Consider the following 44413-nt stretch of genomic DNA (forward strand, 5'->3'; position numbering starts at 1 on the left):
TGAGCGACACCAGCGGCGCACCGGCCGCGATCGCCATGTCCATGATCTTGTGGATCTTCGTGGCGTGGGCCTCGCCCAGCGCGCCGCCGAAGATACGGAAGTCATGGGCGTAGACGAAGACCGTACGGCCCTCCACCGTGCCCCAGCCGGTGATCACACCGTCGGTGTACGGCTTCTTGGCCTCCAGACCGAACCCGGTCGCCCGGTGCCGGCGCAGCTGCTCGACCTCCTGGAAGGACCCCGCGTCGAGCAGCAGCTCGATCCGCTCCCGGGCGGTCAGCTTGCCCTTGGCATGCTGCGCCTCGGTCGCCTTGGCCGCACCGTCCAGGATCTCCTCGCGGATCAGCGTCAGTTCGCTCACCCGGTCGTGCATCGACATGGCCGAATTCCCTTCTTCCCTCAGCTGATTCGCGCGGCGACGGCGTCGCACAGCGCGTAGACGGCACGACGCGCCGGCAACGACGGCAACGGACCGACGGCGGCCCGGGCCTCGTCGAGCCACCAGCGCAGAAACTCCTCACCCCAGCCCTGGACCGGCCCGGCACCGCTTGCCCGCCGGAGCGGGGCGGACCACGGGGAGACGATCCCCGGGCCGCTCACGAGGGGGCTCCGGTTGTCCGCGGCGGGGTCCCGGGGAGCGGGACGCCTGCCGGCGGGCCCGGGTCCCGCGGGGGCGAGTCCTCGACGGTTCGGCTCGGCTCCCCCGGCGGCGGAACCACGGGGCTTCGGTACGGGTCCCGTGGCGCCGGAGCCTCCAGGCTCCGACACGGCGGCTCCCCCGGCGGCGGAACCTCGCGACTCCGACACGGCCCCCTTGGCGGCGGAGCCCGGCGCGGGCTCGCACGAGGCGGCGCCTCGGCTGTCCGGCGTGGGTCCCCAAGGGGAAGAGCTTCGGCTGTCCGGCCCGGCTCCCCAGGGGGAAGGGCCACGGCTGCCCGTCACGGGGGCGCGACGGGCGGGGCTTCGGCCGTCCGACGCCGGTCCGAAAGCAAGGCCTGGGCCGTCCGCCGGTCCGAAAGCGAGGCCTCGGCCGTCCGCCGGTCCGAAAGCGGGGCCTCGGCCGTCCGCCGGTCCGGAAGCGGGGCCTCGGCTGTCCGGCGCCGGTCCGGAAGCGGGGTTTCGACGGTCCGGGACGGGTGCCGGGAGGGCGCCGCTTGCCCCGCCCGGCGCGGGTGGCCAGGAAGTCGGGCCTCGACGGCCGGCCAGGCGGGCCCGGACGTCGTGGCTGCCACGGCCCGGCACGGATTCCCGGGCGTCGTGACTGCCACGGTCCGGCACGGGTTCCCGGGCGTCGAGACGTCGGCCGTCCGCCACCGGGGCCCCGGAGCCGCGCCCCTCACACTCCGTCGCGGGCTCCCAGCCGTCGGAACGCCGGCCGTCCGCCACCCGCCCCCAAGCGGCACGGCCCCAGCCGACCACCGCGAATGCCCGGCCCCGCGCCGACGTCCCGGGGGGACGACCGCCCGCCCCGGACCGCCGGGCGCCGGTACGCCCCGGCGCCGAGGCGCGCCGAGAAGCCGCGCCGTCGTCGCCCGGGTACAGGTCGTCGGCGAGGCGGAGGGCCACGCCGAGGTGTTCGCCGCAGCGGATCAGGGCCCGCACGTACGGTTCGGGCGCCCCGGCCTGCAAGGCGCCGAGGCCGAGCGCCATGCCCAGCAGCGCCGCGGTGCCGCCCGCCGTGACGTCGACGTAGTGGGTGACGGGGTCCTCGCCGGGCGCGGGTCCGGTCAGCGCGCGCAGTTGGACCGCCGCCAGTCGGCCCGCGGTGCGGGCGTTGAGCCGCAGCGCGGCGGGACCGAGGCCGGCCGCGAGCTGCGCGGAACGGGCCAGCAACCAGTCGGAACCCGCCGTCGCCCCGGCCGCACCCGCCGCCGACCGCGCAGCCGCACCTCCGGCCGTACGTCCAGCCGTACGTCCCGTCACCCCCGCCAGGCCGGTCACCGCCTCGGACGTCAGCAGGGACAGCTGCACCAGCTCCGCGACGACCGCCGCCCGGGTCACCCCTTCCCGCCACGGCTCGCCGAACTCCGCGCCGAGCAGACCGAGGAACAGACACAGCCGCCCGCCGTCCCGCCGCGCGAACCGGTCGGCCCGGGCGACGGCGTGCGGATCGGGCGCGCCGCGCACCCAGTCGGCCAGACACTCCTCCGCCGCGTCCATGGCCTCGCGCATTCTGGACTCGAACTCCGGCGCCCGCAGATCCAGTTGCCCGGGGAGACCGGTTTCCTCCTGCACGGAGTCCGCACGCGACTGAGCGAGACCCACGAGAACAACCCCTTCCAGCACACCGAGAAGCAGAATTCGCCACCCAATGGCGGCACCTGAGGACGACTCTCACACCCCGCCCGAACCGGTCCAATGCCGCTGTCAGGAAAGTGCCAGTACAGCGCGGAGAGCACCGCGCACCAGTCGGCTTCACCTTCCTGCCAACCTTTTCGGCGGCACCCGGACCGGCCCGCTCCGGCCTTTACGCTGCCATATCGAAGAACTCGAAGAAAGGAATAGGAAATTGACCAGACGATTCGCCTGCGCCGCACTCGCCGCCGCCGGACTGATTTCCCTCTTCACCGGTACGGCCACCGCCGCGCCCGCGGGCGGACCGCAGAGCCCGCAGAGCTGTGAGGGCGTACGGCTGACCGGATCCCTGCCGGTGCCGCCGGCCGGCCTGTCCGCGCGGCAGACCGTCACGATCGACGAGGACTGCACCCCCCGCCTGGGCAAGGTGCGCTACGTCCCGATCAATGCCCCGGCCGCCGCGGCGCCGGAGGGAGTGGCTGCCGCGGACGCCACCAGCCGCAAGGTCCGCAGCTGGAACGAGATGTTCGACTGCTGCAACATCCGCATGACCGGGCTGTACACCACGGCCGACTGGAACGTCGCCGACGGCAGGATCACCACGGCGTCCACGGCCGCCACCCAGGGGTGGAACCGGGAGCCGTGGGACGCCGGCTGGTCGCTGAAGTCCTCCGGCAACACGCAGGACTGCGCCACCGCCTGCTCGTCCGTCACCGCGAAGGCCGACGCGTCCTTCACCTACAAGGGCATCTTCGACACCAGCGGCGACCGGTACGCCAACACGCACCACACCTCGGTCCGGCTGGCCGCGGACGGCACCGCCACATGCACATTCGACGTCGAACTCAAGAACACGTTCATCGGCTGGAACTGGCAGCGCGGCTGCGAGTGACGACCGTCGGCCGGGGACGTACGCCCCCGGCCGACCGGAGGCGGGGACCGCAGGCGCGACGCGGGCCCCGCCCGCCCGGCCGTACCCCCCTCACATGCCCCGCGCCCCCTCCACGATGGCCACCGCGTTGATGCCGCCCAGCCCGAAGGCGTTCAGCTGAGCCAGGTTCAGATGCGGTGCCACCGCCGGTTCGTCGGTCACCAGGCGGAACGGGTGGTTCTCGCCGCCCGGCTCGGCGGGCGGGGCGGTCGGCGGTACGCGTCCCTCGTTCAGCGCCCGCAGGCCCACCACCAGGCTCAGCAGCCCGAACGCCCCGGAGGTCCGTCCGGTCGTGGAGGTCACCGCCGTCATCAGCGGCGCCGCGGCCGACTCGCCGAGGACCGCGGCGAGCGCGGCCGCCTCCGCCCGGTCGCCCGCGGGCGTCCCGCTGCCGTGCAGCATCACCAGGTCGACGTCGGCCGCCTTGACCCCGGCGAGCCGGTGCGCGGCGCGCATCGCCTCCGCGATGCCCTGCGGTGAGGGCTCGGTGACCCGGTGGGCGTCGCAGTTGACGGCCACCGCGCGCAGCGCGCCGTGCGCCCGTTGCGCCGGCCCGCCCGCGCGGCGCAGCACGATCGCGGCGGCGCCCTCCCCCATGGCGACGCTGCGCCGGTCCCGGTCGGCCGGCCGGGCCCGCTCCATCAGCCCGTACAGGGACTCCGTCAGCACGTCGACCCCGGCGACGATCACCGTGTCCAGCGCGTCCTCGCCCTCCTGGCCCAGCAGGTCGGAGGCGAGCGCCAGGGCGTACAGCGAGGCCGCGCAGGCGTTGGAGAAGGTGTGGGTGACCTCGACGCCGAAGCGCTCGCGCAGCGCGGTGCCGAAGTCGAGGCCGGAGTCGGCGAAGGGCGAGCCGTCCCGCCACCACAGCTCCAGTGAACGCAGTTCCCGCATCCCGGTGCCGACCAGGACGGGGATGCCGCTGAGATCCTCCCCCAGGCCGGCGTCGGCGGCGGCCTGGCCGACCGCGTCGAGCAGCAGCCGGGTGGCCCGCCCGGCGACGTCGGCGCCGGGCACCGGGCGGTCGTCCACCTCATAGCCGTAGGGGGCGCGGAAGCGGGAGGCGTCGAAGCCGCGCAGCCGGGACGGGCCGCTGCGTCCCGCGCAGAGGCTCTCGAAGAGTTCGTCGATCCCTGATCCGGTGGCCGCCACGGCCCCCAAGCCGGTGATGGGACGGCTCACCGGCTCGTCGCGCACGACAGTGGACACGCCTTGTACCCCTTCGCGGAACGACCGGCCCGAAGACCGGGTGGTTGGCCTGGACTCGTTGTGGTGATGACACGCAAGCGCTGTCCGGTGACGGACACCCCGGCGGCCGGCGCCGCCAGACGACCGGGCGACCGGGCGACCGGGCGACCGGGCGACCGGCCGGGCACGGCGCCCCGACGGCCGGGGCCGTCCGACGACGGACGACCGGTCCCGCACGCCGACCCGACAGCCAGGGCCGTCCGACGACGGACGACCGGTCCCGCACGGCGACCCGGCGGTCGGGGCTATCCGGCGACCGGGCGTCGTACCGCCCGTGACCGGCGCAGCCCGTCGCTGAGTTCGCCGGCCGCGTCGATGGCCGCGCCCAGCAGCAGCCGGCTCGGGGTGGACGGCATCCGGGGGCCGCGGCCGGTCAGGGCGAGCGCGGCCACCACCTGGTTGCCCAGAGCGCATACCGGTACGGCGGTGGAGACGGTTCCGGGCAGCATCGGGTCGGGTCCGTGCGCCCAGCCGCGCTGGCGGACCACGGTGAGCTGGGCGGCGGTGAAGCGGGCGCCGCGCAGCCCTTCGTAGAGGCTCTCGGGTTCCTCCCAGGCGAGCAGCACCTGGGCGACGGGGCCGGCCGTGGCGGGGCGCGCGGTGCCGACGGGGAGTTGTTCGCCGCCGGTGGCCTCCGCGGAGGTGCCGATGCAGATCTGCTCGGCGCCGTGGCGGCGGAAGAGGCGGGCGTGCAGGCCGGTCAGCGCGTGCAGGTCGTCGAGGACCGGGGCGGCGGCCTTGGCGAGCTGGTCGCGTCGTACCTCGACGGCGATGTTGCCGAGCCGGGGGCCGACCACGAACCGCCCCTGGAAGTCCCGGGCGAGCAGCCCCAGCCGCTCCATGCCCTGGGCGATGCGGTGCACGGTGGGGCGGGCGAAGCCGCTGACCTCGACGAGCTGGGCCAGCGACGCCGGGCCCTGCTCCACGATGGCGAGCAGGGTGGAGGCCTTGTCCAGCACGCCGATGCCGCTGATCCGCGTGGGCGGCCGGGTCGCGACGCTCATCGCTCCACCGCCGGCGGTGCGGGCACGGCGGCGGGGCCGTCCACGGAGATCACGTCGACCTCCGGGTCGATACGGCGGATCAGCCCGGCCAGGGTGCGGCCGGGCCCCAGTTCGATCAGCCGGCGGCAGCCCAGCCGTCCGGTGAGGGTCCGTACACCGCTCTCCCACAGCACCGGGGAGGTGAGCTGGCGTACACCGAGGTCGGGCCAGTGGTGGCCCTCGGCGTGGGGTTCGGCGTCGACGTTGGCGACCACCGGCAGGTGTGCCGGGGTGAACGGCGTCTGCCGCAGCGCGTCGCCCAGGGCCTCGGCGGCGGGCGCCATGTAGGGGCTGTGGAAGGCGCCGCCGACGTCGAGGCGCAGCATCCGGGCGCCGATCGTGCCGGCCCGGGCGCCGACCTCGGCGACGGCGTCGCGGGAGCCGGAGACCACGGTCTGGCCGGGGGCGTTGACGTTGGCGACCCAGACGTCGGCGCCCTCGGAGCGGATCTCGGCGACCAGTGCCTCGACCTGCTCGGAGGGCGCGGCGACCAGGACGCCCATGGTGCCCTCGCGGGCCAGGGCCGCCTCCCGCATGGCCCGGCCGCGGACCGCCACGAGGGCGGCGGCCCGCTCGACGGTGAGGGCGCCGGCCGCGGTGAGGGCCGCGTACTCGCCGAGGCTGTGACCGGCGCAGGCGACCACGTCGGGGCCAAGCGCATCGGACCGTACGGCTTCGGCGTGGGCCATCAACGCCACGGTGAACACGGTGAGTTGGGCGAGGTCTGTGCGCCTGAGCTGTTCCCCGGGGGTGCGCAGCAGCAGCTCCGCGAGGTCCTCCCCGGTGACGGCGGAGATCTCCGCGGTGAGTTCCCAGGAGGGGGTGTCCCGCCAGGGCGCGCCCATCCCCTCTTTCTGCGTCCCCTGCCCGGGGAACACCAGGCCGACCGGTACTCGATTCATGGACTCGCCTTCCGCACGACACTCATCGGTGGGGAGCGACAGGGCCGGGTCTCCCGTGCCCGGGTGGCCCGGCCCCGTGCGCCGACGGCCCATCGGAGGGGGGGTACCGGCCGTCGAGAACGGGACGTTCTCCGCCCTACGGAGTCCCGTTCCTGGTGCTCCATGGAACTGGCCGGGTCGAGCGAGCGGCAACGGCACTTTCAGGAAGATGCCAGTGTGCCGTTGCGCGGCGGTCCGGGCCGGGTCGCCGGTGGCAGCAAACCCAGTTCGGCGGCGCGTACGCCGGCCTGGAAGCGGGAGGTCGCGCCGAGCAGCGCCATGATGTCGGCGACATGGCGCCGGTAGGTGCGCACGGAGATGTTGAGTTCGCGGGCGGCGACCTCGTCGGTGACGCTGGCGTGCAGCGCGCCGAGGATGCGCCGGGCGAGCGCGGCCCGGTCGCGGTCGCCGAAGACGATGCGTTCCCCGGCGGGGACGGCGTGCGCCCACACGTTGTCGAAGAGGGTGGTCAGGGTGTGCAGCACTTCCGGCACGCGGATCACCGAGGCGCGCCGGCCGACCGCCGAGTGGGCGACGACGACGGCGACGGCTCCGTCGGCGATCATCGCCTGGAGCGGGGGGATGCGGGCGATACGGATGCCCACCGGACGCTGCCGGCCCAACTGCTCGCGCACGTAGTCCTCGTCGATGAGCTCGGGGCTGGACAGCAGCCGCACCACGACGCCCTCCCCCGCGCCGTAGATGAGTTCCCGCTCGGTGCGCAGGGCCTGTTCGTCGGAGCCGCGTCGGCGCGCGTGCACGATGTCGATGCTCCGGGTCGCCCCGGCGATCAGCTGCTGCGCCTGGTCGAGCACAGCGTCGTAGTCCTGGTCGAGAACGGTGATCAGCGCCTCCTCCCGGCTGCGGGAGCGGTGCAGCGCCATGGTCGTCTCGATCAGTGACTGGACTTCGAGCAGGGAACGCTCCAGCTCGTCGTCTCCCCTGTTGGGCACGTCGTCTTCCACCCTCTTCATGGTGTGTTGGCAAGGCCGGTACGGGCCGGCCCTGCCCGTACCGAAGATGTCCGCCGGGATGCGGCTACTCCGCCAGCAGTCCGAACTCCACGGCCCGCACTCCCGCCTGGAAGCGGGAGTTGGCGTCGAGTTCGCGCATGATCTCCGCGACATAGCGGCGGTAGGTCCGCAAGGACACGTTCAGTTCGCGGGCCGCCGTCTCGTCGGTGTAGCCCGCGCGCAGCCGCTCCAGGATGTTGCGGGAGAGCTCGGTGCGCAGCCGCGGGCTCAGCTGGAGGTGGTCGGCCAGCCGGCGGCCGCGCGACCAGGCGCTGGCGAAGAACAGTTCCAGGGCGCGGACGGTGGCGGCGTCGTGGACGACGGCGGCCTGGCCGGCGCCGCCCTCGGCGGGCCGCACCAGGGCGGACGAGCCGTCGACGACGATGATGGCGCGCAGTTCGCTGCCGGACACCCGGACCGCGCAGTGGCTGTCGCCCCGGTCGGCCAGCGGGGCGAGAGCGGATTCCGCGATGTCGGCGGCGCACAGCACACGCACGGTCACCTGTGCGGGGACGCCGGCCAGCGACCGCACGGCGGCGTCGGTGAATTCGCCGGAGTCCGTCAGCATCGCGCACACGGTGTGGCGGGCGGGTCCCACGAGTGACTGGAGGACCTCCGCGATCTGCACCCCTTCGGTGCGGGCCACCGGCGTGGGCGCCTCGGAGCGCTGCCGGTGCATCGAGACCGTGCTCTCGATCAGGGCGCTCGCCTCCAGCAGCGCCCGTTCCAGGTGGGCCGCGTGATCGGCCACCTCCGATCCCGCCGGTACGGCTGCGGATCCCTGTTCAACCACCGACTCCGACATGACGTCCCCCACGTCTTTGAAGCCCGTCCGCCCACGGCGCACCGCGAGCGGTCACCGGTCGTCCCGGACTCTCCCTGCTGAGTCCGGCAGGCGGAAATGCGTTGGAAATTTAACTTCTCAACAAGAAGAAGATCATAAGTGTCCTGACAGTAGTTGACCGGTTAAGCCGGAGTCAACCGAGCCGCAGAAGGCCCAGATAGACGAATACTCGCCATTCCCAACCCCGACATCTCGCAAGAATCGGGCGGCCGTTCCGGTGTCGCTGTCAGCAAAGTGCATCAGAACGCGGAAACGGAGCTTCAACTTACTCTTTTCATCACCGGACGCACCGACCGAGTCACACACCGTGGCACCTCTGTCCATTAGCGGCCAACCGTCCCACTGGTCGAGCAGCGCCTCGCTTACGGTCACATCGTGACCACAGGACGCACACGTGGAACGCACTGCACATCCGCACCATGCGCCGGGACTCCCGGTCCGCCCCGGTACCGACCGGGGGCAAAAGGGATGAACCGCACATGGGGCCGCAAAAACAAGATCACTTTTCCATAAGCGTCCGTGCAGCTCGGATAAACCAGTGAGACGGCTCGACCTCTTTACCGGGCCCAGCTTTTCCGCGACCCATTTCATGGATTCCACGACGCGACGTAGAAATCGAGTCGAACAGCACATGAAGGTGTCGCCGCCGAAACAGCTCCGGGATTTCGACCAGCACACGTCACGTCCAGTCAGCACGCGCCCCACGCACCCCCAGGCAAAGGGAGAAACCCGTGCACACCACGCCCCACCGGACCATCGCCGGCCTTCTGCTGAGCGCGGCCTCGCACCACCCCCACTCCGGCATCCGCCACTGCCTCGGCGGAGCCACGGCCGAGTTCCACGACCAGAGCTACGCCGAACTCGTCGACGACGCCCTGCGGGTGCTGGCCGGACTGCGCGAGCGCGGTCTGCGGCCCGGGGACAAGCTCGTCCTGCTCCTGGAACGGCCCAGAGAATTCCTCACCGCGTTCTGGGCGGCCGTCCTCGGCGGCATGGTCCCGTGCCCCATGGCCCCGCTCGGCGGCGACCCCGAACGCGCCGCCGCCCAGCTGCGTCATGTGCACGCCCTGCTCGACGGGCCGCTCGTCGTCACCGGCGACGCCGGCCACGGCCTGCCGCCGATGGACGGCCTCGCCCTCGCCCCGTTCGACACGCTGCGCCGCGCCGCGCCCGCCGAGCCGTACCGCGACGCCGCGCCCTCGGACACCGCGGTCCTCGTGCTCACCTCCGGTTCCACCGGAAACTCCAAGGCCGTGATGCTCACCCACGCCAACCTGCTGGCGTCCATGGCCGCCAAGAACGGCCACCAGCGCCTCACCCCCGACGACACCACCCTGAACTGGGTCTCCTTCGACCATGTCGCCGCCCTGCTGGAGGGCCACCTGTTCCCGCTGTCCACCGGCAGCCGCCAGCTGCACGTGGAACCGCGCGTCGTGCTCGGCGAACCCCTGGAGTTCCTGCGGCTGATCTCCCGGCACGGCGTGACGATGACGTTCACCCCCAACTTCCTGCTGGGCGCGCTGCTGAGCGCGGCCGACCGGCTGGACACCGAGGGCGAACGGCTCGACCTGACCCGGCTGCGGCACATCATCAGCGGAGGCGAGGCCGTGGTGTGCGCCACCGGCGAGACCTTCCTCGACCGGTTCGCCGCCCACGGCCTCGCCCGCGACGCGCTGTGGCCGGCCTTCGGGATGACCGAGACCTGCGCCGGCAGCGTCTACTCCCGCAAGGGCTTCCCCGACCTCGACCGCGGCCAGGAGTTCGCCGGCCTGGGCACCCCCGTCGAGGGCCTGCGCATCCGGATCGCGGACGCCGACGACCGCGCGCTGCCCGAGGGCGAGACCGGCGAACTCCAGCTCACCGGCCCCATGATCACGCCCGGCTACCACAACAACCCGCGGGCCACCGCCGAGGCGTTCACCGCCGACGGCTGGTTCCGCAGCGGTGACCTGGGCCGGATCGTCGACGGCCGGCTGAGCCTGGTCGGCCGCAGCAAGGACAGCATCATCGTCAACGGCGTCAACTACTTCAGCCACGAGCTGGAGACCGCGCTGGAGCAACTGCCCGGCGTGACCGGCTCCTACGTCGCGGTCTTCCCCACCCGCGCACCCGGCGACGACACCGAACAGGTGGTGATCGCCTTCCGCCCGGAGGCGGCCGACGGCGACGAGACCGCGCTGTACCAGGCGCTCGTGGCGATCCGCAACACCGTGGTCCTGCACTGGGGGTTCCGGCCCGCGCTCGTCCTGCCGCTGCCCCGGGAGGCCTTCCCCAAGACCAGCCTCGGCAAGACGCAGCGCGCCCTGATGCGCCGCCGCCTGGAGTCCGGCGCGTACGACGACGCGCGGCGTGCCGTGGCCGACCTGACCCTGCGCATGCTCGGTGGCCACACCCCGCCCGCCGACGGCACCGAGCGGACCCTCGCGGACATCTACGCGGAGATCCTCGGCGCCGACCCCGCCACGATCGGCGCCGACGCCAACTTCTTCGAACTCGGCGGCACCTCACTGGACATCCTGCGGCTGCGCAGCAAGGTCGCCCAGCGGCTCGGCGCCGGCCGGCTGGAGGTCATCACCGTGCTGCGGGCGCCCACCGTCCGCGCCCTGGCCCGGCAGCTGACCGCGACGGCCCCCGGCACCCCCGACAGCCCGGACGCCTACGACCCGGTCGTGCCGATGCAGACCAGCGGCACCAAGACCCCGCTGTTCTGCGTGCACCCGGGCGTCGGCGAGGTACTCGTCTTCGTCAACCTCGCCCAGTACTTCGTGGGCGACCGTCCCTTCCACGCGCTGCGCGCCCGGGGCTTCAACGAGGGCGAGAAGCCCTTCGCCACCTTCGAGCAGATGGTGGACTGCTATGTCACCGCCGTCCGCGCCCGGCAGCCGCACGGCCCCTACGCCCTGGCCGGCTACTCCTTCGGCGGCGCCGTCGCCTTCGAGATGGCGAAGGTGCTGCGCGCCCAAGGCGAGCGGGTCGACTTCGTCGGCAGCTTCAACCTGCCGCCGCACATCAAGTACCGCATGGAGGAGCTGGACTTCGCCGAGACGGCCGTCAACCTGGCCTTCTTCCTGGCGCTGATCGACCGGGAGCAGTCCCGCCGGCTGCCGTCGCGGTTGCGCGGGCTGTCCATGGAGGAGCAGATCGCCCAACTCGTGGAGCTCTTCCCCGACGAGCGCATGGCGGAGCTCGACCTGGACGCCGCCAAGTTCGGCACCTGGGCGGAGCTCGCCAACGCCCTCACCGACCTCGGCCGCGACTACCGGCCCGAGGGCACCGTGGAGTCGATGAGCGTCTTCTACGCCACCCCGCTGCGCGGCACCAAGCAGGACTGGCTCGACAACGAGCTGCGCCGCTGGGACGAGCACACCACGGGACCCAACCGCTACATCGAGGTCCCCGGAGAGCACTACACCCTGATGGGCCCGCGGCACGTGGCGTCCTTCCAGGCGGCCCTGCGCCAGGAACTGGACCGGGCCCTCGCCGACGCGGACGCCGCGCACCGGCGGCAGGCCGGCGACCGCTGACACCGCACACCACACATCACGATGGGGGAGCAGACAGAGATGTTGAAGGGCAAGAAGATCCTGGTCACGGGGGGCACCGGGCAGGTGGCCCGGCCGGTCGCGGAGGCGCTCGCCGAGCACAACGAGGTCTGGTGCCTGGGCCGGTTCGGCACCCCGGGCGTCGAACGGGAGCTGAACGCGCGGTCCGTCGTCACCCGGCACTGGGACATGGCGGACTCCTCGGGCGGGGCGCTGGAGGACGTGCCGCGGGACTTCACCCACGTCATCCACTCCGCGGTGCTGCGCGGCGACGACGGCGACTGCAACGCCGCCGCCGAGATCAACGCGGTGGCCACGGGACGTCTGATGACGCACTGCCGTACCGCCGAGTCGTTCCTGTTCGTCTCCACGGGCGCGCTCTACGCCCGGCAGACCCTCGACCACGTCTACACCGAGACCGACCCGGTCGACGCGGTCGCCGACTGGCTGCCTGCCTACCCGGTGGGCAAGCTCGCCACCGAGGGCGCGGTCCGCGCCTTCGCCCGCGTGCTGGACCTGCCGACCACCATCGCCCGCCTCAACATCGCCTACGGGCCCGGCGGTTACGGCGGCGTGCCGATGCTGTACTTCCGGCGGATGCTGGCCGGCGAGCCGATCCCGGTGCCGCTGGAGGGACAGAACTGGTGCTCGCCGCTGCACACCGACGACCTGGTGGCCCAGGTGCCGCGGCTGTGGGAGGCCGCCGGCGTCCCGGCCACGCTGGTCAACTGGGGCGGGGACGAGTCCGTCGGCATCACCGACTGCGTCCGCCTCATGTCGGAGCTGACCGGGGTGCCCGCCCATCTGGTGCCGAGCCCGGTCACCCGGGAGACGTACCGGTTCGACCCGACGCTGCGACGGGCGCTGACCGGTCCCTGCGCGGTCTCCTGGCAGGACGGCATCCGCCGGACCCTCGAGGCCCACTTCCCCGAGCACGTCCGCCGGCCCGCCCACGTCTGAGGAGCAGCACGCACATGTCCCACAACCTGCTGACGAAGCCCCAGCCCACCGCCCGGACCGAATCGGCCGAGCGCCCCGCGTCCCCGAACGTCGAGCTGATCCGCGCCGCCTACCGCGCCTTCCACGCCCGCGACGTGCAGGGCCTGCTCGGCGCCCTCGCCCCCGACGTGCGCTGGATCCACCCCGACGGCATGGCCGACTACCGCCTCGGCGGCACCAAGCACGGCCACGCCGGGGTACGGGAGTTCCTCGCCCGCGTGCCCAGCGTGCTGGGCGGCATGCGGCTGGAGCCCCAGGAGTTCCTGGAGGCGGGCGACCGCGTCGTGGTCTTCGGCGAGCGGTACGTCACCTCCGTGGGCGGCCGCACCGAACGGCTGAAGTTCGTGCACTCCTGGACGCTGCGCGACGGCAAGGTCGCCGTCATGGAGGACATCTTCGACACGGTCCTGCTGCACCGTCTGATCGAGAGCTGACCGGGAGCAGACCGAGTCGTTCCCCGCCGGAGGCCCGCGCCGTCGGGCCTCCGGCTGCCGGTTCCCCGGCGCGGACGCCGCTCAGCCGCGCCAGGCCAAGGCCGCCTCGGAGAGCCCGGCCACCGCGTCACGGACCTCCGCGATGACGGCGGCGACGGCGGGGCGCTCCAGGGCTCCGCCGCGGGCCACCAGCGACAGATGGCGGACCAGTTCCAGGCCGTCCAGGTCGATCCGGCGCACCGGGTAGCCGGGCCGGTCGGGGACCAGGTCCGGCATGAGGGAGACGCCCCAGCCGAAGGAGACCAGCCCGAGGACGGCCTGTGTGTCCCCGGTGCGGGCGACCACGTCGGGGGTGAAACCGGCCCCGGCGCAGGCGTGCAGCACGAGTTCGCCGAGGCCGGAGTCGGCGGTGAGGACCCAGGGGCGATCGGCGTATCCGTCGAGCGTGCGCGGCAGCGGACGGCCGCGCGCGGCGCCGGAGAACTCCGGCTCGGGCCCGACGACCAGCCGCACCCGGTCCCCGGCCAGCGGTTCCTCGTGCAGTCCGACGACGGGCGGCTCCGGCACCTGGTCGTAGCGCACCGCCAGCGCCAGGTCGACCTGGCCCAGCCGCACGGCCTCGCGTGCCCGCCACACGGGCAGGCCCTGCACGGTGATCCGCAGGTCGGGGTGGGACCGGCGGACCCGGGTCAGCGCGGGCACGATCAGGGCCGGTCCCTCGTGGAAGGGCACCCCGACCTGGAGTTCGCCGCTGACCCGCCCGGTCATGGCCCGCAGTTCGGACTCGGCGGTCTCCAGCCCGGCGAGGATGCGCTCGGCGTGGTCGACCAGCAGCCGTCCGGCCACCGTCAGACAGGCCCGCCGCTTGCCCCGGTCGAGGAGTTCCGCGCCGGTCTCCGCCTCCAGCGCGGACAGTTGCTGGGAGACCGCCGACCGCGTGTAGTTGAGGGCCTCGGCCGCCGCCGCGATCGACCCACGGGCGTGCACCTCCCGCAGCAGGACGAGTTTGCGTACGTCGAGCATGGTCCGTCCCGTCATTTCCGCTTACGCCGACCGTCTGCAAATGCCACGCCAAGAGACGGGACTTGGGAGCGCGCCGACCGCTTGAATGGTGTAGCCGTACATCCGCTCCGGCACAAAGGAGTAGTCCGCGCATGGCCACCCTGCTTCACCTCGACTGCAGCGCGCGTCCCGAGTCGGTCTCGGCGCAGATCACGGCGGAGTTCGCCGCGGCGTGGCATGTCGCGCACCCGGAAGGCCGGCGCGTCCACCGGAACCTGGCGGCGGACCCGGTGCCCCATGTGGACGGGGCCCACATCGAGACGGTCACCCGGCTGGAGACCTCCGGCACGCTGGACCTCGGCGAGGCGCGCCGGGCGGCGCGCACCCTGGCGGAGCGGCGGTCCTGGGGGCTGAGCTGGAAGCTCATCGACGAGCTCCTGGCCGCCGACGTGCTGCTGATCGGTCTGCCGATGTACCACTTCTCCGTCCCCTCCGTGTTCAAGGCGTGGCTCGACCGGGTGGCCATTCCGCCGCTGTTCGTGTCCCCCAAGACCGGCCGGGGCCCGCTGTCCGGCACCCGGGTCGTGGTGGCCACGGCACGGGGCGCCACATACGGGCAGGACCTGCCGTACGAGGATTTCCAGGAGCCCTATGTGCGGGCCGCGTTCCGGGCGATCGGGCTCGCCGACGATCTGGTGTTCCTGCACGCCGAGATGACCAAGGCCGGGCATGTGCCGTGGCTCGCCCCGTTCCGGGCGGCGGCCCTCGGCTCGCTGAGGCAGGCCGTCGAGGGCGCCCGGGAGGCGGCGCGCCGCTGACCGCGGGCCACGAGGGGGCGGCGGGGGGCCGGGGGCCGCCGCGGTCAGTGCGACCGTGAAGCCACGAAGTCGCACAAGGCGTCCAGTGCCCGGCGCGCGGCGCCCGGCGGCAGTTCGGACAGTGCCGAGCGGGCCCACGCGAGCCGCTCGTCCATCATGGCCCGCGCCCGGGGCAGGGCCGCGGACCGCTGCAACAGCGTCAGCGCCCGCTCCCGTGCCTCGTCCGGTATCCCGTCGGGCCGGTCGAGCAGCGCCCGCAGCTCCGCGTCGGCCGGGTCCGTGCCGTCGACCACCAGCAGCACCGGCAGCCCGGCCACCCCGACCGCGAGGTCCTTGCCCTGTTCCTTGCCCAACTGCCAGGACGGCGCGGTGATGTCGAGCAGGTCGTCGGCGATCTGGAAGGCCACCCCGAGGTGCTCCCCGTAGCGGGCGAGCGCCTCGTCGGTGCCGCGCGGCGCGCCCGCCTGGAGGGCGCCGAGCCGCAGGGCGAAGGCGATCAGCGACGCCGACTTGTCGGAGATCACGCCGAAGTAGTGGGCCAGCCGGTCCTCGGGGACGGCGGGCCCGGTCAGCTCCAGCACCTGTCCGCGCACCAGCCGCTCGGACGCCTCGGCCTGGAGCGGGATGGCCTGCCGGGTGAGGTCCGCCGACAACTGGGCGGCCTTGGCGAGCAGCCAGTTGCCCGACCGGACGGCGACGGTGTTCCCCCAGCCGGCGTTCACACTGATCACGCCGTGCCGCATGCTGGCCTCGTCCATGACGTCGTCGTGGTGGAGCGAGGCCGTGTGGATGAGTTCGGAGACCACGGCGGCCTCGACGACCCCGGCACGCCCCGGATCTCCGAACTCGGCACCCAGCAGCGTGAGCAGCGGCCGCATCCGCTTGCCGCCGGCGACGACCAGATGGCCGGCGACATCGGCGAGCAGCGGCGCGGACGCCTCCCCCACACAGGCCAGGAGCCGTTCCTCGACCAGGCCGAGGTTGCGGAGCATGCGGCGTTCCAGGGCCTTCTCCCGCACAGTGAGCCGGGCGACGATGGACCGACCGCGCACTCGGGCGGTGAGCGCGGGCATCTGCTTCTCCTCTGGGTCACGGCCGTCGGGCCGGGGCACTCAGCCGGAGCGTAGGAACGCCCGCCGCCCCGGCAGCGCCCCCTGACCGCAAGCGGCCACCCCCTCTTCGGAGAACCACCAGGTCACGGCAGCGACGCCGACGCGTGTGGCAGCAACGTGCCACACCTGTTGGCGGACCGGAGCCGTCGTGCGGTCCGCACCGCTTCCGGATCCATGGCGCGCCCCGGCCCTTGGGCGCGTCTGCCCGGGACGGCCCGGGGGCCGTCCCGGGCAGAGCCGGGTGCGACGGAAGGGTTACGGGACGGTGAGGTAGGCGCGTTCGATCGTCTGGACGAGCGTGTTGCCGTCACGGTCCGTCAGTCGCGCGCGCAGGGAGACCGACCCCGCCCGCGCCGGGTGCCGCAACGACAGGTGCGTGCCGCCGACGGCCTTGGCGGGCTGCCAGGTGGCGCCGTCGTCGTACGACACCTGGAAGGCGAGCTTCGCGGGTCGCTGCCCGGCCGCCGCGCCCTCGACGGTGAAGGGGACCTCGAAGCGCCTGCCCGCCTTCGCCGTGCTGGCCGGGGTCAGGTCCGGGCTGAACCGGATCGTCGACAGCGGCAGCGCGGTGAAGGTGTCCTCGGGTGTCCTGGCGGAGCGGAAGGTCCACTCGGCGCGGACGCGCGTGCTGACGGCGTACACGGCCGGGTCGCGGGAGTTGTCCACGGTCAGCTTGTAGGTGGTGTCCGCGGCGGGAACCTTGTACTCGGTGACGCCGTCGGTCGGCGGGATGCCGTACTCGTCGGACATCTCCTTGCCGTCCGCCTCCAGCCTGGTCGTCACGGAGGTCGTGTCGCTGGTGCCCCAGTGCCCGCCGCCGTCACCGAACAGCGGGAGGTACGCCCGCAGGGTGTCGCCGGAGCGGGCGACGCCGGGGAAGCCCCTGGCCGGTCCGGGGGAGTCGGGGCCGCCCAGGGCCGGGCCGAAGACGCCGACAGCGAACCGCTCCTGGTAGCCGCGGCCGGCCTTCCAGGTCTGCGGCATCCGCATGAGGAAGTTCTCGAAGACCGACTCCTGGCCCTCGCCCGAGACCTGCCAGGTGCGCACCGACCACTTCACACCGTTGTCGAGGATGTACTCGGTGCTCCGGAACGGGAGATCGCCCCGCATGTCGGTGAAGCCGGGCACCAGGTCGCCGTCGGGCAGGTGCGGGGTCACCTCCACCTGGACGCGCCGGCCGTCGACCGCCTCGCCCACCTGGAGGTCCACCTTGGCCAGCTGCCTCTGCTCGACTCGCGCGGTGAAGCCGTCCAGGCTGCCCTCCCGGTACCAGGCGGCGTGGTAGTCGACCGGCCTGCCGTTCCCGTCCTTGCCGGTCCAGCCGCCGGAGTACAGGGCGGTCAGCCGCTCCACGGCCTCCCCGCCGCCGAGCCGTCCGAACCGCGAGCCCTCGAAGGTGGGCATCAGGTACTGGAAGGAGCCGTCCCTCAGCCCCTCGCCCCGCCCGAAGCCGATCGCGACGGTGGCGTCGGTGTTCTCGGCCGCCGGGTCCGGCACGGTGATGTCCACCGGCTTCGCCTGCCGGGCGTCGACGGTGACCGTCCTGTCGCCGTCCAGCCGGAACCTCGGCTCCAGCAGGACCGCGTGGGTCGGGGACGAGGTCTGCGGGTGAATCACGCCGCTGAGGATGTAGTCGCCCTTGGGCAGCCGTACCGTCAGCTCGCCGTCCCGCTCGTCGGCGTACTCGGCGTAGAAGTCGCTGTAGAGGCCCGCGACCGAGGTCGCGGCGTCGCCGGTCGGCCGGCCGTCCTCGTCGATGTGCTTCAACGTCAGGGTGTACGACTCCACCTCGCGCGCCACTCCGACGGCGGACCGCACCTGGACCTCGCCGTCGGCGGAGGTCGCCCGCACCGAGCCGCCGAAGCTGCCGTCGGCGCTGCCCGCGCGGGTGTCCGCCGTGACCTCGGCGCTCGCCGTGCCGCCCGCCGGAACCGTGACCCGCTGCGGTGAGACGCTGAACATGCCCTCGGCGGCGGGCTTCCCGTCCACCGCGTAGGCGTCGACGGACAGATCCAGGGTGACCGGCTCGGTGCCGAGGTTGCGGTAGGTGAGCCGCTTGGTGGACGGCTCGTCGTCGTCGTGCGGCCACCGCTGCTCACCGAAGTCGAGCGGGCCCTGCTCGGTGACGACGCTCTGCTCCAGCGCCCGGACCAGGTCCGCGCGTCCGGTGCCCTGCTGGAAGGAGCTGTACGCGCCCGGCTCGGCCGAGCCGGTCAGCACCGCCTTGAGGCGCTCGCCGCTGAAGTCGGGGTGCTGCTGGGCGAGGAGGGCGGCGGCGCCCGCGACATGCGGGGTCGCCATGGACGTACCGTCGAGGGTGGCGTAACCGGGGACGCCGGAGGGGTACTCGCTCTCGACGAAACTGCCGGCCGCCGCCGCGGCGGTGATCTCCACACCGGGCGCGGTCAGGTCGGGCTTGACCCCGCTGTCCCCGACCCGCGGACCGCGGCTGGAGAAGCCGCCGAGCACGTCGGACTTGTCGACCGCGCCGACGGTGAGCGCGGCGTCCGCGCTGCCGGGCGAGCCGACCGTGCCCTCGCCGAACTCGCCCTCGTTGCCCGCCGCGACGACGAACAGCGCGTCGGACTCGGCGGAGAGCCGGGTGACCGCCTCCTCCAGTGGGTCGGTGCCCGGCAGGTCGGTACCGCCGAGGCTCAGGTTGACGACGTCGGCGCCCTGGGCCACCGCCCACTCCATGCCGGCGATGGCCCAGGAGTCCGCGCCGAAGCCGGTGTCGTCCAGGACCTTGCCGTTGAGGATCTTCGCGCCCGGCGCCACGCCCTTGTACTTGCCGTCCGACTTGGCGCCGGTGCCGGCCACGGTGGACGCCACGTGCGTGCCGTGGCCGAACGTGTCGCCGGGACCGGTGGAGCCCGAGAAGTCCTTCTCCTCGATCACCTGTCGCGCCAGGTCGGGGTGGGAGGTGTCGACTCCGGTGTCCAGGACGGCGACCTTCACCCCGGTGCCGTCGTACCCGGCGGCCCAGGCCGTCGGCGCGCCGATCTGCGGGACGCTCCTGTCGAGGGAGGCCTTGCGCCGGCCGTCCAGCCAGACCTTCTCGACGGCCCCGGACGCCTCGGTGGTGACGGTGTCCCAGAGGTCGGCCGCCCGCTTCTTGACGGACCGCATCGACTTGCCGTTGACCACCGGCAGCGCACGGCCCATCCGGGCCCCGGCCTCGGTGAACGGGCTCATCGAGGGCGCTTTGTCGCCCTTGAACGTGACGATCAGCGGGACGTCGGAGCGGCCCGCGTCGTCGTAGCCGTCCTCGATCAGCTGCGTCACGTCGAACAGCCGTGCGTCCAGCTTGTTCTGGGCCAGCAGCAGTTCGGCGTCGCCCGGGACGACCCGGGTGTGTCCGGCGACCTCCCGGACCGAGAAGGGTATGTCCTTGCGGCCCGGGGCCCGCTCCACCCCGGTGACCCGGCCGTCGGCGTCGACCAGGACCCGGTCGCCGGTGACCAGCGTGACCGTCTTCACCGCGGCAGCCGTACGGCCGCCCGCGGTGCCGACGGCTCCGGCGTCGGCCGGGAGACCGGCCAGCACCATGGCCGCGGTAGCCACTCCCGCGGCCATGGCCGCGTGTCTGTGGCGTGCGCGTAACCTCATCTGCACTCCTGTTCGTCGGGGGGAGGTGTCACGGGACGGCGGGGCCCGTGATCGGACGGCCGTCGCTGTCGTACGGCCAGACATTGGGGACGCAGCCGGACATGCCTTTGATCTGCTGCATCATCGCGGGGGCCGGCTTGCCCGGCCCGGGGCAGGTGACATGGCCGTGGCCGAGGAAGTGGCCCACCTCGTGGTTGATGATCAGGGCGCGGTAGGCGGTGACGTCCTTGGCGTAGACGGGAGTCGCCAGCACCCAGCGCCTGAGGTTCACCATCACGTCGCGGTTCACGCTGCAGTTGACCCTGCCGCCGGTGTCGAGGCCGCCCTCGGCGCAGATCCGGTCGACGGTCGCCGGGGTGGCGAGGCGGACCACGAAGTCGGCGGGGCCGGTGGACACCCGCCGGAACGCCGAGTGTCCGTCGGCCGTCCAGCCGCGCGGGTCGGCCAGGACGCGCTCCACCTCTGCGGCGGTGTCGGCGGCGGACAGCGTGATGCCGTCCTCCACCTCGACGCGGTAGCGAAGTGCCGTTCCCTTCCCGGCCTTGGCGCTTTCGCCGGGCGCGGTGACGAAGGTTCCCGGGCCGCGGTGCGGGAGAGGCGTACCGGACGGGGACGGCTCGGATCGCGGTGGCTCGGTGGTGCCGCGCGCCGGACTTCCGGCGGGGGCGGCCAGCCCGGTCGCCGGCGGGGGCCCGTCGGCGCCGCTTCGTCCGGCCGCCACCGATGCCCCGGCGCGTGCCTCCGGCGGCGCCGTCGGCGCGCGTCCGGCATCGTCCTGTGTCCACATGGCCACCGCGCCGCCCACGGCCCCGAGGACGGCCGACGCGGCCAGTGCTCCCGCCAGTCGCCTTCCGCGCGCGGAGGGCTTGCGGCGACGGCGGGAGGGCTCTCGCTTGTGCGCTGTCACGGTCGTTCACGATGTGATCGCCATGTGATCGGAACCGGCCCGGGAGATAACGAACCGATAACCCTCCCTATGGTCATGCCCATGGAGATACTGAGCCCATGGCACGTGTACTGCTGATCGAAGACGACCGCGCCGTCCGCGAGGGCGTGGCCCTGGCCCTCGGACGCCAGAACCACGACGTCGCCGCCACCGCGACCGGGGAGGAGGGGATGGACCGGCTGCGGTCCTTCCGGCCGGACATCGTGGTCCTCGATCTGATGCTGCCCGGCATGACCGGGCTGGACGTGTGCCGGAGCATCCGGGCCGTCGACCAGACACTGCCGATCATCATGGCGACCGCCCGGGGGGACGAAGTGGACATCGTTGTCGGCCTGGAGGCGGGAGCCGACGACTACGTGGTCAAGCCGGTACAGGCCCGGGCGCTCGACGCGCGCATCCGCGCCGTCCTGCGCCGCGCGGGCGCGGCCCCGGCCCGGGAGGGGCTGCCGAAGATCGACACCTACGGCGAACTGGCCGTCGACCGGGCCGGGTTGACCGTCACGATGAACGGCGCGCCCATCGCCCTCGCTCCCTCGGAGATGCGGCTCCTGCTCACCCTCTCCGCCTCGCCGGGCCAGGTATTCAGCCGCCAGCAACTCCTTCAGGCCGTCTGGGAGCACGACTACCACGGCGACTCCCGCCTGGTGGACGCCTGCGTCAAGCGACTGCGCACCAAGATGTCCGAGCCGCCCCGCGCGCCCCGCTACATCCACACCGTGCGCGGTTTCGGCTACCGCTTCGCGGCCCCGTGAGGGGCGGTCTGCGGGCCCGGCTGGTGGTGGCCTTCGCACTCGTCGCCACCGTCGCCGCCGCCACGACCGGCGCGCTCACCTTCCGCGAGGCGCGCACCGGGGTGCTCCAGCAGAGCCAGGACGCCGTCATACGACAGCTGCGGACCCAGCTCAACGAGCGTGCCCCCGACATCGGTTACCCCCCGGACCAGCGGGTGCTCCAGGACCTCGCGACCGAGGTGGCGGCCGGTGAGGCGGCGGGCAGCCGGCGCGTGCTGGTCACGTACGGCGAGCTCAGCGCCGCCTCCGTGCCCGGTGACGCCTTCCCGGAACTGACGCCCGCGCTGCGCGAGGCCGTCGCCTCCAGCCGGGCCACCGTCTTCCAACGGGTACGCGACGGCGAGCGCTCCTCGCTCGTCGTCGGCATGTCGGTCACCTTCGGCGCCCCCGACCGGTCCCGGCTGGCCTCCGGGATCAGGGTGTTCCTGGTCGTCCCGCAGACCGCGGAACAGGCCTACGTCGACGCCCTGGTCACCGCCGTCGAACGGGCCATGGTCCCGGCACTGCTGCTCGCCGTCGTGCTCGCCCTGTTCGCCGCGCGGGGCGTGCTGCTGCCGGTGCGGGCCCTGCGGCACGCCACCCGCCGTATCGCCGAAGGGCGTCTGGACACCCGGCTCGCGGTCGACGGCTCCGACGAACTCGCCGATCTGTCCCACACCTTCAACGAGACGGCCGCCGCGCTGGAGGCGTCGGTGGCCGAACTGCGCGACATGGAGGCCCGGGCCCGCCGCTTCGCCGCGGACGTCTCGCACGAACTGCGCACCCCGCTGGCCGCCATGTCGGCGGTCACCGACGTCCTCGACGAGGACGCCGCCCGGCTGGACCCGGACACCGCCACCGCGGTCCGGCTGATCAGCGAGGAGACCGTCAAACTGGCCCGTCTCGTCGACGACCTGATGGAGATCTCCCGGTTCGACGCGGGCGCGGCGGTGCTGCACCTGGACGAGATCGACCTGGCCGAGTCGATCCGGCGCACGCTCGCCTCGCGCGGCTGGACGGAGGCGGTGCGGACGGACCTGCCGCCGCCCGACCAGGTGCGCGGACTGCTCGACCCGCGCCGCCTCGACGTCATCGTCGCCAACCTGGTGGGCAACGCCCTGAAGCACGGGGAACGCCCGGTGTCCGTGCGCCTGAGCCGGACCCCCGCCGAGCTGGCGGTCATCGAGGTGCGGGACGGCGGGCCCGGCATCCCGGACGACGTCCTGCCGCACGTCTTCGAACGGTTCTACAAGTCGGACACCGCCCGGACCCGCTCGGAGGGCAGCGGCCTCGGGCTGTCGATCACCGCCGAGAACGTCCGGATCCACGGCGGCGGCGTCCACGCGGCCAACCATCCGGCGGGCGGCGCCGTCTTCACCGTGGAACTCCCGCTGCGGCGGGACGAGTCGCCCGAGGAGGGCCCGTCATGAAGGCCACCCGTGGTCTCCCGCTACTGGCTTCGCTCCTCGCGCTCTCCTCCTGCGGGATCCCCGCGACCGGAGTGGTGGAGGCCGGTGACCCCGCGAGCGGGGTCCGCCCGGTCACACAGGTCTACTTCGTGCGCGGTGACACCCTCGTCGCGGTCCCGCGCACGACCGCCTACCCCACGGACGCCGGGGCGGCGTTGGGGTTGCTGATGCTCGGGCCGACGTCCGCCGAAGCCGCCGGACGCCTCACCACCGAGATGCCCGGACTGCCGACCTCCGCGCCCCTCCCGCCGCCCACCGCCGACGAGCTGAGGGCCCCCGCGTCGGACCCCTTGGCCGTGACGGTGAACGGCGACACCGTCACAGTCGAACTGCCTTCGCAGATGAGTGCGTTGACGCGCACGGCGACCCGGCAGCTGATCTGCACGGCCGCCGCCGCACACCGCCTCGGCACCCCCTCGGCCGGCCCGGTGACGGTCCGGATCACGAAGGACAGCGGATGGCATACCAAGGGATCCGACGAGAACTGCCCCGCACCGTGAGCGAGCAGCGCCGGTGGGCAACGGCCCGCAGGCGAGGCCGCGCCGGCATCCGCGCTTCGGACCGAGCGACTTCGGGTGACATCAGCCGGTTCTGAAGGCATGCGGGCCGATGCCCTTGTCTGCCGAGAACCGCCGGCGGGGGGCCACCCGTGGGGGTCTACGGCGCTGTGCGGAGTGCGCGGTCGCGGGCCAGCGGTGCGAGGCCGGCCATGAGGCCGACGGCCGCGAGCGGGATCAGGTCGAGGTTGACCGTGATCAGGGCGAAGGACACGAACACGAGCGCAGGGCTCCACATGGGCAGCCGCCTGGGCCGTGCGGCCGCCAGCATGATCAGCAGGGTGAGCATGCCGAGCTGGAAGGCGAGCGGGCCTGCCAACTTGAGAAGGTCGGGCAGCGGGGCCGAGTCGGCCAAGCCGGAGAACAGATCGCCGAGGATCACCCAGACGAAGCAACCCGCGCCGAATGCTCCGGCGACCATGGCAGCACTGGCTGCGGTTCGTATCCAGACGGTGGCCGCGGGAACGAGGCGGCGCAGCTCCACGACGAAAACGCCGAGCAGGAGGAAGGCGGCGAGGAAGAACGTGTGGCCGAGGTTCCAGGCCACCCCTGGGCCGTGGTCGCCGTCCATGCCGTCGATCAGGCGAAGCACGCCGTAGCACAGCAGCAGGAAGGGGATGAGGACGGAGAGCAGTCGGGTCGTGCGTGCCCTAGAGGTCATGCCCATACGGTCCCCGCCTGGCCGGCTGTTGGGTATCGGGATGATCCCCCAGCTCACCCGGAGGGCTGCCTTAAGGGGTTGGGCCGCCCAACGACCGGCGCTCTCGGGGGTAGCGCTTCCGAAGGGACCTTCTCGGTCAGGGTGACCTCCCCGCCCCCGCGGTGCTTCCGGTGGATGCCCGCCTCACGGTTCCACCGGCCTTCAGTCGGCTGCTTGTCCCGGCATGGATAACTCCCTGCGCGGCAGCGGACGTTCGGAGATCATGGGTGGCCGTGACTGAAAATTTGAGCGAGACAACCCCGGTCGGTGAGGTCAGGGCGCTTCTCCGGGTCCTGGACGGACAACGGCGCCACGTTCTCGGCATCCTCGACGGGCTCGACGCGAAGGATCTGCGACGGCCCGTGCTGCCTTCCGGATGGCACTGCCTGGGGTTGGTCCAGCACCTCGCGCTCGATGTGGAGCGGTTCTGGTTCCGCGCGGTCGTCGCCGGGGACGAGGAGGTCATCCTCGGCCAGACGAACGGCGACGAAGCGTGGAAGGTGGCCCCGGACGTGCCGGCCATCGACGTGCTCGACCGATACCGGCAGGAGGCAGAACTCGCCGACGCCATCATCACCGCCACCCCTGCCGACGCCGCATTGGCCTGGTGGCCCCACGACCGGTTCGGTGAACCGCACCTGCACACCCTGCGCGACGTCCTGCTGCATGTCATCACCGAGACCGCGTGCCACGCCGGCCACCTCGACGCGGCCCGCGAGCTGATCGACGGCCGCCGCTGGCTGGTCCTGACCTAGCAATCCCAGCCCGGCTTCGCGTTCCTCGTATCGACCGAAGCCGCCACCGATGAGGACAGAAACAGGTCGAGCACTCCACCCCGGCCACAGAACCGCAGGTCAGGGGCGCGCGCGACGCAAAACGGACGCAAGATCATGTGCATTACGTGCATGATGGGCGTTACGTGCGATCCCTGACGCACGACCGGGCAACATTCAGGGCTCCGCACCACCGAGAATCTCGCTGTATAGCATTCGGAATGCCATACTCGTGTTATGGCTGACGAAGACACCGACTTCCGTCCCGGCGACGGCCCCACCAGCGGCATCTCCGTCTCCCTCACGGCCGGCACCCTGCAAGCGATCCGTGAGCGGGTCGGCAAGCGTGGCGTGTCCGCGTTCCTGGAGAAGGCCGCGCAGCGGCAGATCGAGCGCGACAACCTGGACGAGCTGATCGCCGACTTCGACAAGACCCACGGCCCCGCCGATCCCGAGGCTGTGGCCGCCAAGCGGGCCAAGCTCACCGGCACCCCCTCCTCCGGGACAGGAGCGGCCGCGTGAGCGGTGCCCTGATCCTGGACAGCGAGAGCCTGGCCAAAGCCGTGCAACGCGACCGCGAGATCCACGAGTGGCTCACCGCCGCCCGCGACACAGACCTGCCCGTCATCACCTCAACAGCGGCACTCGTCGAGGTTGTCCACCCCCGGATGAACGACGCCGCCCTCACATGGACGCTATCCCGGTTGCGGGTCGAGCCCGTCACCCAGTCCCTCGCCCAGACCGCCGCCACCCTGCTGCGCGCGGCCGGGCTGCACGGTCACAAGTACGCCATCGACGCGATGCTCTGTGCCACCGCCCTCGCCCAGCCAGGTCGCGTGACGATCCTGACGTCGGACGTCGAGGACATCACCATGCTCACCACTGACCATCCCCGCGTGACCGCCGAGAAAGTCTGATCCGCGCCGGTTCGCCGAGCGCGGCGTGACGCGTGACCTACGGATCGACCACCAAGGCGAGATCCGTCGGGGGCGACGAGGTCTCGTGCGTCGCGAGGGCGCACATTTCGGACGTCAGCCGGCTGCGACCGTCGCCGCGGCGTACGCCCCCGCCGTCAGGGTCAGCACGGCGGCCGGTAGAGCCCGCACGGGCGGGTCGCCGTGGCGCAGGTGGACCACCGCGGCCGCGGTCATCAGCAGCGCCAGCCCGATGCCGGCGGCCACCCCGAGCGGGGCGGAAGCCAGTCCGAGCAGCAGTCCGACGGCTCCGGCCACCTCCAATTCGCCGACGACGCGGTAGAGGCCCGGTGACATGCCGAGGTGCGCTGCCGCCTGCCGCATGAACGGCACCGCGGCGATCTTCCCCAGTCCCAGCGGGAGGAAGACGAGGGACAGTACGGCGGCGAGGGTGACCTGTGCGGTGGTCACGCCGGCCGCCTCCGGCGTTCGGTGCTCAGGCGGGCGAAGTGGTCGATGAGGTCGGGGGCGTCCACGGCTGCCGGGTTGACGACCTGCTCGACGGGGGCGCCCTGGAGGAGGCGTTTGACGGGGACTTCGAGTTTCTTGCCGGTGCGGGTGTGCGGGATGCCCGGCACCTCGATGATCTCGTCGGGGACGTGGCGGGGTGAGGCGCCGGTACGGATCGCTTCCTTGATTTTCTCTCGGAGGGCGTCATCCAGGGTCACCCCGCCGGCGAGGACCACGAACAGGGGCATCCAGTAGCCGCCGTCGGGTTCTTCCGCTCCGATGACGAGGGCTTCGGTGATCTCGGGGAGGCGTTCGACGACGTCGTGGATGTCGGCGCTGCCCAGGCGTACGCCGTTGCGGTTCAGGGTGCTGTCGGAGCGGCCGTGGACGATCACCGATCCGTGACCGGTGACGGTGATCCAGTCGCCGTGCCGCCACACGCCGGGGTAGGAGGAGAAGTAGGCGTCGCGGTAGCGGGTGCCGTCGGGGTCGTTCCAGAAGTGCAGCGGCATCGACGGCATCGGGCGGGTGACGACCAGCTCGCCCACCTGATCCACGACGGGGAGGCCCTCGCCGTCGTACGCGGCGAGCGCCACGCCGAGATGGGGTGCGGACAGTTCCCCGGCCCAGACGGAAGTGTTGGGCGCGCTGCCCGCGAAGCCGGACACCACGTCCGTGCCGCCGCTGATGGACGCGAGCAGGACGTGGTCGCCGACGTGGTCGCGGACCCAGGGGTAGGCGGAGGCCGGCAGTGCCGAGCCGGTGCAGCCGACCACGCGGATCGACGACAGGTCGTGCGCCGAGGGGTCGATGCCGTACTTGGCCATGCCCAGCAGGTACTGGGGGCTGGTGCCGAAAACGGTCACCCGGTGGCGTGCGGCGAGCTCCCACAGGACGTCGAGCTGGGCGAGAGGTGCGGGGCTGCCGTCGTACGTACAGGTCGTGGCACCGGTCAGCAGAGTGGAAGCGACCAGGTTCCACATCATCCAGTGGGTCGTGGTGTACCAGAGCAGACGGTCGCCGGGCCCGAGGTCGGAGTGCAGGCCGAGGGTCTTCAGGTGCTCCAGCAGGACGCCGCCATGACCGTGGACGATGCCCTTGGGCAGACCGGTGGTGCCGGAGGAGAACACGACCCACAGAGGGTGGTCGAACGGCACCGGCGTACACGTGAGTTCCTCGGCGCGGGTGGACGCGTCCTCCCACGGCACCACCAGCGATGGGAACGCTCGCGAAGGCCACGGCAGGCCCACGTGGTCCACCAGCAGCGTCGCCTTCAACGACGGGAGGTGCGCGGCCAGTTCACCGGCGGCCTCGCGGCGGTCGTGGGTGGTGCCGTTGAAGAGGTAGCCGTCGGCGGCGATCAGGACGGTGGGTTCGAGCTGGGCGAAGCGGTCGGCGGCCGCCTGGGGCGCGTAATCCTGCCCGCAGACCGACCACACGGCGCCGATACTCGAGGCGGCGAGGAACGCGATGATCGCGTGCGGGGTGTTGGGCAGGTAGCCGACGACCCGGTCGCCCTGGCCCACCCCCAGCTCGCGCAGGGTCGCGGCCACCGAGGCGACCTGGGCGCGCAGGCGGCCCCCGGTCACCTCGTAGCAGGAGCCGGTCTCGTCGAGGGCGATGATCGCTACGGTGTCGTCGGCGAGGTTGCGCAGGGCGTGATGGGTGTAGTTGAGGGTGGCGCCGGGGAACCACCGGGCGCCGGGCATCCGCTCCTCGGCCAGGACCTGCTCGTACGGGGTGTCGGACTCGATGTCGAAGTACTCCCACACCGCGCGCCAGAAGCCTTCCAGGTCGGTGACCGACCAGCGGTGCAGGGCGGCGTAATCGGTGCCGTCCATCCCGGCGTGGCGGGCGAAGTCCATGATGCGGCTGTTCACGACGGCCTTGGGGTCAGGGGTCGTGAAGGGGTCCGGCCTGGTCATCGTGTGGCGCTCCTCAGCAGGCTCTTCTCGGCGGTCTGTTGGAGGGGGAGGGTGCTGCGCGTGGTGTGCAGGAGGGCCGCCCAGGTGGCGGTGTCGGTGAAGTCGCCGCCCCCTGCCGGGACGACGTCCGCGACGACGTGGTCGGGGCGCAGCAGCACGGCATCCACCCGGCCATTGCGCAGCCAGTCTGCGAGGGTGCCGTCGTCACCGAGGCCGGTGACAGGGATCGTCCGGGCGCCGAGCGCGTGGGCGAGGGCGTTCAGTGCGGGCCAGGGTTCGGTGGCGGTCAGGATGGTGAAGGAGTCGCCGAGCATCTCGTCGAGGCGGGTCCGCCGTCCGCCAGTGGTCATCCATGGTTGCGGGCAGTGGGTGCCCGCGAGGCCCCTGCGGTTGAGGCGTCGGACGAGGGGTCCGGCGGTCAGGGGCGGGCTGAGGTCGCGGCCGGCCAGCTGCGTGAGGCCGGGTATGCGGCAGGCCGCGGCCAGGAATCTGCGGCGCAGTGCTGCGGCGCTGTCCTGGCCGCCGGTCATGGCCCATCCCATCGCGACCGCGAGCCGTATGACGTGGCGGGCGTGCGGCTTGCGTTCGCTCTCGTACGTGTCCAGGAGCCGCTCGTCGCCGCCCTGGCCCAGGACGCGGGCGAGCTTCCAGGTGAGGTTGTAGGCGTCCCGCAGTCCCGCGCACAGCCCCTGCCCGATGAACGGAGGGGTGAGGTGGGCGGCGTCGCCGAGGAGGAAGACCCGTCCGCTGCGCCACCGGTCGGCGATGCGCGCCCGGAAGGTGTACTGGGTCTCGCGGACGACCTCGAAGTCACCGTCGTAGGAGGGCGGCAGCCATGGCGCGACCAGCTCGCGGACCGGCTCGTCGCCGCCCTCGAGCCGGAACTCCCAGCGGTAGCGGTCCTCGCCGACGCGCATGAAGGTCGCCGGACGGTGTGGGTCGCAGACCTGGTCGACGCCTTCCCAGCAGCGGACGTCGGCGTTCGTGCGGACGTCGACGACGGTCCAGCTTTCCTCGAAGCGGAGGTCCTCCCATACGGCGCCGATGGCGTCGCGGGTGAGGCTGTTCGCCCCGTCGCAGCCGAGGACCGCCTCGGCCCACAGTTCGTACTCTCCGTCGTCGTCGCGGTAAGTCACGCGCACGGGGCCGGCGGTGTCCGGGGTGACACCGGTGACCTCCACGCCGCTGCGCAGTTCGCACTGCGGGTTCCGGGCGAGGGCGTCGCGGAGCAGTCGCTCCAGCTCGGGCTGGTCGAACATGCTGGTCTGCGGGTAGCCGTGACGGCCGTGCTCGGTACGGCGGAACTCGGCCATCACCCGGTGCCGGGCGTCCAGCAGCCGCAGTCCGTTCGCCGGGCGGACGATCGCGGCGAACTCCTCCCCCACGCCCGCGGCCTGGAGGATCCTGCGGACCTCGTCGTCGGTGGCGACGGCGCGTGGGAGCGGGTAGACGTCCCGGTGGCGTTCCAGGACGACGGTGCGCACTCCGCGCCGGGCGAGGAGGAGGGCGGCGGTCACGCCCACCGGTCCCGCGCCGATGATCACCACGGGTACCTGCTGTTCGGTGCGGCTCACCTCAGGTCCCTACTTCGCGTCCGTGACGGAGGTTCGCTGCTCACCGAGGTCGATCCGGCCGTCCGGGGTCGCGATCGTCGCTGTGATCACGTCTTCCGCGTGCAGGTAGTGCGGGTTCTTCGCCTGGGACTTGAAGAACGCCTTCCACTTCATGGCGGGCGGCAGCAGCGCGCCGATCTTCTCGACCGGCTTCGGCGGGGCCTTGAGGGCCGTGCCGCCGGGCGTGCCGGTCAGCAGCAGGTCGCCAGGGTCGAGGGTCTGGAAACGGGCCAGCAGGGTGAGGGCCTGCGCCGGGCGGACGATCATGTCGGCGAGGGTGCGGTCCTGGCGCAGCTCGCCGTTGACGGACAGCTTCAGCCTGAGGTCGAGGAGATGGGCGAAGTCCTCCGGCTCCAGCAGGGCGAGGTACGGGCCGGTCGGTGTGAAGGTCGGGTAGGACTTGCTCTCGTAGAACTGCGTCTTGGTCAGCTGGACGTCGCGCGCGCTGACGTCGTTGGTGACGACGAGCCCGGCGACGTACGACGGCAGGTCCCGCTCGTCGACCGTGGTGCCGATGGGCAGGGTGGCGCCCATGACGAGCCCGAGTTCGACCTCGTAGTCGAGGAACTTCACGTGCGAGGGCCGTACGACGGTGTCGCCGGGTCCGCTGACCGAGCCGGACGCCTTGCGGAAGAAGGCGGGCGGGATGTCGCCCGTGAAGCCCGAATCACGGGCGTGGCTCCGGTAGTTGACCATCTGGGCGACCACCCGGCAGGGGGTGGTGACCGGCGAGAGGGCGACCAGGTCGGCAACGGGCGTGCCCGCCTCGGTCGAGCGTGCCGCCTCTCGTACGGCGTCACGGTCGGCGATCAGCTCGGCGGTGGTGGTGGCCTTGGTGTCGACAGGGATGGCCCGGTGGCCGCGGACGACCCACCATCCGTCGGCGGTGCGCAGGACGTTGGTGCTCATGTCAGTACCTTCGTGAGGGGATTGAGGGTTCAGGACTTGGCGGCTTTGAGCAGGCCCAGCAGGCGCGCCGGGTCCATCTCGTTGTCGCCGCGCAGGGCCTGGATGACGTCGCGGACCCGTTGCGGGGAGGGACTCGCGCCGAGGAAGTCACGCGTGGCCGGTGGACCCCACTGGGCAAGACCGCTCGTCGACATGGGCGCCCACCCGGGCTCGACGTCGCGGGAGAACAGGTCGCCGTCGGCGAAGTGCTCCAGCATGAAGCGGTCGGGGTCACGCCAGTAGTCGAAGAGCTGGCTGCCCTGGATGTGCCGGCCGACGCCCCAGCTGCGCTCGTATCCGCGTTCCTTGAGGTATTCGCCGCCGACGGCGATCGAGTCCAGGTCGGTGACCTGGTAGGCGGAGTGGACATAACCAGTCCCCGGTCCCAGGTGCATGGCCAGCGTGTGATGGTCGGCCGGCACGCTGCCGAGGTCGCAGCGGATGAACGCCATGGTCGGGCCGCGGTCGCGCTGCCCGTCCAGGAAGAGGAAGTCGGACACGATCATCCCCAGCGTGTCCAGGTACCAGTCCAGGGCCCGGCCGAACACGCGGGTCTCCAGGACGACATGGCCCAGGCGCTGGATCCGGGACGGCTCGCGCGGCGGGCGCTGCGTGGCGTTGGTACGACGGTGATCCGTGCCGAAGTTGAGCAGCAGCGGTCGCTGCTCGGGCAGGGCCGGCAGCTGCTCGCCGCAGTGCACCACCCGCACCGGGAAGCCGGACGGATCGAGCAGGTCGACCGTCTTTCCGCCACCGGGTACGTCCGCGTCACGCACGTCGGACCCGGTGGCCCGTGCCAGCCGGTCCAGATCGGGACGCTCCGCCGCACGGAACGCCGGGCCGATGAAGCGGGACGTACGCCCGCGCCGGATCACCATGCACGGCGAGCCGGCGAACGTGCCGCGCAGCCACAGCTCACTCTCGGTGCGCGCGGCGACCTGGAAGCCGAAGTCCCGGGCGAAGACCTCGGCCCGCCCCAGGTCGGGCTTCTCGAACTCCAGCCAGGCCAGGTCCGCGACCTTGATCACGGGATTCCGGGAGCGGCCGGGATGCTCGCCCCGCAGGGCTCCCTGTTCGCTGTGCAGGTCCTGGTGGGCCGTCTTGGCATCGGCCCCGTGGACGCGGGTTTCAGACATGGTGCCCTCCGAGCAACATTGCCGCAATGAGGAAATCATCAACTTTGACAGTTCCATCGTCAAGATGCTCCCGGCGGGAAATGATGGATTCATCAGAACTGCAGTCGTCATCGCCTGCGCGGTTAGACTTGGCGCATGCCTACGTCAGCCCCGCCCAGCAACCGATTCGAGCGACGTCGCGCCGAGACCCGTAGCGCGCTCATTCGCGCCGCCCGGCAGATACTCGCCGACAGCGGGGACACCGGCATCAGCATCCAGGCGATCGCCGAGCGCGCCGACGTGGGCTTCGGCTCCTTCTACAACCACTTCGAGTCGAAGGCCGAGCTGTTCGAGGCGGCGGTGGTGGACGCCCTGGAGGAGTACGGCCGGAGCTTCGACCAGCGCCTGGCGGAGATCGACGACCCTGCGGAGCTCGTCGCGGCGGGCTTCCGCCTCAGCGCACGCATGGCCGACTCCCACCCGGAGCTGATGCAGGTCCTGCGCCGTCGGGGCCTCGGTCACATCCACTCGGACAACGGCCTGGCCCGGCGGGCGCTGCGTGACATCGAGGTCGGCACGGCCTCCGGCCGCTTCACCGTGGTCGACCCGACCGTGGCCCTGTCCGCACTGGGCGGCACCCTGCTGTCCTTGGTGGAGCTGAGGTTCGCGTGCCCCGACCTGGACGGTGACGAGGCCGCGGCGAACCTGGCCGAGATGGTCCTGCGCATGCTGGGCGTACCACCGGACGACGCCCACGAGGTCGCCCGGCGCCCCCTCCCCGACCCCGCCTGAGACGACCACTCCTACCCGGCGGAGGACGAACCCCGCCGAAAGGCGACCGAACGGCCGGTGAAGGCGGCGTCGATGCCGTCCCGCGTGGTACTGACGGGCCACAGGTGCAGCCCCCTCCGGGAAGGTATCCGGCAACCTGCGCAGGCCACGGCGCCGCGGATCCGGACCAGCTCGCCGACACACGAGTGGGCGGTACGTGCAAAATCTTGACGCGGTGGGCAAGGCCAACCAGCAGGTCGCCGACAAACACCGGCACGGCCTGCGCGATGCGGTGGGTCTTCTTGTACCTTTTCGCGGTGCCCGGGCTGGATCGGTGCTGGATGCGCGGGCTTTCCGCAGGTGTTCCCCCCGACCAGCTTGAAGAACTTCGGCGCTGGCGGACGCGAAGATCGCCCACGCCGCTGGTGGGCCTTGCTCGTGCTCTGTCTCAGCCTGCTGATCGTCGTGATGGCCAACACGTCGCTGGTCGTGGCCGCGCCGGACCTGACGCAGGACCTGGGACTCTCCAGCAGCGACCTGCAGTGGCCCGACGACGGCACCCGCACCGCGACCGCCGCTCTCATCGGACGCAAGCGGCTCATCGTCACCGACACGCTCGGCCTCCTGCTGACCGTCGCCGTCACCGCCGCCAGCGTCCACGACTCCGCCGCCGGCACCCACCTCCTGAGCCAAGTCCGCGAGCACCACCCCACCATCACCAAAGCCTGGGCCGACAACGGCTACAAGACCAAAGCCGTCGAACACGCCGCCGAGATCGGCATCGACCTGGAAATCGTCCAGCGCGACCCCGCCCTCCGCGGCTTTCGCGTCCAGCCCCGCCGCTGGGTCATCGAACGCACCCTCGGCTGGCTCATGCACCACCGCCGCCTGGCCCGCGACTACGAAACCCACCCACACCGATCAGCAGCAATGATCCAACTCGCCGCCATCAACCTCATGACCCGGCGACTCACCCACGAGACCACCACCAACTGGCGCGACAGCTAGGCCAAATGAAACGGGCAACAGAGAACCAAACGCTCACTAAGACACAAAACACTCATAACCGGCATTCTTTCACCAAGGATCAGCTAGGCAGGGGCCCCGAAAGACCCGCCCGCCACACCGTCACCTGCGAGAACGGCCGCCTGACGCCCCATCAGAACGTGCGTCAAACGTGCGTCGGAAGAGCCTCGTGTGCGTCAAATATGCGTCAAGACATCGCCCGTAACGCCCACAGCGCACATAACGCACACCCGCTAAAACAGCAGGTCAGGACCCCTTTGCCGCAGGCTCAAGGATCGCGACACACTCAACGTGGTGGGTCATCGGAAACAGATCGAACGCCCGCAACGTCCGCACCCGGTACCCCCCGTCCCGGAAGTACCCCAGGTCCCGGGCGAGCGCAGCCGGATCACAGGCCACGTACGCGATCCTCCGCGCGCCCAGGGTGACCAGGTGCTCGACCGTCTTGCGGCCCGCCCCCGCCCTCGGCGGGTCCAGGACGATGAGGTCGACCTCGGTGATGCCGGTGCGCGGCAGCACGGTCTCGACCTTGCCCTGTTCGATGCGTACCCGGTCGAAGTCGGCGAGGTTGTGGCGGGCGTCCTCGACGGCCCGCTTGCCGGACTCGATGCCGAGCACCGCGCCCTTCTCGCCGAGCCGGTCGGCGAGCGCGCCCGCGAAGAGGCCGACGCCGCAGTACAGGTCCAGCGCCGTCTCGCCCTTGCGCGGCAGCAGGCCCTGCATGACGGCGGTGACCAAGGTGTCCGCGGCCTTCGGGTGGACCTGCCAGAAGCCGCCGCTGCCGACCCGGTGGGTACGGCCGTCCGCGCGCTCGCGCACGAAGGGCCGGCCGTGGACGCGGTGGACGCCGCCGTCCTTCTCCCCGACGCGCATCACCGACACCGGGCGGTCCAGCTGGACGATCGGCAGCCGGGCGCCCGGTCGCGGGGTGAGGATCACCTGGCGGTCCTGGGAGCCGGTCGCCGCGATCGCCTCGACGGAGGCCATCCCGCTCCAGTCCCGCTTCTCCACGCCCAGCTCGCTGACGCCCTCCGCGGCGATCATGCAGTGGTCGACGGGCTCGACCTCGTGCGAGCGGTGGCGGCGCAGGCCCGCCCGGCCGGTGTCCGCGTCCACCGCGTACTGCACGCGTGTCCGCCACTGCGGCACCTGGCCCGCCGGCAGCTTGTCGCCCTCGGCCGGCACGACCGTGCCGTCCCAGCCGGCCTCCTCGGGGGTGAGGCCCGCGAGCCGCTGGAGCTGCTCGGCGATCACCTCGCCCTTCAGCCGGCGCTGGGCGCCCGGCTTGGCGTGCTGCCAGTCGCAGCCGCCGCAGCGGCCGGGACCGGCGAAGGGACAGGGCGCCTCGATGCGGTCCTTGGACGCCTCCAGAATCCGCACCGCGTCGGCGCGCAGGAAGCGCGCGCCCTCCTCGCCCTCGGTCACCCGGGCGACGACCCGCTCACCGGGCAGCGCGTGCCGGACGAAGAGCACCTGACCCGAGTCGGTGCGGGCGATGCAGTGGCCGCCGTGGGCGACGGGGCCGATCTCGACCTCGTACTCCGTCCCCACCAGCGTGTTCTTGGGTTCTTCCTGCATGGCGGGGTGACTCCACAACGTCGAACGAGGAACGGCCGGACAACAGCCCACCAGTCTACGTGGGTGTCGTCCGGCCGTTGACCACGGCATCGGCCTCGCGGCGTCAGCCCTTGTTCTCCGACGTCTCCTTCTCGCGCCCCTGCTCCGCCGGACCGCGGCGCACCGAGCCGGGAGCGTTCCACTCCTGCTGCTTGCGGGCCCGCTTCTTCGCCACCTCGGAGGACTGCAACTGGTACGGCACGGACGTGACCATCACGCCCGGCGTGAACAGCAGCCGGCCCTTCAGCCGCAGCGCGCTCTGGTTGTGCAAGAGGTGCTCGTACCAGTGGCCGACCACGTACTCGGGGATGATCACCGACACCGCGTCGCGCGGCGACTCCCGGCGCAGGCTCTTGACGTACTCGATGACCGGGCGCGTGACCTCGCGGTACGGCGAGTCGAGGACCTTCAGCGGGACGTCGATGCCGCGCCGCTCCCATTCGGAGCGCAGCGCCTTCGTCTCGGCCGGGTCGACGTTGACGGTGAGCGCCTCCAGGGTGTCGGAGCGCATCAGCTTGGCGTAGGCCAGGGCACGCAGCGTCGGGCGGTGGATCTTGGAGATCAGCAGCACCGAGTGCACGCGCGAGGGGCGGACGCTGTCGTCGCTGGGGCCCTCGGGGGCGACGAGTTCCGCGGCCACGCCGTCGTAGTGGCGGCGGATCGCGGTCATCGTCCCGTAGAAGATCACCATGCCGAGCAGGGCCACCCAGGCGCCGTGGGTGAACTTCGTGACGAGGACGACGATCAGGACCAGGCCGGTGAAGAAGGCGCCGAAGGTGTTGATCGCGCGGGAGCGGATCATGTGGCGGCGCTTGGCGGGGTCGGTCTCGGTGGTCAGGTGGCGGTTCCAGTGGCGGACCATGCCGGTCTGGCTCAGCGTGAACGACACGAACACGCCGACGATGTACAGCTGGATCAGCCGCGTGGAGTCGGCGCCGTACAGGACGATCAGCAGGGTCGCCGCGCCGGCGAGGAGCACGATGCCGTTCGAGAACGCCAGCCGGTCGCCGCGGGTGTGGAGCTGGCGGGGCAGGTAGCGGTCCTGGGCGAGGATCGAGCCGAGGACAGGGAAGCCGTTGTAGGCGGTGTTCGCCGCCAGGAACAGCACCAGGGCGGTGGCCGCGGCGAGCACGATGAACAGGAAGCTGCCCTTGCCGAAGACGGCCTCGGCGACCTGGGTGATCACCGGGTTCTGGACGTAGTCGGAGCCGACCGCGACCCCGTCCCTCAGCAGGTCGGCGGCCGGGTTCTCGGCCATGCGGACGTCGGTGACCAGGGCCAGCGCGATGATGCCGCAGAACATGGTGACGGCCAGCAGGCCCATCATCGCGAGCGTGGTCGCCGCGTTCTTCGACTTGGGCTTGCGGAAGGCCGGCACGCCGTTGGAGATCGCCTCGACGCCGGTGAGCGCCGCACAGCCGGAGGAGAAGGCGCGCAGCAGCAGGAAGAGCAGGGCGAAGCCGGCCAGCCCCTGGTGCTCCGCCTTGATGGTGTACTCCGCCGTCGGGGCCCGCATGGTCTCGTCCAGGACCAGGGTCCGGAACGCACCCCACGCGATCATGATGAACACGCCCGCGACGAACACGTACGTCGGGATCGCGAAGAGCTTCCCGGACTCCTTGACGCCGCGCAGGTTCATCAGCGTCAGCAGCACGACGACGCCGACCGCGCAGGCCACCTTGTGCTCGACGACGAACGGGATGGCGGAGCCGAGGTTCTCGATGCCGGAGGAGATGGAGACCGCGACGGTCAGGACATAGTCGACGAGCAGCGCGCTCGCCACGGTGAGACCGGCCCTGGCCCCGAGGTTGGTGTTCGCCACCTCGTAGTCGCCGCCGCCGCTGGGGTAGGCGTGGACGTTCTGCCGGTAGGAGGCGACCACCGTGAACATCAGCACGACGACCGCGACCGCGATCCACGGACTGAAGTGGTAGGCCGACACACCCGCGATGGACAGGACCAGCAGCACCTCGCCGGGCGCGTATGCCACGGAGGAGAGCGGGTCGGAGGCGAAGACGGGCAGGGCGATGCGCTTCGGCAGGAGCGTTTCTCCGAGCCGATCACTGCGCAGTGCGCGCCCGATCAGGATCCGTTTGGGCACGTCGGTCAGTTTGGACACAACAGTGGATCGTAAGCCTTCGCACGGGGAGGCGCCCACCCTCCCCCGGCCTCAACCACTTCGCGCCGGACCGCGTCTGCCTCATGGGTGAAATCGGTGGTGGCACGGCTGCGGATTCCGTGGCCGCACCCACCGCCATGCCTATATGACAATTCCCGCCCGCTGCCGCCCCTCGGAGGTTGCATGCACACGACCGCGGAGCTCATCGGCGCCGTCGGCTCCCTCTTCGGCCTCGCGATCCTCACCGCCCTCAGTGTCCTGAGCATCAGCCGACGCTGAGTCCACCCTCGCCCGCACGGGGGTGCCCCGCGCGGACCGCGTGTGTGTAGCTTGGTCGGCGGTCTGAGACCCTGTTTCCGCGTTGCAGCGTTTCAGCGTTTCAGCCAAGTCAACAACTCTCGACCTCGGAAGGACGGTCGTGCACATCGTCATCATGGGTTGCGGCAGAGTGGGCTCCGCTCTCGCCCAGACCCTGGAGCAGCAGGGGCACACGGTCGCCGTGATCGACCAGGACCCCACCGCCTTCCGCCGCCTCGGCTCCTCGTTCGGTGGCCGCCGGGTCACCGGAGTCGGCTTCGACCAGGACACCCTGCGCGAGGCCGGCATCGAGGAGGCGGGCGCCTTCGCCGCCGTCTCCAGCGGTGACAACTCCAACATCATCGCCGCCCGCGTGGCCCGCGAGATGTTCGGCATCGAGAACGTCGCGGCCCGGATCTACGATCCCCGACGCGCCGAGGTCTACCAGCGCCTGGGCATCCCGACGGTGGCCACGGTCCGCTGGACCGCCGACCAGATGCTGCGCCGGCTGCTGCCCTCGGGCTCCGAGCCGCTGTGGACCGACCCCACCGGAGGCGTCCAGCTCGCCGAGGTGCACGCCTCGGCCTCCTGGGTGGGTCACAAGATCAGCAGGCTCCAGGAGGAGACGGGCGTCCGGGTGGCGTTCCTGACCCGCCTCGGCGAGGCCATCCTGCCCACCTCGCAGACGGTGCTCCAGGAGGGTGACCTGGTGCACGTGATGATGCGTACCGACGAGGTGGAGAAGGTCGAAGCGGCGTTCGCCGAGGGCCCGAAGGAGGGCGGTCACTGATGAGGGTCGCCATTGCCGGAGCCGGCGCCGTCGGCCGCTCGATCGCGGGCGAGCTGTTGGAGAACGGCCACGAGATCCTGCTCATCGACAAGGCGCCGACCGCCATCTCGGTCGAGCGCGTCCCGCAGGCGGAGTGGCTGCTCGCCGACGCCTGCGAGATCACGTCCCTGGACGAGGCGGCGCTCCAGCGCTGCAACGTCGTGATCGCCGCGACGGGCGACGACAAGGTCAACCTGGTCGTCTCCCTGCTCGCGAAGACGGAGTACGGCGTTCCGCGGGTCGTCGCCCGTGTGAACAACCCGAAGAACGAGTGGCTGTTCAACGAGGCCTGGGGAGTGGACGTCGCCGTCTCCACCCCGCGTCTGATGTCGGCCCTGGTCGAGGAGGCGGTGAGCGTCGGTGACCTGGTCCGGCTGCTCCGCTTCAGTCACGGCGACGCCAACCTCGTGGAACTGACCCTGCCGGAGGAGTCAGCCCTCGCCGGCACCCAGGTGGGCGACGTGGACTGGCCCGAGGACACCTCACTGGTCACCATCATCCGCGGCACCCGCGTCCTCACCCCTTCCCGGGAGGACTCCCTGGAGGCGGGCGACGAACTCCTCTTCGTGGCCGCCCAGGCCCGGGAGGAGCAGCTGGAGGACCTGCTGTCGGTCCGCCGGGACGACACGGGCGGCTGAGCCGGCCCAAACGGAGAACGCCGGACGTGGCTGCTCAGCCCGTCCGGCGTTCTCTTGGACGTCGGGGTCTTGGCCGGCACCGGCCCTTGAGGACGGTCGCCCGGCCCCGGGGACTACGCGTCCCGGTGGTGACGCCCCCCGCTCACCTCGTCCCGCTCCGCGGCCAGTGCCTCGCGCTCCCGCTCGGCCTTCTCCTCCGCCTCCATCTCGGCGAAGACGTCGATCGGCGCGGGCGCCTTCGCCAGGAAGACCCACGTCAGCCACACGGCCAGCAGGAACGGCGGGATCTTCAGCGCGACCAGCACCCAGCCCAGCTGTGTCGTGTCCGCCCACCAGTACAGCGGGAACAGGATCGCGCACTTGCCGAGCAGGATCAGCCCCCAGGCCCAACTGGCCTTGGCGTACGCCTTCTTGCGCCCGGGGTTGCGGGTCCGCCAGGAGAGGTTCTCCTTGAAGACCGGCCCGAGGATCAGCCCGAGCAGCGGCACCCCGCACAGCGTCGTGATGATGTACGCCAGCGCCAGACCCAGCGTGTAGAGCATGCCGGGCAGGTAGAAGTCCTTGGCGTTGCCGGTCATCATCGCGAAGACGACACCGAAGGCGACGCCGAAGACACCGCTGAAGGCGTGCTTCACGGTGTCCTTCATGGCGAGACGGACCACGACCAGGACCAGCGACACCGCCAGGGCGGCGATCGCCGACATGTGCAGGTCCTTGTTGATCGTGTAGATCGTGACGAAGAGGAGGCCGGGCAGCACCGTCTCGACCATGCCCCGCACCCCGCCGAACGCCTCGAACAGCGCGGCTTCCGTCACCGCCCGCGCGTCGTCCTGCTGAGTGTCTTCGGTCGGCTTGTCGAGTGACGTCACCGGCTACTCCCTACCGCGGGGTCTCAGTTCGTACTTGGGGTTGAACAGCACCCGGCGGCCCCGGCTCATCGAGATCCGGCCCGATGCGATGAGTCGGCGCCCCGGCTCTATGCCGACTATGGAGCGCCGGCCCAGCCACACCACGTCCAGCGCGGCGGAACCGTCGAACAGCTCGGCCTCCAGGGCCGGGACTCCGGCACGCGGCCGCAGGGTGACCGTGCGCAAGGTACCAGTAACCGTCACTATCTGGCGGTCCTGGCAGTCTCCGATCCGGATGCAGCCGGCGGTGTCGGCGTCCTCCCGCAGCTCCTCGGACTCCAGATCCTCCTGCGACGAGGAGAGCCGGTCCAACATGCGCCGGAACCGGCCCACCGGCTTTTCGGAACGAGGAACAGCACTCATGTCTGAAGCGTACCGGGGCACGCCGACCGGACCGTAGCCACGTACCGGCCCTTGCGACCGGCCTCACTTCTCGAACCGGTATCCCATGCCCGGCTCGGTGATGAAGTGCTTCGGATGCGACGGGTCCGCTTCGAGCTTTCTGCGCAACTGGGCCATGTACACGCGCAGGTAGTTCGTCTCCGTCCCGTACGACGGCCCCCACACCTCCTGCAACAGCTGCTTCTGGCCGACCAGCCGTCCGGTGTTGCGGACCAGCACCTCCAGCAGATGCCACTCGGTGGGCGTCAACCGGACGTCCTTGCCGTCCCGGTTCACCTTCTTCGCGGCCAGGTCGACGGTGAACGCGTCGGTCTCCACCAGGACGTCGCCCTCGTCGCCCCCGGCAGGTTCGGCCCGCCGCACGGCCGCCCGCAGCCGGGCCAGCAGCTCGTCCATCCCGAAGGGCTTGGTGACGTAGTCGTCGGCGCCCGCGTCGAGCGCCTCCACCTTCTCGTCCGAGGAGTGCCGGGCGGACAGCACCAGGATCGGCACCCGGGTCCAGCCGCGCAGGCCCTTGATCACCTCGACGCCGTCCATGTCGGGCAGCCCCAGGTCGAGGACGACCACGTCGGGGCGGCGGGCGGCGGCGAGCTGGAGGGCGGTGGTCCCGTCATGGGCCGCGTCCACCTCGTACTTGCGCGCCTTGAGGTTGATCACGAGGGCGCGCACGATCTGCGGCTCGTCGTCGATCACGAGCACCCGGGTCATGAGGCCTACCTTTCCGATGGTGCTGATGGTGCGGAGGGTTCCGGGGATCCGCCGCCTGAGGCGGCGGGCCGGGGCGTCGCGGCGAGGGCGGGGACGGACGGCGCGGGTGCCCGAGCGGCGGGCGCCTCGCGCGCGGATTCCGCGGAGTCCGTCGGACGCTCCGGCCCGGCCGTGTCGCGGCCCTGCGCGGCGCGCACGGTGAGCACCATGGTGAGCCCTCCGCCGGGCGTGTCCTCGGCGGTGAGCGTGCCGCCCATCGCCTCGGCGAACCCGCGCGCGACCGCGAGCCCCAGTCCCACTCCCGCGCCCCGCGGAGCGTCACCGTATCGCTGGAAGGGCGCGAAGATCCGCTCTTTCGCCTCGTCCGGCACGCCCGGCCCGCGGTCCACGACCCGGACCTCGACCCGGTCGGCGAGGGCGCTCGCGGAGACGAGGACCTGTTCGCCGTCGGGGCTGTACTTGACCGCGTTCTCCACCAGGTTGGCCACCGACCGCTCCAGCAGGCCGGCGTCGACGGCGACCATGGGCAGCGTCTCGGGCACGTCCAGCTCCACGCTGTCCGCCGGGACCCCGCCGAGCGCCATCGGCACCACCTCGTCCAGGTCGATCTCCCGGAGGATCGGTGTGACGGTGCCGGTCTGGAGGCGGGACATGTCGAGCAGGTTCCCCACCAGATGGTCGAGCCGGTCCGCGCCCTCCTCGATGCCTTCGAGCAGCTCCGCCTGGTCCTCCTCGGACCAGGCCACGTCGTCGGAGCGGAGGCTGGACACCGCCGCCTTGATCCCCGCCAGGGGCGTGCGCAGGTCGTGGCTGACGGCGGCCAGCAGCGCCGTACGGATCCGGTTGCCCTCGGCGAGAGCCCGGGCCCGGTCGGCCTCCTCCCGCAGGCGCCGCCGGTCCAGGACGACGACCGCCTGGGCGGCGAACGCGGCGAGCACCCGCCGGTCCTCCGCGGGCAGCACCCGGCCGGTGAGCGCCAGCGCCATGTGGTCGCCGACCGGCACGTCCACGTCGGCGTCCTCCGGCCGCTGTATCGGCGGGCCGACGCCGACGTGTCCGGCGCAGGTCCACGGCTCACGGTCGTCCGCCCGCTCCAGCAGCGCGGCCGACTCCATGCCGAACGTCTCCCGGACCCGCTCCAGCAGTGCCTCCAGGCTGGTCTCGCCGCGCAGGACATTGCCCGCGAGGTAGGAGAGTATTTCCGACTCGGCGCGCAGCCGGGCGGCCTGATGGGTGCGTCTGGCCGCGAGGTCCACCACGGACGCCACGGACACCCCGACCCCGACGAAGATCACGAGGGCGACGATGTGTCTGGGGTCGGCGATCGTCCACTGGTGCCGGGGCGGGGTGTAGAAGTAGTTCAGCAGCATCGACCCGAGGGCCGCGGAGGCCAGCGCCGGCAGCAGTCCGCCGAGCAGCGCCGCCGCCACCGTCACGGCCAGGAAGAGCAGCATGTTGTTGGTGAGGCCGAGGGGGACGCTGTTCAGCAGCAGCGCCATCACCGCGGGCCCGGCCAGGCCGACCAGCCAGCCCCAGACGATCCGGGCCCGGCCCAGCCGGGCTCCCCGGGCCACCGGCAGCCCCCGCCCCTTGGCGACCTCCTCATGGGTGACGATGTGCACGTCGAGGTCGGGCCCCGACTCCCGGGCGACCGTCGCGCCGACGCCCGGACCGAAGACGTACTGCCAGGTCTTGCGGCGGGAGGAGCCGAGGACTATCTGGGTGGCGTTCACCCCGCGCGCGAAGTCGAGCAGCGCGGCCGGTATGTCGTCGCCCACCACGTGGTGGAACGTGCCGCCCAGGTCCTCGACCAGGGTGCGCTGGACGGCCAGTTCCTTGGGCGAGGCGGACGTCAGGCCGTCACTGCGCGCTATGTAGACGGCCAGGACCTCGCCGCCGGCGCCCTTCTCCGCCAGTCGCGCCGCCCGCCGGATCAGCGTCCGCCCCTCCGGGCCGCCCGTCAGGCCGACGACGATCCGCTCCCGCGAGCCCCAGATCGTCGACACCCGGTGGTCGCTGCGGTACTGCTGCAGGTACTCGTCGACCCGGTCGGCGACCCAGAGCAGGGCCAGCTCTCTGAGGGCGGTGAGGTTTCCGGGGCGGAAGTAGTTCGACAGAGCCGCGTCGACCTTGTCCGGCTGGTAGATGTTGCCGTGCGCCATGCGGCGGCGCAGTGCTTGCGGCGACATGTCGACCAGCTCGATCTGGTCGGCCCGCCGCACGAACTCGTCCGGGACGGTCTCCTGCTGGCGCACCCCGGTGATCGACTCCACGACGTCGCCGAGGGACTCCAGGTGTTGGATGTTCACGGTCGAGATCACGTCGGTGCCCGCCGCGAGCAGCTCCTCCACATCCTGCCAGCGCTTGGCGTTGCGTGATCCCGGGACGTTGGTGTGGGCCAGCTCGTCCACCAGGGCGACCTGCGGGCGGCGGGCGAGGACGGCGTCCACGTTCATCTCGGTGAAGCGGCCGCCCCGGTACTCCAGCTCGCGGCGCGGGACCTCCTCCAGGCCGTGCAGCATCACTTCGGTGCGCGGCCGTTGGTGGTGCTCCACGAGGGCCACCACGCAGTCCGTGCCGCGCTCCGCGCGCCGGTGCGCTTCGGACAGCATCGCGTAGGTCTTGCCCACACCCGGTGCCGCGCCGAGGTAGATCCGAAGCTTGCCGCGTGCCATGGCCTCATTGTCTTCCGGTGACTGCTGCGGACGCAGCGTCGACCTTACGGCCAACGATGCCGACAAAGGGGACGAGAAGGAGGGCAGCGGACGCCTTTGACGCAACCCTGACGCGGTGGACACCCCACAGGCCGATCCGGTCATTCGCTCTCCCCCTCGCCGCTCGCGCTTCCCCTTCACCGGTTCATCGGATGAGACCCCTCGATCGGTTCACGCCGTGCTGTCCCCGTGGGTCAGCGTCTCCCAGGCGACGAAGAGGTTGTTGCTGCCGGCCGGTTCCGCAGGGCGCAGGTACAGACCAACCCCGTGTCAAGGGTCCGCGCACGTCGAAGGGCCGCACCCCGGGGTGGGG

37 protein-coding genes and 2 pseudogenes are annotated in these 44413 nt (G+C 71.9%); 16 read left to right on the plus strand and 23 right to left on the minus strand.

Features of this window, described 5'->3' with window-relative positions:
• Together ALMP_RS10280 and ALMP_RS10285 are read right to left on the minus strand one after the other, a co-directional pair.
• A partial coding sequence (locus ALMP_RS10280; RefSeq protein WP_375803466.1) for a carboxyl transferase domain-containing protein occupies positions 1 to 379 on the minus strand: 379 nt, incomplete at its 3' end.
• Positions 380 to 399: 20 nt separating this feature from the next.
• Positions 400 to 2265 (minus strand): hypothetical protein, encoded by a 1866-nt coding sequence (locus ALMP_RS10285; protein ID WP_264926088.1) that lies wholly within the window; start codon positions 2263 to 2265, stop codon positions 400 to 402.
• 244 nt (positions 2266 to 2509) lie between these two features.
• Between ALMP_RS10285 and ALMP_RS10290 the strand changes: the two genes are divergently transcribed.
• Positions 2510 to 3187 carry a hypothetical protein gene (locus ALMP_RS10290; RefSeq protein ID WP_264926090.1) on the plus strand — a complete coding sequence of 226 codons (678 nt, stop codon included), beginning with the start codon at positions 2510 to 2512 and terminating at the stop codon, positions 3185 to 3187.
• A gap of 90 nt (positions 3188 to 3277) precedes the next feature.
• On the opposite strand, the gene ALMP_RS10295 is transcribed toward ALMP_RS10290, so the two are convergent.
• The 5 genes from ALMP_RS10295 to ALMP_RS10315 all read right to left on the minus strand — a co-directional run bounded on the left by ALMP_RS10295 (position 3278) and on the right by ALMP_RS10315 (position 8222).
• Positions 3278 to 4408, minus strand: coding sequence for a beta-ketoacyl synthase N-terminal-like domain-containing protein (locus ALMP_RS10295; RefSeq protein WP_264926396.1), 1131 nt, complete (start codon positions 4406 to 4408; stop codon positions 3278 to 3280).
• Positions 4409 to 4719: 311 nt separating this feature from the next.
• Positions 4720 to 5478 (minus strand): IclR family transcriptional regulator, encoded by a 759-nt coding sequence (locus tag ALMP_RS10300; protein WP_264926092.1) that lies wholly within the window; start codon positions 5476 to 5478, stop codon positions 4720 to 4722.
• Positions 5475 to 6419 carry an ACP S-malonyltransferase gene (locus tag ALMP_RS10305; protein WP_264926093.1) on the minus strand — a complete coding sequence of 315 codons (945 nt, stop codon included), beginning with the start codon at positions 6417 to 6419 and terminating at the stop codon, positions 5475 to 5477. The genes ALMP_RS10300 and ALMP_RS10305 overlap by 4 nt, the downstream gene beginning before the upstream one ends.
• Positions 6420 to 6619: 200 nt before the next feature.
• Positions 6620 to 7423 carry a LuxR family transcriptional regulator gene (locus ALMP_RS10310; RefSeq protein ID WP_264926095.1) on the minus strand — a complete coding sequence of 268 codons (804 nt, stop codon included), beginning with the start codon at positions 7421 to 7423 and terminating at the stop codon, positions 6620 to 6622.
• Between the two features lie 73 nt (positions 7424 to 7496).
• Entirely contained in the window at positions 7497 to 8222 is a 726-nt protein-coding gene (locus ALMP_RS10315; protein ID WP_264926097.1) for a LuxR C-terminal-related transcriptional regulator, read from the minus strand.
• 824 nt (positions 8223 to 9046) lie between these two features.
• Here ALMP_RS10315 and ALMP_RS10320 point away from each other — a divergent pair.
• From ALMP_RS10320 to ALMP_RS10330, 3 genes are read left to right on the plus strand one after another with little or no spacing between them, the layout of a single operon-like run.
• A complete protein-coding gene (locus ALMP_RS10320) occupies positions 9047 to 11839 on the plus strand; it encodes a non-ribosomal peptide synthetase (RefSeq protein ID WP_264926098.1) in 2793 nt (930 codons plus the stop codon).
• Positions 11840 to 11878: 39 nt separating this feature from the next.
• Positions 11879 to 12817 (plus strand): NAD(P)-dependent oxidoreductase, encoded by a 939-nt coding sequence (locus ALMP_RS10325; RefSeq protein ID WP_264926398.1) that lies wholly within the window; start codon positions 11879 to 11881, stop codon positions 12815 to 12817.
• 14 nt (positions 12818 to 12831) lie between these two features.
• Positions 12832 to 13290 carry a nuclear transport factor 2 family protein gene (locus tag ALMP_RS10330; RefSeq protein ID WP_264926099.1) on the plus strand — a complete coding sequence of 153 codons (459 nt, stop codon included), beginning with the start codon at positions 12832 to 12834 and terminating at the stop codon, positions 13288 to 13290.
• Between the two features lie 81 nt (positions 13291 to 13371).
• On the opposite strand, the gene ALMP_RS10335 is transcribed toward ALMP_RS10330, so the two are convergent.
• Positions 13372 to 14313, minus strand: coding sequence for a LysR family transcriptional regulator (locus ALMP_RS10335; RefSeq protein ID WP_264926100.1), 942 nt, complete (start codon positions 14311 to 14313; stop codon positions 13372 to 13374).
• 131 nt (positions 14314 to 14444) lie between these two features.
• On the opposite strand from ALMP_RS10335, the gene ALMP_RS10340 reads away from it, so the two are divergent.
• Complete coding sequence (locus tag ALMP_RS10340) at positions 14445 to 15110, plus strand: FMN-dependent NADH-azoreductase (RefSeq protein WP_264926101.1); 666 nt, start codon at positions 14445 to 14447, stop codon at positions 15108 to 15110.
• 44 nt (positions 15111 to 15154) lie between these two features.
• Here the strand turns inward: ALMP_RS10340 and ALMP_RS10345 are convergent, their stop codons facing one another.
• The 3 genes from ALMP_RS10345 to ALMP_RS10355 all read right to left on the minus strand — a co-directional run bounded on the left by ALMP_RS10345 (position 15155) and on the right by ALMP_RS10355 (position 20738).
• On the minus strand, positions 15155 to 16183 hold the full coding sequence (locus tag ALMP_RS10345; protein WP_264926102.1) for a polyprenyl synthetase family protein: 1029 nt from the start codon (positions 16181 to 16183) through the stop codon (positions 15155 to 15157).
• 294 nt (positions 16184 to 16477) lie between these two features.
• Positions 16478 to 19831, minus strand: a complete 3354-nt coding sequence (locus ALMP_RS10350) for a S8 family serine peptidase (protein ID WP_264926103.1) — start codon at positions 19829 to 19831, stop codon at positions 16478 to 16480.
• 28 nt (positions 19832 to 19859) lie between these two features.
• On the minus strand, positions 19860 to 20738 hold the full coding sequence (locus ALMP_RS10355; RefSeq protein ID WP_264926104.1) for a DUF3152 domain-containing protein: 879 nt from the start codon (positions 20736 to 20738) through the stop codon (positions 19860 to 19862).
• A gap of 98 nt (positions 20739 to 20836) precedes the next feature.
• On the opposite strand from ALMP_RS10355, the gene ALMP_RS10360 reads away from it, so the two are divergent.
• Genes ALMP_RS10360 through ALMP_RS10370 form a run of 3 tightly spaced genes read left to right on the plus strand, consistent with a single transcriptional unit; the run spans position 20837 to position 23516 of the window.
• Complete coding sequence (locus ALMP_RS10360; RefSeq protein WP_264926105.1) at positions 20837 to 21529, plus strand: response regulator transcription factor; 693 nt, start codon at positions 20837 to 20839, stop codon at positions 21527 to 21529.
• Positions 21526 to 22977, plus strand: a complete 1452-nt coding sequence (locus ALMP_RS10365; RefSeq protein WP_264926107.1) for a HAMP domain-containing sensor histidine kinase — start codon at positions 21526 to 21528, stop codon at positions 22975 to 22977. Before ALMP_RS10360 ends, ALMP_RS10365 begins: the two co-directional genes overlap by 4 nt.
• Entirely contained in the window at positions 22974 to 23516 is a 543-nt protein-coding gene (locus ALMP_RS10370) for a hypothetical protein (RefSeq protein ID WP_264926110.1), read from the plus strand. Before ALMP_RS10365 ends, ALMP_RS10370 begins: the two co-directional genes overlap by 4 nt.
• 157 nt (positions 23517 to 23673) lie before the next feature.
• Here the strand turns inward: ALMP_RS10370 and ALMP_RS10375 are convergent, their stop codons facing one another.
• Positions 23674 to 24234, minus strand: a complete 561-nt coding sequence (locus ALMP_RS10375) for a hypothetical protein (protein WP_264926112.1) — start codon at positions 24232 to 24234, stop codon at positions 23674 to 23676.
• Positions 24235 to 24500: 266 nt separating this feature from the next.
• Between ALMP_RS10375 and ALMP_RS10380 the strand changes: the two genes are divergently transcribed.
• The 3 genes from ALMP_RS10380 to ALMP_RS10390 all read left to right on the plus strand — a co-directional run bounded on the left by ALMP_RS10380 (position 24501) and on the right by ALMP_RS10390 (position 25963).
• Complete coding sequence (locus ALMP_RS10380) at positions 24501 to 25028, plus strand: DinB family protein (RefSeq protein ID WP_264926114.1); 528 nt, start codon at positions 24501 to 24503, stop codon at positions 25026 to 25028.
• Positions 25029 to 25283: 255 nt separating this feature from the next.
• The gene (locus ALMP_RS10385) at positions 25284 to 25568 is read left to right on the plus strand and encodes a hypothetical protein (protein WP_264926116.1); all 285 of its coding nucleotides are present in this window, start codon (positions 25284 to 25286) and stop codon (positions 25566 to 25568) included.
• Positions 25565 to 25963: a PIN domain-containing protein gene (locus ALMP_RS10390; protein ID WP_264926118.1), complete on the plus strand. Its 399-nt coding sequence runs from the start codon at positions 25565 to 25567 to the stop codon at positions 25961 to 25963. Before ALMP_RS10385 ends, ALMP_RS10390 begins: the two co-directional genes overlap by 4 nt.
• A 114-nt stretch (positions 25964 to 26077) precedes the next feature.
• On the opposite strand, the gene ALMP_RS10395 is transcribed toward ALMP_RS10390, so the two are convergent.
• Genes ALMP_RS10395 through ALMP_RS10415 form a run of 5 tightly spaced genes read right to left on the minus strand, consistent with a single transcriptional unit; the run spans position 26078 to position 32092 of the window.
• Positions 26078 to 26431 (minus strand): DoxX family protein, encoded by a 354-nt coding sequence (locus ALMP_RS10395; RefSeq protein WP_264926119.1) that lies wholly within the window; start codon positions 26429 to 26431, stop codon positions 26078 to 26080.
• The gene (locus ALMP_RS10400; protein ID WP_264926121.1) at positions 26428 to 28395 is read right to left on the minus strand and encodes an acetoacetate--CoA ligase; all 1968 of its coding nucleotides are present in this window, start codon (positions 28393 to 28395) and stop codon (positions 26428 to 26430) included. Before ALMP_RS10400 ends, ALMP_RS10395 begins: the two co-directional genes overlap by 4 nt.
• Positions 28392 to 29969, minus strand: a complete 1578-nt coding sequence (locus ALMP_RS10405) for a bifunctional 3-(3-hydroxy-phenyl)propionate/3-hydroxycinnamic acid hydroxylase (protein WP_264926123.1) — start codon at positions 29967 to 29969, stop codon at positions 28392 to 28394. The genes ALMP_RS10400 and ALMP_RS10405 overlap by 4 nt, the downstream gene beginning before the upstream one ends.
• A 9-nt stretch (positions 29970 to 29978) precedes the next feature.
• Positions 29979 to 30917 carry a fumarylacetoacetate hydrolase family protein gene (locus ALMP_RS10410; protein WP_264926125.1) on the minus strand — a complete coding sequence of 313 codons (939 nt, stop codon included), beginning with the start codon at positions 30915 to 30917 and terminating at the stop codon, positions 29979 to 29981.
• 29 nt (positions 30918 to 30946) lie between these two features.
• Entirely contained in the window at positions 30947 to 32092 is a 1146-nt protein-coding gene (locus tag ALMP_RS10415; protein WP_264926127.1) for a VOC family protein, read from the minus strand.
• A gap of 135 nt (positions 32093 to 32227) precedes the next feature.
• On the opposite strand from ALMP_RS10415, the gene ALMP_RS10420 reads away from it, so the two are divergent.
• The 3 genes and pseudogenes from ALMP_RS10420 to ALMP_RS10430 all read left to right on the plus strand — a co-directional run.
• A complete protein-coding gene (locus ALMP_RS10420) occupies positions 32228 to 32863 on the plus strand; it encodes a TetR/AcrR family transcriptional regulator (RefSeq protein WP_264926129.1) in 636 nt (211 codons plus the stop codon).
• A gap of 357 nt (positions 32864 to 33220) precedes the next feature.
• A pseudogene (locus tag ALMP_RS10425) lies at positions 33221 to 33427 on the plus strand (hypothetical protein); the annotation flags it as partial.
• Positions 33422 to 33850 (plus strand): annotated as a pseudogene (locus ALMP_RS10430) (transposase); the annotation flags it as partial. The pseudogenes ALMP_RS10425 and ALMP_RS10430, both read left to right, overlap by 6 nt.
• 264 nt (positions 33851 to 34114) lie before the next feature.
• Here ALMP_RS10430 and ALMP_RS10435 read toward each other — a convergent pair.
• Together ALMP_RS10435 and ALMP_RS10440 are read right to left on the minus strand one after the other, a co-directional pair.
• A complete protein-coding gene (locus ALMP_RS10435) occupies positions 34115 to 35446 on the minus strand; it encodes a class I SAM-dependent RNA methyltransferase (RefSeq protein WP_264926131.1) in 1332 nt (443 codons plus the stop codon).
• A gap of 103 nt (positions 35447 to 35549) precedes the next feature.
• Positions 35550 to 37604: an APC family permease gene (locus ALMP_RS10440; protein WP_264926132.1), complete on the minus strand. Its 2055-nt coding sequence runs from the start codon at positions 37602 to 37604 to the stop codon at positions 35550 to 35552.
• A 418-nt stretch (positions 37605 to 38022) separates the two neighbouring features.
• On the opposite strand from ALMP_RS10440, the gene ALMP_RS10445 reads away from it, so the two are divergent.
• Together ALMP_RS10445 and ALMP_RS10450 are read left to right on the plus strand one after the other, a co-directional pair.
• Positions 38023 to 38691, plus strand: a complete 669-nt coding sequence (locus ALMP_RS10445; RefSeq protein ID WP_264926133.1) for a TrkA family potassium uptake protein — start codon at positions 38023 to 38025, stop codon at positions 38689 to 38691.
• Complete coding sequence (locus ALMP_RS10450; protein WP_264926134.1) at positions 38691 to 39368, plus strand: TrkA family potassium uptake protein; 678 nt, start codon at positions 38691 to 38693, stop codon at positions 39366 to 39368. Before ALMP_RS10445 ends, ALMP_RS10450 begins: the two co-directional genes overlap by 1 nt.
• A gap of 113 nt (positions 39369 to 39481) precedes the next feature.
• On the opposite strand, the gene ALMP_RS10455 is transcribed toward ALMP_RS10450, so the two are convergent.
• From ALMP_RS10455 to ALMP_RS10470, 4 genes are all read right to left on the minus strand, one after another.
• Positions 39482 to 40237 (minus strand): DUF3159 domain-containing protein, encoded by a 756-nt coding sequence (locus ALMP_RS10455; RefSeq protein WP_264926135.1) that lies wholly within the window; start codon positions 40235 to 40237, stop codon positions 39482 to 39484.
• 3 nt (positions 40238 to 40240) lie between these two features.
• Entirely contained in the window at positions 40241 to 40639 is a 399-nt protein-coding gene (locus ALMP_RS10460) for an OB-fold nucleic acid binding domain-containing protein (RefSeq protein WP_264926137.1), read from the minus strand.
• 63 nt (positions 40640 to 40702) lie between these two features.
• A complete protein-coding gene (locus tag ALMP_RS10465; RefSeq protein ID WP_264926138.1) occupies positions 40703 to 41386 on the minus strand; it encodes a response regulator in 684 nt (227 codons plus the stop codon).
• A 5-nt stretch (positions 41387 to 41391) separates the two neighbouring features.
• Entirely contained in the window at positions 41392 to 44061 is a 2670-nt protein-coding gene (locus ALMP_RS10470) for a sensor histidine kinase KdpD (protein WP_264926139.1), read from the minus strand.
• Positions 44062 to 44413: the final 352 nt, after the last annotated feature.

It is taken from the genome of Streptomyces sp. A012304 (assembly GCF_026008495.1).
Classification (GTDB): Bacteria; Actinomycetota; Actinomycetes; order Streptomycetales; family Streptomycetaceae; genus Streptomyces.

Bases quoted from the DNA above. Each gene is read 5' to 3' on its own strand.
- ALMP_RS10460 (WP_264926137.1), bottom strand. From the start codon at position 40,639: ATGAGTGCTGTTCCTCGTTCCGAAAAGCCGGTGGGCCGGTTCCGGCGC.
- ALMP_RS10400 (WP_264926121.1), bottom strand. From the start codon at position 28,395: ATGACCAGGCCGGACCCCTTCACGACCCCTGACCCCAAGGCCGTCGTG.
- ALMP_RS10410 (WP_264926125.1), bottom strand. From the start codon at position 30,917: ATGAGCACCAACGTCCTGCGCACCGCCGACGGATGGTGGGTCGTCCGC.
- ALMP_RS10340 (WP_264926101.1), top strand. From the start codon at position 14,445: ATGGCCACCCTGCTTCACCTCGACTGCAGCGCGCGTCCCGAGTCGGTC.
- ALMP_RS10345 (WP_264926102.1), bottom strand. From the start codon at position 16,183: ATGCCCGCGCTCACCGCCCGAGTGCGCGGTCGGTCCATCGTCGCCCGG.
- ALMP_RS10330 (WP_264926099.1), top strand. From the start codon at position 12,832: ATGTCCCACAACCTGCTGACGAAGCCCCAGCCCACCGCCCGGACCGAA.
- ALMP_RS10450 (WP_264926134.1), top strand. From the start codon at position 38,691: ATGAGGGTCGCCATTGCCGGAGCCGGCGCCGTCGGCCGCTCGATCGCG.
- ALMP_RS10350 (WP_264926103.1), bottom strand. From the start codon at position 19,831: ATGAGGTTACGCGCACGCCACAGACACGCGGCCATGGCCGCGGGAGTG.
- ALMP_RS10335 (WP_264926100.1), bottom strand. From the start codon at position 14,313: ATGCTCGACGTACGCAAACTCGTCCTGCTGCGGGAGGTGCACGCCCGT.
- ALMP_RS10325 (WP_264926398.1), top strand. From the start codon at position 11,879: ATGTTGAAGGGCAAGAAGATCCTGGTCACGGGGGGCACCGGGCAGGTG.
- ALMP_RS10415 (WP_264926127.1), bottom strand. From the start codon at position 32,092: ATGTCTGAAACCCGCGTCCACGGGGCCGATGCCAAGACGGCCCACCAG.
- ALMP_RS10385 (WP_264926116.1), top strand. From the start codon at position 25,284: ATGGCTGACGAAGACACCGACTTCCGTCCCGGCGACGGCCCCACCAGC.
- ALMP_RS10375 (WP_264926112.1), bottom strand. From the start codon at position 24,234: ATGACCTCTAGGGCACGCACGACCCGACTGCTCTCCGTCCTCATCCCC.
- ALMP_RS10420 (WP_264926129.1), top strand. From the start codon at position 32,228: ATGCCTACGTCAGCCCCGCCCAGCAACCGATTCGAGCGACGTCGCGCC.
- ALMP_RS10300 (WP_264926092.1), bottom strand. From the start codon at position 5,478: ATGAGCGTCGCGACCCGGCCGCCCACGCGGATCAGCGGCATCGGCGTG.
- ALMP_RS10435 (WP_264926131.1), bottom strand. From the start codon at position 35,446: ATGCAGGAAGAACCCAAGAACACGCTGGTGGGGACGGAGTACGAGGTC.
- ALMP_RS10360 (WP_264926105.1), top strand. From the start codon at position 20,837: ATGGCACGTGTACTGCTGATCGAAGACGACCGCGCCGTCCGCGAGGGC.
- ALMP_RS10305 (WP_264926093.1), bottom strand. From the start codon at position 6,419: ATGAATCGAGTACCGGTCGGCCTGGTGTTCCCCGGGCAGGGGACGCAG.
- ALMP_RS10370 (WP_264926110.1), top strand. From the start codon at position 22,974: ATGAAGGCCACCCGTGGTCTCCCGCTACTGGCTTCGCTCCTCGCGCTC.
- ALMP_RS10465 (WP_264926138.1), bottom strand. From the start codon at position 41,386: ATGACCCGGGTGCTCGTGATCGACGACGAGCCGCAGATCGTGCGCGCC.
- ALMP_RS10470 (WP_264926139.1), bottom strand. From the start codon at position 44,061: ATGGCACGCGGCAAGCTTCGGATCTACCTCGGCGCGGCACCGGGTGTG.